This is a genomic window from Polaribacter batillariae (assembly GCF_017498485.1).
In the GTDB taxonomy this organism is placed as follows: Bacteria; Bacteroidota; Bacteroidia; order Flavobacteriales; family Flavobacteriaceae; genus Polaribacter; species Polaribacter batillariae.
In genome coordinates this window covers 633,989-691,659 of sequence record NZ_CP071795.1, presented here as the reverse complement: position 1 = coordinate 691,659, position 57,671 = coordinate 633,989, and the positions used below count along the sequence as shown (strand labels likewise).

Annotated in this window: 55 protein-coding genes (2 of these 55 running past the window's edge); 34 read left to right on the top strand and 21 right to left on the bottom strand. The window is 30.5% G+C overall.

Annotated features, from left to right (window positions below):
* Positions 1 to 243: the 3' end of a cysteine desulfurase family protein gene (locus JL193_RS03170; protein ID WP_207972449.1), read on the top strand. It extends 891 nt beyond the left edge of the window; only the last 243 of its 1,134 coding nucleotides appear in the window; its start codon lies off the left edge, out of view; the stop codon is at positions 241 to 243.
* Positions 244 to 445: 202 nt separating this feature from the next.
* Here the strand turns inward: JL193_RS03170 and JL193_RS03165 are convergent, their stop codons facing one another.
* The 3 genes from JL193_RS03165 to pyrG all read right to left on the bottom strand — a co-directional run bounded on the left by JL193_RS03165 (position 446) and on the right by pyrG (position 9,583).
* Entirely contained in the window at positions 446 to 5,731 is a 5,286-nt protein-coding gene (locus JL193_RS03165) for a DUF8693 domain-containing protein (RefSeq protein WP_207972448.1), read from the bottom strand.
* Positions 5,732 to 5,869: 138 nt separating this feature from the next.
* Entirely contained in the window at positions 5,870 to 7,765 is a 1,896-nt protein-coding gene (gene yidC / locus JL193_RS03160) for a membrane protein insertase YidC (RefSeq protein WP_207972447.1), read from the bottom strand.
* Positions 7,766 to 7,969: 204 nt separating this feature from the next.
* Positions 7,970 to 9,583, bottom strand: coding sequence for a CTP synthase (gene pyrG, locus JL193_RS03155; RefSeq protein ID WP_207972446.1), 1,614 nt, complete (start codon positions 9,581 to 9,583; stop codon positions 7,970 to 7,972).
* Between the two features lie 226 nt (positions 9,584 to 9,809).
* On the opposite strand from pyrG, the gene rpmH reads away from it, so the two are divergent.
* Entirely contained in the window at positions 9,810 to 9,971 is a 162-nt protein-coding gene (gene rpmH, locus JL193_RS03150) for a 50S ribosomal protein L34 (protein WP_088352940.1), read from the top strand.
* Positions 9,972 to 10,082: 111 nt separating this feature from the next.
* Entirely contained in the window at positions 10,083 to 12,938 is a 2,856-nt protein-coding gene (carB, locus tag JL193_RS03145) for a carbamoyl-phosphate synthase large subunit (protein WP_207972445.1), read from the top strand.
* 167 nt (positions 12,939 to 13,105) lie between these two features.
* Here the strand turns inward: carB and JL193_RS03140 are convergent, their stop codons facing one another.
* From JL193_RS03140 to JL193_RS03115, 6 genes are all read right to left on the bottom strand, one after another.
* On the bottom strand, positions 13,106 to 14,227 hold the full coding sequence (locus tag JL193_RS03140) for an HNH endonuclease (RefSeq protein ID WP_207972444.1): 1,122 nt from the start codon (positions 14,225 to 14,227) through the stop codon (positions 13,106 to 13,108).
* Positions 14,175 to 15,224, bottom strand: a complete 1,050-nt coding sequence (locus JL193_RS03135; RefSeq protein WP_207972443.1) for a DNA adenine methylase — start codon at positions 15,222 to 15,224, stop codon at positions 14,175 to 14,177. The genes JL193_RS03140 and JL193_RS03135 overlap by 53 nt, the downstream gene beginning before the upstream one ends.
* Positions 15,217 to 16,215 (bottom strand): DNA cytosine methyltransferase, encoded by a 999-nt coding sequence (locus JL193_RS03130; RefSeq protein WP_207972442.1) that lies wholly within the window; start codon positions 16,213 to 16,215, stop codon positions 15,217 to 15,219. The genes JL193_RS03135 and JL193_RS03130 overlap by 8 nt, the downstream gene beginning before the upstream one ends.
* Positions 16,212 to 16,562, bottom strand: a complete 351-nt coding sequence (locus tag JL193_RS03125; RefSeq protein WP_243456819.1) for a helix-turn-helix domain-containing protein — start codon at positions 16,560 to 16,562, stop codon at positions 16,212 to 16,214. Before JL193_RS03125 ends, JL193_RS03130 begins: the two co-directional genes overlap by 4 nt.
* Before the next feature lie 272 nt (positions 16,563 to 16,834).
* Complete coding sequence (locus JL193_RS03120; RefSeq protein WP_207972441.1) at positions 16,835 to 17,383, bottom strand: acyl-CoA thioesterase; 549 nt, start codon at positions 17,381 to 17,383, stop codon at positions 16,835 to 16,837.
* A 3-nt stretch (positions 17,384 to 17,386) separates the two neighbouring features.
* On the bottom strand, positions 17,387 to 17,755 hold the full coding sequence (locus JL193_RS03115; RefSeq protein ID WP_207972440.1) for a 6-phosphogluconate dehydrogenase: 369 nt from the start codon (positions 17,753 to 17,755) through the stop codon (positions 17,387 to 17,389).
* Between the two features lie 201 nt (positions 17,756 to 17,956).
* Between JL193_RS03115 and JL193_RS03110 the strand changes: the two genes are divergently transcribed.
* Positions 17,957 to 19,132, top strand: a complete 1,176-nt coding sequence (locus tag JL193_RS03110; RefSeq protein ID WP_207972439.1) for a GlmU family protein — start codon at positions 17,957 to 17,959, stop codon at positions 19,130 to 19,132.
* 101 nt (positions 19,133 to 19,233) lie between these two features.
* Here the strand turns inward: JL193_RS03110 and lon are convergent, their stop codons facing one another.
* On the bottom strand, positions 19,234 to 21,705 hold the full coding sequence (gene lon / locus JL193_RS03105) for an endopeptidase La (protein WP_207973370.1): 2,472 nt from the start codon (positions 21,703 to 21,705) through the stop codon (positions 19,234 to 19,236).
* A 260-nt stretch (positions 21,706 to 21,965) separates the two neighbouring features.
* Between lon and JL193_RS03100 the strand changes: the two genes are divergently transcribed.
* From JL193_RS03100 to JL193_RS03075, 6 genes are all read left to right on the top strand, one after another.
* Positions 21,966 to 22,841, top strand: a complete 876-nt coding sequence (locus tag JL193_RS03100; protein WP_207972438.1) for a hypothetical protein — start codon at positions 21,966 to 21,968, stop codon at positions 22,839 to 22,841.
* 113 nt (positions 22,842 to 22,954) lie between these two features.
* Complete coding sequence (locus JL193_RS03095) at positions 22,955 to 23,521, top strand: RNA polymerase sigma factor (RefSeq protein WP_207972437.1); 567 nt, start codon at positions 22,955 to 22,957, stop codon at positions 23,519 to 23,521.
* A complete protein-coding gene (locus JL193_RS03090) occupies positions 23,511 to 24,035 on the top strand; it encodes a hypothetical protein (protein WP_207972436.1) in 525 nt (174 codons plus the stop codon). Before JL193_RS03095 ends, JL193_RS03090 begins: the two co-directional genes overlap by 11 nt.
* Positions 24,019 to 24,669, top strand: a complete 651-nt coding sequence (locus JL193_RS03085) for a hypothetical protein (RefSeq protein ID WP_207972435.1) — start codon at positions 24,019 to 24,021, stop codon at positions 24,667 to 24,669. Before JL193_RS03090 ends, JL193_RS03085 begins: the two co-directional genes overlap by 17 nt.
* Positions 24,670 to 24,767: 98 nt before the next feature.
* Entirely contained in the window at positions 24,768 to 25,097 is a 330-nt protein-coding gene (locus tag JL193_RS03080) for a hypothetical protein (protein ID WP_207972434.1), read from the top strand.
* A gap of 31 nt (positions 25,098 to 25,128) precedes the next feature.
* A complete protein-coding gene (locus JL193_RS03075; RefSeq protein ID WP_207972433.1) occupies positions 25,129 to 25,863 on the top strand; it encodes a head GIN domain-containing protein in 735 nt (244 codons plus the stop codon).
* Between the two features lie 15 nt (positions 25,864 to 25,878).
* Here the strand turns inward: JL193_RS03075 and uvrB are convergent, their stop codons facing one another.
* The 5 genes from uvrB to JL193_RS03050 all read right to left on the bottom strand — a co-directional run bounded on the left by uvrB (position 25,879) and on the right by JL193_RS03050 (position 33,315).
* Positions 25,879 to 27,867 (bottom strand): excinuclease ABC subunit UvrB, encoded by a 1,989-nt coding sequence (gene uvrB / locus JL193_RS03070; RefSeq protein ID WP_207972432.1) that lies wholly within the window; start codon positions 27,865 to 27,867, stop codon positions 25,879 to 25,881.
* A 27-nt stretch (positions 27,868 to 27,894) separates the two neighbouring features.
* Entirely contained in the window at positions 27,895 to 30,786 is a 2,892-nt protein-coding gene (locus JL193_RS03065; protein WP_207972431.1) for a T9SS type B sorting domain-containing protein, read from the bottom strand.
* Positions 30,787 to 30,831: 45 nt separating this feature from the next.
* Positions 30,832 to 31,677, bottom strand: coding sequence for an ABC transporter permease (locus JL193_RS03060; protein ID WP_207972430.1), 846 nt, complete (start codon positions 31,675 to 31,677; stop codon positions 30,832 to 30,834).
* 56 nt (positions 31,678 to 31,733) lie between these two features.
* Entirely contained in the window at positions 31,734 to 32,633 is a 900-nt protein-coding gene (locus JL193_RS03055) for an ABC transporter ATP-binding protein (protein WP_207972429.1), read from the bottom strand.
* Positions 32,634 to 32,823: 190 nt separating this feature from the next.
* Positions 32,824 to 33,315, bottom strand: coding sequence for an IS1096 element passenger TnpR family protein (locus JL193_RS03050; RefSeq protein ID WP_207972428.1), 492 nt, complete (start codon positions 33,313 to 33,315; stop codon positions 32,824 to 32,826).
* 70 nt (positions 33,316 to 33,385) lie between these two features.
* Here JL193_RS03050 and JL193_RS03045 point away from each other — a divergent pair, with 70 nt between their 5' ends.
* The 4 genes from JL193_RS03045 (at position 33,386) to JL193_RS03030 (ending at position 36,392) form a co-directional block, all read left to right on the top strand.
* Entirely contained in the window at positions 33,386 to 33,805 is a 420-nt protein-coding gene (locus tag JL193_RS03045) for a PaaI family thioesterase (RefSeq protein ID WP_207972427.1), read from the top strand.
* Positions 33,806 to 33,831: 26 nt separating this feature from the next.
* Positions 33,832 to 34,893: an isochorismate synthase gene (locus JL193_RS03040; RefSeq protein WP_367890025.1), complete on the top strand. Its 1,062-nt coding sequence runs from the start codon at positions 33,832 to 33,834 to the stop codon at positions 34,891 to 34,893.
* A 204-nt stretch (positions 34,894 to 35,097) separates the two neighbouring features.
* Entirely contained in the window at positions 35,098 to 35,514 is a 417-nt protein-coding gene (locus JL193_RS03035; protein ID WP_207972426.1) for a hypothetical protein, read from the top strand.
* A 62-nt stretch (positions 35,515 to 35,576) separates the two neighbouring features.
* Positions 35,577 to 36,392 (top strand): hypothetical protein, encoded by an 816-nt coding sequence (locus tag JL193_RS03030; RefSeq protein ID WP_207972425.1) that lies wholly within the window; start codon positions 35,577 to 35,579, stop codon positions 36,390 to 36,392.
* A gap of 150 nt (positions 36,393 to 36,542) precedes the next feature.
* Here JL193_RS03030 and JL193_RS03025 read toward each other — a convergent pair whose 3' ends face one another.
* Together JL193_RS03025 and JL193_RS03020 are read right to left on the bottom strand one after the other, a co-directional pair.
* On the bottom strand, positions 36,543 to 36,905 hold the full coding sequence (locus JL193_RS03025) for a PUR family DNA/RNA-binding protein (protein ID WP_207972424.1): 363 nt from the start codon (positions 36,903 to 36,905) through the stop codon (positions 36,543 to 36,545).
* A gap of 78 nt (positions 36,906 to 36,983) precedes the next feature.
* Positions 36,984 to 38,765 (bottom strand): ABC transporter ATP-binding protein, encoded by a 1,782-nt coding sequence (locus tag JL193_RS03020; protein WP_207973368.1) that lies wholly within the window; start codon positions 38,763 to 38,765, stop codon positions 36,984 to 36,986.
* Positions 38,766 to 39,035: 270 nt separating this feature from the next.
* Between JL193_RS03020 and nusB the strand changes: the two genes are divergently transcribed.
* The 9 genes from nusB (at position 39,036) to JL193_RS02975 (ending at position 46,633) form a co-directional block, all read left to right on the top strand.
* Positions 39,036 to 39,974 (top strand): transcription antitermination factor NusB, encoded by a 939-nt coding sequence (nusB, locus tag JL193_RS03015; RefSeq protein ID WP_207972423.1) that lies wholly within the window; start codon positions 39,036 to 39,038, stop codon positions 39,972 to 39,974.
* A gap of 50 nt (positions 39,975 to 40,024) precedes the next feature.
* Entirely contained in the window at positions 40,025 to 40,486 is a 462-nt protein-coding gene (locus JL193_RS03010) for a DUF1573 domain-containing protein (RefSeq protein WP_207972422.1), read from the top strand.
* Between the two features lie 5 nt (positions 40,487 to 40,491).
* The gene (gene yajC / locus JL193_RS03005) at positions 40,492 to 40,809 is read left to right on the top strand and encodes a preprotein translocase subunit YajC (RefSeq protein ID WP_207972421.1); all 318 of its coding nucleotides are present in this window, start codon (positions 40,492 to 40,494) and stop codon (positions 40,807 to 40,809) included.
* A 102-nt stretch (positions 40,810 to 40,911) separates the two neighbouring features.
* Entirely contained in the window at positions 40,912 to 41,850 is a 939-nt protein-coding gene (locus JL193_RS03000; RefSeq protein WP_207972420.1) for a CdaR family protein, read from the top strand.
* A 2-nt stretch (positions 41,851 to 41,852) separates the two neighbouring features.
* Positions 41,853 to 42,449 (top strand): dephospho-CoA kinase, encoded by a 597-nt coding sequence (gene coaE, locus JL193_RS02995; protein ID WP_207972419.1) that lies wholly within the window; start codon positions 41,853 to 41,855, stop codon positions 42,447 to 42,449.
* Between the two features lie 102 nt (positions 42,450 to 42,551).
* The gene (locus tag JL193_RS02990) at positions 42,552 to 44,120 is read left to right on the top strand and encodes a sensor histidine kinase (RefSeq protein ID WP_207973367.1); all 1,569 of its coding nucleotides are present in this window, start codon (positions 42,552 to 42,554) and stop codon (positions 44,118 to 44,120) included.
* 11 nt (positions 44,121 to 44,131) lie between these two features.
* Positions 44,132 to 44,833 carry a response regulator transcription factor gene (locus tag JL193_RS02985; protein ID WP_207972418.1) on the top strand — a complete coding sequence of 234 codons (702 nt, stop codon included), beginning with the start codon at positions 44,132 to 44,134 and terminating at the stop codon, positions 44,831 to 44,833.
* A gap of 78 nt (positions 44,834 to 44,911) precedes the next feature.
* Positions 44,912 to 45,532, top strand: a complete 621-nt coding sequence (locus tag JL193_RS02980; protein ID WP_207972417.1) for an L-threonylcarbamoyladenylate synthase — start codon at positions 44,912 to 44,914, stop codon at positions 45,530 to 45,532.
* Between the two features lie 117 nt (positions 45,533 to 45,649).
* Positions 45,650 to 46,633 (top strand): IS30 family transposase, encoded by a 984-nt coding sequence (locus tag JL193_RS02975; RefSeq protein ID WP_207972416.1) that lies wholly within the window; start codon positions 45,650 to 45,652, stop codon positions 46,631 to 46,633.
* 31 nt (positions 46,634 to 46,664) lie between these two features.
* On the opposite strand, the gene JL193_RS02970 is transcribed toward JL193_RS02975, so the two are convergent.
* Together JL193_RS02970 and JL193_RS02965 are read right to left on the bottom strand one after the other, a co-directional pair.
* Entirely contained in the window at positions 46,665 to 47,663 is a 999-nt protein-coding gene (locus JL193_RS02970) for a glycosyltransferase family 2 protein (RefSeq protein WP_207972415.1), read from the bottom strand.
* 133 nt (positions 47,664 to 47,796) lie between these two features.
* Positions 47,797 to 48,240 (bottom strand): type I restriction enzyme HsdR N-terminal domain-containing protein, encoded by a 444-nt coding sequence (locus tag JL193_RS02965; RefSeq protein WP_207972414.1) that lies wholly within the window; start codon positions 48,238 to 48,240, stop codon positions 47,797 to 47,799.
* A gap of 26 nt (positions 48,241 to 48,266) precedes the next feature.
* On the opposite strand from JL193_RS02965, the gene JL193_RS02960 reads away from it, so the two are divergent.
* From JL193_RS02960 to JL193_RS02950, 3 genes are read left to right on the top strand one after another with little or no spacing between them, the layout of a single operon-like run.
* Entirely contained in the window at positions 48,267 to 48,755 is a 489-nt protein-coding gene (locus tag JL193_RS02960) for a P-loop nucleotide/nucleoside kinase family protein (RefSeq protein WP_207972413.1), read from the top strand.
* Positions 48,756 to 49,757, top strand: a complete 1,002-nt coding sequence (holA, locus tag JL193_RS02955) for a DNA polymerase III subunit delta (RefSeq protein WP_207972412.1) — start codon at positions 48,756 to 48,758, stop codon at positions 49,755 to 49,757.
* Position 49,758: 1 nt separating this feature from the next.
* The gene (locus JL193_RS02950; protein WP_207972411.1) at positions 49,759 to 50,211 is read left to right on the top strand and encodes a DUF1569 domain-containing protein; all 453 of its coding nucleotides are present in this window, start codon (positions 49,759 to 49,761) and stop codon (positions 50,209 to 50,211) included.
* Positions 50,212 to 50,377: 166 nt separating this feature from the next.
* On the opposite strand, the gene meaB is transcribed toward JL193_RS02950, so the two are convergent.
* The gene (gene meaB / locus JL193_RS02945) at positions 50,378 to 51,445 is read right to left on the bottom strand and encodes a methylmalonyl Co-A mutase-associated GTPase MeaB (RefSeq protein WP_207972410.1); all 1,068 of its coding nucleotides are present in this window, start codon (positions 51,443 to 51,445) and stop codon (positions 50,378 to 50,380) included.
* Between the two features lie 176 nt (positions 51,446 to 51,621).
* On the opposite strand from meaB, the gene JL193_RS02940 reads away from it, so the two are divergent.
* From JL193_RS02940 to JL193_RS02910, 7 genes are all read left to right on the top strand, one after another.
* Positions 51,622 to 52,182 carry an RNA polymerase sigma factor gene (locus tag JL193_RS02940; protein WP_207972409.1) on the top strand — a complete coding sequence of 187 codons (561 nt, stop codon included), beginning with the start codon at positions 51,622 to 51,624 and terminating at the stop codon, positions 52,180 to 52,182.
* Positions 52,166 to 52,726 (top strand): hypothetical protein, encoded by a 561-nt coding sequence (locus tag JL193_RS02935; protein WP_207972408.1) that lies wholly within the window; start codon positions 52,166 to 52,168, stop codon positions 52,724 to 52,726. Before JL193_RS02940 ends, JL193_RS02935 begins: the two co-directional genes overlap by 17 nt.
* Entirely contained in the window at positions 52,707 to 54,086 is a 1,380-nt protein-coding gene (locus tag JL193_RS02930; RefSeq protein ID WP_207972407.1) for a hypothetical protein, read from the top strand. Before JL193_RS02935 ends, JL193_RS02930 begins: the two co-directional genes overlap by 20 nt.
* Positions 54,087 to 54,184: 98 nt before the next feature.
* A complete protein-coding gene (gene cysS, locus JL193_RS02925; RefSeq protein ID WP_207972406.1) occupies positions 54,185 to 55,663 on the top strand; it encodes a cysteine--tRNA ligase in 1,479 nt (492 codons plus the stop codon).
* 1 nt (position 55,664) lies between these two features.
* Complete coding sequence (gene yidD / locus JL193_RS02920) at positions 55,665 to 55,907, top strand: membrane protein insertion efficiency factor YidD (RefSeq protein WP_207972405.1); 243 nt, start codon at positions 55,665 to 55,667, stop codon at positions 55,905 to 55,907.
* A 69-nt stretch (positions 55,908 to 55,976) separates the two neighbouring features.
* A complete protein-coding gene (gene lgt, locus JL193_RS02915; RefSeq protein WP_207972404.1) occupies positions 55,977 to 56,810 on the top strand; it encodes a prolipoprotein diacylglyceryl transferase in 834 nt (277 codons plus the stop codon).
* A 5-nt stretch (positions 56,811 to 56,815) separates the two neighbouring features.
* On the top strand, positions 56,816 to 57,127 hold the full coding sequence (locus JL193_RS02910; RefSeq protein WP_207972403.1) for a DUF6787 family protein: 312 nt from the start codon (positions 56,816 to 56,818) through the stop codon (positions 57,125 to 57,127).
* Positions 57,128 to 57,249: 122 nt separating this feature from the next.
* Here the strand turns inward: JL193_RS02910 and JL193_RS02905 are convergent, their stop codons facing one another.
* Positions 57,250 to 57,516, bottom strand: a complete 267-nt coding sequence (locus JL193_RS02905; protein WP_207972402.1) for a hypothetical protein — start codon at positions 57,514 to 57,516, stop codon at positions 57,250 to 57,252.
* Positions 57,517 to 57,597: 81 nt separating this feature from the next.
* Here JL193_RS02905 and JL193_RS02900 point away from each other — a divergent pair, with 81 nt between their 5' ends.
* On the top strand, positions 57,598 to 57,671 hold the 5' portion of the coding sequence (locus tag JL193_RS02900) for an NUDIX hydrolase (RefSeq protein ID WP_207972401.1). The gene runs 556 nt beyond the window's last position; the window shows 74 of its 630 coding nt (coding positions 1-74); its start codon is at positions 57,598 to 57,600; the stop codon falls past the right edge of the window.

Here is a 57,671-nt window from a genome sequence, read left to right as displayed (position 1 = left end):
ACCATTTTAAATGTTCGTTTTCCAGTTACAAACAACATGCTATTGTTTCGTTTAGATTTGGCTGGAATTGCAGTTTCTGGAGGCAGTGCTTGCCAAAGTGGAAGCAATAAAGGGTCTCATGTTTTATCAGAAATCCTTTTTCATGGAGAAGAAGATAAAACTTCCATCCGTTTTTCGTTCTCTAAATTTACAACCCGAGAAGATTTAGATAGTACGATTTCTAAAATAAAAGAACTATTATAAAATAGAAGTCGTCTTAAAAGTATTAAAACTTGTTATTTCAACTGTAATGGAGAAATCTTATTTATTGAATTTCAATGTTTTTATGTTTTTCGATAACTTCCGTTAGCTACTTTCAATCAAAATATATTTTGATTTTAGTAATGCTTAAAATGACAGCTAAATTTACTTTCGAGACAACTTCTTTAAGAAAGCATTATAAATATTAATTAATGAGTATTTTTTTGGAAACCTCTCCTTTGTCTGTTTTCAATTTTAAAATATAAACGGCTTTCGAAAGGTTGTTTACCTTAAGAATGGTTTTCTCTAAAGCTTCGTTTTTTAATTTCCAAGAGTTTATTTCTTGTCCTAAAATTGAATATAAAGATGCTTTTTGTACAGTTGTGCCATTGATTGTATTTACGTGAATTTCACGATTTGGTTTCGAATAAAAAACAGAAACATTTCTCTCTGCAAGATCATCATCATTACTTAAGGTTTGCGAATTCTTAAAAGTAATGTAAAAACGATTCGAATAGGTTCCTTTTTCTAATTCTAAATCTACTTTTCCTTTAGCTAAGTCGTAACTAATATTTGTTAATTTATCTAACAAAAATAGCGAGGTATTTTCGAGATTCCACTCGTCTATTTCGATGCTAACAGCGTCTTTTTTAGAGATTACAATTTCTAAAGGCACTTCTAAATCTTTCGAAATATTTTCTATGCCAGCAATTACGTAAGGTGGCTCTTCATTCGAAAATTTCCAATAAAAATCTGTAGCAGATAAATCAAAAAGATAACTATCATACCCTTTATCGAACTTAAAACTATTATTTCCTTTAAAAGAAATACCAATTTGACGATGTATTTTTGTGTTTAAATGGTCAGTATAGTTCATACCTAATTTAATAATTGGTAATTTTTTTCTTCTGTTTGTTGTTTCTTTTTTATGTTTTGCATTCGATTTAAAAAAGATAGATTTTGGACCTTCTACAATATTTTCTCTTTGGCTGTTGTTAAATTGTATTGGCCCACCATCTGTATCTCCACTAATAAAAAATCCTTGCCCCACAGCAATGTACTCTAAAGGAGTCGTGTATGTAAAACCAGAGCCTACATTTGGTGCGCAAGGTATTTTGCCATCATCGTCTTTAAGTATTATTTTGTTTAAATAAAACACATTAAGATCTAAAGATTCTATTTTTACAGAGTTGCTTCTTTCGATACAAATAGGAATCTCGTAATTTGTATATGAATTAGAAACTGGCACGTCGAAAACTCCAATAGAATTGCCATTTACAATAACTTTTATTTTTTTAGGTGTTAGAGATTTGTAGTTTAGTCTTAAACTTTCAACACCTCTTGGTATCAATCCAAAATCTACATATTCTGTAGTGGCATCTAAAACCACTGTTGTATTTTCTGTATCTGTTGAAGTAGTTGCATTATGTGATGCATTCTCTGCTTCCAAAGAAATATCGAAAGCACCAGCAAAAGAAGCCGAATTTGCAGCAATTCCCATAGCAATATTACGAGTTGCATACCCGCCAATATAACCTGTATAGTAGTGGCCAGCTTCGTTAGAGCTAGAAGTATCTCTTTCTCCTGCATGCTGCCAGAAATATAAAGTGCCATCTATAGAGTTTTCGTTGTCTTCGATAAAACGTTGTACACTTATTGCAGATGGGTATGGATTACCTACTAAATAAGACTCGTTTCCGCCTATAGCTGTATTTAAATCACCATCATTTGGTGTGCCAACAAAAGTATAGTTTTGTGCAGCACCAGTACCTTTTATGGTAAAACCATCTGTTACTGGAATGCTTCCTGTACTTTTCTTTTGATTCCAGTTCGATCTATTTCCGTTTGCACTTGCGTAAGTGTAAATCCAGTAATCTGCAATTTTTATTGGAGTACCTGTATCTCCATCAAAACCGCTTACAAAATCGATATCTATTGCAGAAGAAGTTGCAGAAGTTGGTGTTGTGCCATCTTTTAAAACATCGACCAAGGTGTAAGATGTTCCTCCAACAGGAGAGCTCATATAATTGTACCTGTATTTGCTTGCAATGGTAGAATTTTGGTCTATAAATAGTTTTCCACTACCAGTAATTTGACTGCTGTTTTCGTGTATTTGAATGAGCTGAGAATTTCCTGCAAGCCTTAATTCACTAGAAGTTGCACCAAACTCAATATCTTCTGTTACAACCAATAGATTATTTGTAATTGTTAATTTTCGGTCGGCATTTATGGTAAGTTTTCTTGCAGTTAAAGCTGTAGAGGTCGAATAATCTTCATTTATAACAACACGTCTAGTTTTATCTGGAAATCCATTAGACCAAGCGTTACCAACTCGAACTGTAGGGTTTACTTTATGAGTTCCTAAACTTAAATTAGATGTGGCAACTGCACTGGTTATTTCCGAAATAATTGGTGCGTGTGGATGTCTTTCTGGTCCGCCATTATCAATATCTCTGTATGGGTTTAAATCGTCTTCTACGAAGGGAATCCACTCGCTTTCTGTAAAGGTTTTATTATTAGATGTTGCTTCATCGCTTCTTACATATACTGTATTATCTGCAAAATTAGTGGTGGTTTCGTACCTGTTTTTCCAATCGTTTAACCCAGATGAAATTCCTTTTGGATGCGAAAACAATAAAATGTCGTTTGCTCCTATTAAATCTGTAATATCGTTGTTTACAGTTCCAGAAAATACGGAAGCCGAATTTGTAATTAAAATAGATGCTCCTGGGGCTATTTCAGTAGGAATTGTGTATGTAACATCTGGTGCAATACCAGTTTGGTCGCCAGTTTTGTTTCTAAAGAGATCTAGCTTTATTGTATTTGCTAAAATTGAATTTGTTGCATGAACATTGGTAATTTCGATAACTCTACTTGTACCATCGTTAAATATTTGGGTAATCATAGGAATTCCAGAACCATGTGCATCTCTATAATCTACATCTCCAATGGTTAAAACATCATTGTCTGCATCTGGTAAAAGAATTGGATTGTTAATGTTTGCATTTACATCATTAAAATCGTCTGCAACGTATAAACTGTTATCTAAACCATTTTTACCAACAGTTCCATTTGTTTTGCCATCGTTATTTGTATCTTTTGCAGCCAAACCGATCTCGTTTATATCAAAAATACCATCGTTATCTGAGTCTAAATCTACATAATCTGCATTTCCAGTGCCATCTGTATTTTGTGCTTTTAAACCCGTTCCGTAAGCTGTATCTAGGCCATTTGCAGTATAAATATAGTTTGGTGCGATATAATCGATAGTTGTTTGTGCTTCTATATTATCTGGAATGCCATCGTTATCTGAATCTAAATCTTTATCATTTGTTATTCCATCTCCATCGAAATCTATATTATCAGCAAAGCAAGAAAAATTTTCTGTGCTCCAGACAAAATTATCCAGTCCATGTAAATCTATTGTATTTCCTGTAAGAGTTCCTGTAACCTTATGGACTATTTCTATTTTAGATACTTTGGTCTCTGATAGAAATCCTATTGATGTTTCTATAGCGTCACCTACATTCATATTTCCTTTAGTAGCGCCATTATCATCGAAGACCTCTACGATACCTTCTGCATCATTTCCTAACATTTCGCTATTAAAAAAAAGAATTCTTTTATCATCTACTAAAACTTCGTAAGTAAGCAGAACACCTGGTGTTAGGTTAGAATCTAAAATGTCATTTAAATCGAAATTAAAGGCATGTACAGGGTTTGTTAAGTTTATTGTAATGGTATAGACTTCTCCTGTGCTTAAATTTATTGATGGTTTAATACGAATTGCATCTCCAGTTGTTCCAGATTTTTGTGAGTTAAAATTAGCTTCAGTAAATTGATTTCTTCTTTCTGTTGGGTTATTTGCTGTTGTTTTGTATGTTACAGTTCCGTTTGCCCAAAAGGCTGTAAAATTTTCAGCTGTTCCATTATTTTCATCTCCAGTGGAAGTTGGTAAACCAGTAAAATCGTTAGCTCCATTTAATCGATTTAGTGTGAGACCTTTGGAAAAAGATGCCTTTTCAAACCCAGATTCTTTAAAACCTAAACCACTATTTTTATTGTCTCCAATAGCATATATTTTAAAGCTTCCATCTTCATATGTTATGCTATCAGTTTCAGGGTTTGCTGCTCCTTGAGTGATACAGCTTTCGTCTTCATCTTTTATTCCATCATTATCATCATCAATATCTATATGATCTGCATAGCCATCTCCATCTGTATCTTTTGCTGTAATTGTAAATGTAGCAGAAACAAAAGTGATGTTGTATTTAGGGTTGTTTGCATTTGTTAATGTACCTTGGTTGATATTATAAGCACCAATATTTTCGCCTGCACCTCTTGATAAATTGCCTATTAAAGTATCTCCACTGTCTAAACTACCAGAGGTAATATTGTATGTTAAAGTTGGGTCTGCATCTCCTTCTTCTTTCGTTTTAGCTTCTGCTGTTATTGTAATTGGTATTCTAGGTGTAGTGTTTTCTACGATGGTTAAATCGTCTATACCAGCTTCAATAATATCTCCATCTGTAGTTCCGTCTGCAGCACTAACTCTTACAATAAAATTAGAACCAGCAGGAATTGTAGTTGTAGCTTCTGTCCAAACAGGATTGTTTTGAACATCTCCTATAAATACTAAATCTGTCCAATTAACTCCATTATCAAAGGAAACTTCTAATCTAAAAAAATCTCCAGGATCATCTCCAGTATCTCTTTGACCAAAGAAATACCAGATAGAAAAATTAGATTCGTTGGTAATGCTATAGGTTGGTGAAGTTGCAAAAACAGTACCACCATCTACATCGTCTGCTCCAATTCCATTAGATGGATTCGAAGCTGTGATTAGAGCATTTGTACCCGGGTTTGAATGATCATTTTCTAATTGATAATCAGTTTCTTCTGGATCTATATTTACGAACGTACCTGTTGTTGCAGTTGTTCCTGTTGTGGACCAAGTGTTACCAGTTTCAAAATCTTCAGAAAAATTAGAATTGCAGATATTAAGGGTAATGGAATTTATCGTTCCTCCATCTCCATCAGCTGTATCTGTAACTTCTAAAACCCAATCTCCATTCGCATTTTCTCCATTAAAATCTGATAAGAGTCCTTCTGGATTATAAGTGCCTGATATACCTGAGTTTCCAGTTGGTAATACATTGCCAGAAGCATCATCGAAAGTAACATTGGAATAATTGTCTCCATTTCCACCATTTCCAGTACTTAATTCTACTCTCGTATTTGCTGGTGAAATTAAATAAATATTTAAATCTGAATTCCAAGTATGACTAATGTCTAAAGAAACATTTACATCGGAAATAGAAAAGTTATCAGGAACATTTATGGTTGTGTTATAGATAACATTACCAATTGTAGAAATTGCGGTTCCTGGAGTTTCTGTGTAATTTGTACATGTTTGAGCGTAACTATTTAAACTAATAAATAGCGGTATAAATGGTACGAAATACCATTTACTTTTAGGTTTAGGGGACATAAAGTAATTGTTTTAGGGGTTACTACAAGATTTTTAAATCTAATAATCGATACTAATATATTATTTTTTTTTGATACAATAACATTTAAGCATAAAAAAGTCCAAATTTTTTAGATTTGGACTTTTTTTATTAAAAAATTACTTTCTTCTTTTTTGTTGTGCTTGTTGTTCTTGCGCTTGTTTCATGGCTTCGTCTATTCTCTGACGAAACTTGCTTTTTTTCTTTTCTGGGCGCTTTTTGTTTTCTTCGATTTGTGCGTGAATTTTATCTTCATCAATCACAAAATTCTTAATTACCAGCATAATTGCAATTGTTAATAGGTTTGATACAAAATAATACAAACTTAAAGAACTTGCGTAATTGTTAAAGAAAAACAACATCATAATAGGAGAGAAGTAAATCATATACTTCATCATTTTGCTCATGTCTGGCATTCCTTCTTGAGGTGGTGCTTGCATGTTTGCTTGCTGGCTTTGATTCATTTTCATATAAAAGAAAATAGCAACAGATGCCAAAATTGGAAATAAACTTACGTGATCTCCGTAAAAAGGAATTTTAAATGGCAATTTAAAAATAGTATCGTAAGAAGATAAATCGTTTGCCCATAAAAAACTTTTTTGCCTTAAGGCAATATTTGTTGGAAAAAACTTAAACAATGCAAAGAATACTGGCATTTGTAATAATGCAGGAATACAACCAGACATCATGCTAACACCTGCTTTTCGCTGAATGGCCATGGTTTCTTGCTGGCGCTTCATGGCATTTTCTTTCCCAGGATATTTTTCGTTTAATGCTGTTAATTCTGGGCGAATTACCTTCATTTTAGCACTCGATAAATAAGATTTATAAACTAATGGAGACATTAATATACGTACCACAATGGTCATTAAAATAATAATTAATCCGTAGTTCGATAAAAAACTTTCTAAGAAATTAAATACAGGATAAAAAACGGTTCTGTTTAAAAAACCGAAAATTCCCCAACCTAAATCTGCAGACTCTGCCAAATCTGTTCCTTCGAATGGTTTTGTTTTAAATAAATTATAATCATTAGGTCCGTAAAACCATTTCATATTATAATTTAATTCTCCATTAGATAATTCTAAAGGTGTTTTTAGTTCGAATCTTTTTGTAAAAACGGTATCGATTTCTTCATTTTTAACTAAATCTGTAGAAGTAATTGTTGCGTTGTTAAAAGGTTTATCTGAAAGTAAACTCGAAGCAAAAAAATGTTGTTTGTAAGCTACCCAGTTTAAGTCGTTTACAATTTCCGATTTTCCTGCGTTAATATAATCAACTTCGTCTTCTGCTTTGTAGTAGTAGTAAGAATACATGGTATTCTCTGTTTTTAAACTTTTTTCGTGGCGATAACCGTCTAAAGTCCAATCTAAATGAATAGGATTCGAAGCATTAATTACATTTGCTAAACCTTGAGAACGAATGGAAAAGTTTACCAAATAATCTTTCGGTTTCATTTCGTACCTGTATTCTAAAAACTGAGTTTCAGAAACTTTTAATTTTAAAGAAACCACTTGGTTTGCTCCGTTTTTAGTAACAGTTGGCTCAAAAAATAAATCTTTCGTGTTTAAAATTCTATTGTCTATGGTTCCAAAATTAATATTAAAAGACGCATTATTGTCTTTAATCATATACAAAGGAAGAGAATCGTAGGTTTTAAAATTTTTAACTAAGGCTTCTTTTATTTGTCCTCCTTTATTATCTATTGTTAATTTAACGACTTCATTTTCTAAAACAGTAACCCCTTCAGAGGCGCTAATGGCACTTTGGGCAAAAGCCCCCAATTTATTTTTTAGTGCTAAATTTTTAATAGAATCATTTTCGAAAGCTGTTTCGTTAACAACTGTATTTGTAGTTGTGTTATTTGTTGTTTTTGTAGAGTCTGCAACCTTTGTGGTATTTGCCTTTGTAATTGTTTCTGGTTCAGGTTTATTGGCATTCATCCACCAAAGAATAATGCCTCCTAATAAAATCATTCCAATAAAAGAATTGAAGTCGAATTTTTTTTGTTCCATGTGTTATTTTAAAATGTCAAATTGTCATTTTTAAACTTCTTATTGAAGTAAAAGGCGACAAATGTAGCAAAACAGTATTATTTTTAATTGATTTTGCTGTGATTATTGTTGATGCATTTAATAGTTCAAATAGTATTCCGTTTTAGAATGTCTTTTCGAGCGCAGTCGAGAAGTTTAGGTTTCGACTGCGCCCAACCCGACAAACTATAGTTTCGAGTGTTTTAAAGAAGCTTTAATAAAATCTACAAACAAAGGGTGTGGTTTTAGCACCGTACTTTTATATTCTGGATGATATTGTACCCCAACAAACCAAGGGTGTGTTGGTATTTCTACAACTTCTACCAAACCAGTTTTTGGGTTTGTACCAGCGGCTTTCATTCCAGCGACTTCAATTTGTTCTAAATATTCATTATTAAACTCGTACCTGTGTCTGTGGCGTTCACTAATTTTTTTAGCGTTGTAGGCTTTGTAAACTTTAGAATCTGTTTTTAGTTCACAATCCCAAGCTCCCAAACGCATGGTGCCTCCTTTTTCTGTTACATTTTCTTGACTTTCCATTAGGTTAATTACAGGATGTTTGGCACTTTTATTCATTTCCGAAGAAGAAGCTCCTTCTAAATTTAAAACATTTCTAGCAAATTCGATTACTGCCATTTGCATTCCTAAACAAATTCCAAAGAAAGGAATGTTGTTTTCTCGTGCATATTTTACAGCTCTAATTTTACCTTCAATACCTCTGTCTCCAAAACCTGGAGCCACCAATATTCCATTAACACCAAGCAATTTCTTTTCGGCATTTTTAGGCGTTAAACTTTCGGAATGTACCCAACGTACTTTTACTTTTGTTTCGTTAGAAGAACCAGCATGAATAAAGGCTTCTGTAATCGATTTGTAAGAATCGTGCAACTCTACATACTTACCAATTAAAGCAATTTCTACTTCGTGTTTTGGGTTTTTGTGTTTTCTTAAAAAGTTGTTCCAAACTTTTAATTCTGGCTCGCCTTTAGAAGATAGTTTTAATTTATTTAAAACCACCGTATCTAAATTTTGTTCTAGCATTAAATTAGGCACATCGTAAATGGTTTCTGCATCTATAGATTGTATTACGTCTTCTTTTTTTACATTACAAAACAATGCCAATTTGCGCTTAATGTCGTCAGAAATTTCGTATTCTGTTCTACAGACTAAAATATCTGGACTTACACCACTTTGCATTAACATTTTTACAGAATGTTGTGTAGGTTTGGTTTTTAATTCACCAGCAGCTGCTAAAAAAGGGACTAATGTTAAATGAATTACAATCGCATTTTCTTCTCCTTTTTCCCACAACATTTGCCTTACAGACTCTACATAAGGTAAAGATTCGATGTCGCCAACAGTTCCACCAATTTCTGTAATTACAATATCATATTCGCCAGTTTCACCTAAAAGTTGAATTCTACGCTTTATCTCATCCGTAATATGAGGAATTACTTGTACTGTTTTTCCTAAAAATTCTCCTTTACGCTCTTTATTAATTACAGATTGATAAATTCTACCTGTAGTAACGTTGTTCGCTTGCGAAGTAGGTATGTTTAAATAACGTTCGTAATGCCCCAGGTCTAAATCGGTTTCTGCACCATCGTCAGTTACATAACATTCGCCATGTTCGTACGGATTTAATGTTCCTGGGTCTATATTAATATATGGGTCTAATTTTTGAATGGTTACAGAAAAGCCTCTTTCTTGCAATAATTTGGCTAAAGATGCAGCAATAATTCCTTTTCCAAGTGATGAAGTTACGCCTCCTGTTACAAAAACGTATTTAGTATTACTCATGGTAGTCTTAGGTTTGCGCAAAAGTACTAACTCTAAAAATTCTGTCAAATAAAAAAGATGAAAACATTTTTAAAAATTGTAGTTTTTTGTCACAAAAAAATATTTCAATTTTTTTTCAAATAGTGTTTGTCAAAAATAAAAACAGTTGTATATTTGCCCACGCTTTAAATGAGGTAAAATTCATCGAGTAAAAAAATATTAAAGAAGTCATTTAAAAATACATATAATGCCGAAAAGAACTTATCAGCCATCGAAAAGAAAGAGAAGAAACAAACACGGTTTCAGAGAAAGAATGGCTTCTGCCAATGGAAGAAAAGTATTAGCTCGTAGAAGAGCAAAAGGAAGAAAGAAAATTTCTGTGTCTTCAGAAACAAGACATAAAAGATAATATAATGATTAACAATTGTTAATAATTAAGGTGTTACTATTTTTAGTAACACCTTTTTTTATACCTAACAGCTAACTATTTTTACAAACTCATTAAACACAGTAACTTAACATGCCAAAAAGAAAAGACCTCAAATCAATTTTAATTATTGGATCTGGACCAATTGTCATTGGGCAAGCATGTGAATTCGATTATTCTGGTTCGCAATCTCTAAGATCTTTAAGAGAAGATGGAGTAGAAACAATTTTAATAAACTCGAATCCTGCAACAATTATGACAGACCCTTCTATGGCAGATCATGTGTATTTGTTGCCTTTAACCACAAAATCTATCATTCAAATTTTAAAAGAACATCCACAAATCGATGCTGTTTTACCAACAATGGGTGGGCAAACCGCATTAAACCTTTGTATCGAAGCAGATGATAAAGGAATTTGGAAAGATTTTGATGTAAAATTAATTGGAGTAGATATAGACGCCATAAACATTACAGAAGATAGAGAGCAGTTTAGAGAACTAATGTTAAAAATTGGAGTGCCAATGGCACCACAAGCAACAGCAACTTCATTCTTAAAAGGTAAAGAAATTGCACAAGAGTTTGGTTTTCCATTAGTAATTCGTTCTTCTTATACTTTAGGGGGCGCTGGAGCTTCTATTGTTTATAAACCAGAAGATTTCGACGAATTGTTAAGTCGTGGGTTAGAAGCTTCTCCAATTCACGAAGTAATGATTGACAAAGCCATGATGGGCTGGAAAGAATACGAACTGGAATTGTTACGAGATAAAAACGACAATGTAGTAATTATTTGTTCTATCGAAAATATGGATCCAATGGGTATTCATACAGGCGATTCCATTACAGTTGCCCCAGCAATGACACTGTCTGACAAAACGTATCAAAAAATGCGTGATATGGCAATTCATATGATGCGATCTATTGGCGATTTTGAAGGAGGCTGTAACGTGCAATTTGCAGTTTCACCAGACGAAAAAGAAGATATTATTGCCATTGAAATCAATCCTCGGGTTTCTCGTTCATCTGCATTGGCTTCTAAAGCAACAGGCTATCCTATTGCAAAAGTTGCCACAAAATTAGCCATTGGTTATACATTAGATGAATTAGAAAATGGAATTACAAAATCGACATCTGCTTTATTTGAACCAACACTAGACTATGTAATTGTAAAAATACCACGTTGGAATTTTGATAAATTCGAAGGTTCTGACAGAACATTGGGTTTACAAATGAAAGCGGTTGGAGAAGTAATGGGAATTGGGCGTTCGTTCCAAGAAGCATTGCACAAAGCAACACAGTCTTTAGAAATTAAGAGAAATGGTTTGGGTGCAGATGGAAAAGGCTACAAAGATTACAACCAAATTATAGAAAAATTAACCAACGCAAGTTGGGACCGTGTTTTTGCAATTTACGATGCAATCGCGATGGGAATTCCACTAAGCAAAATTTACGATATCACAAAAATAGATATGTGGTATTTAAAACAATATGAAGAATTATTTCAATTAGAAAAAGAAATTTCTACCTATACAATAGACACGATTCAAAGAGATTTATTGCTAGAAGCAAAGCAAAAAGGGTATGGAGACAGGCAAATCGCACACATGTTAGATTGTTTAGAAAGTGAAGTATATACAAAAAGAGAAGAATTAAAAGTACAGCGTGTATTTAAATTGGTAGATACCTGTGCCGCAGAATTTAAAGCAAAAACACCTTATTATTATTCAACTTTCGAAAATGAAATTGAAACTGCAGATGGCGAAATTACCATTGCAAACGAAAGTATTGTTACAGATAGAAAGAAAATTATTGTTTTAGGCTCTGGTCCCAACAGAATAGGGCAAGGAATTGAGTTCGATTATTGTTGTGTACATGGAGTTTTAGCAGCTGCAGAATGTGGTTACGAAACCATAATGATTAACTGTAACCCAGAAACGGTTTCTACAGATTTCGATACTGCCGATAAATTATATTTCGAACCTGTTTTCTGGGAACATATTTACGACATTATTCGTCACGAAAAACCAGAAGGTGTTATTGTGCAATTGGGTGGGCAAACTGCTTTAAAATTGGCAGAAAAATTAACCAAATACGGCATTAAAATTATTGGAACTTCTTTTGAAGCTTTAGATATTGCTGAAGATAGAGGAAGATTCTCTACATTGTTAAAAGAAAACAACATTCCTTATCCAGAATTTGGTGTCGCAGAAACTGCAGATGAAGCTTTGGCTTTAGCAGATGAATTAGATTTCCCGATTTTGGTAAGACCTTCTTACGTTTTAGGAGGCCAAGGAATGAAAATCGTAATTAATAAAGAAGAATTGGTTGAGCATGTAGTTGATTTATTGCGTAAAATACCAAATAATAAATTGTTGCTAGATCATTATTTAGATGGTGCTATTGAAGCAGAAGCAGATGCCATTTGCGATGCAGATGGAAATGTATATATTATTGGTATTATGGAACATATAGAACCTTGTGGAATACACTCAGGAGATTCTAATGCAACCTTACCTGCTTTTAATTTAGGAGATTTGGTATTGCAACAAATTAAAGATCATACACATACCATTGCAAGAGAATTAAAAACGGTTGGTTTAATAAACGTTCAGTTTGCTATTAAAGACGATATCGTTTATATTATTGAAGCAAACCCAAGAGCTTCTAGAACGGTTCCTTTTATTGCAAAAGCATACAAAGAACCGTATGTAAATTATGCAACCAAAGTAATGTTGGGGCATCATAAAGTTACAGACTTTAAATTCAATCCAAAATTAGATGGTTATGCAATTAAACAACCTGTTTTTTCTTTTAACAAGTTCCCGAATGTAAATAAGAAACTAGGACCAGAAATGAAATCGACAGGAGAAAGTATCTTATTTATCGACAGTTTAAAAGACGATGAGTTTTACGATTTGTATTCGAGACGAAAAATGTACTTGAATAAATAAGTAAGATTTAATTTATATTGAAAAGCATCTAGTTTTAAATTTAGAATTAGATGCTTTTTGGTTTAGTACCGTTTTTTATAGTCAAAATTGTCATTCAATGATGGCTAGACATACTCTTTTGCTTTGGCTTGTGTGTTGGATGTAGCGAATTGTAAATGTGTATGGTTTTAAGCTCGGGCATCAATTTTTGTCATTAGGTTTCTATGATAAGCCAAATATTCTTTTCTCTTTTCGGTTAATATATTTTCTTCAAGTTTATAATTTTTCCAGAATTCTTTTACATCATTTGATATTCTATTTGAAAAAATCATTGTTCCATCATCTGTAAACGATATGTATTTTAAGTCAAATAAAGAATCTATGGTTCTGCTTAATAACAATCCGTTGTTGGGGTCGTAAGCTTCATTTTCATCAGAGTAAATAAAAGGTTTAATATGACTAGCAATTAAAACAGGATAAGAAAGATGTTCTAAAACACACATAGGATTTCCATAGATTTCTTCACATTCCTCTTGTAATTGATTTTTATATAATCTATGTAAATATGGGTCTCTTCTTTTTGTAATTGCTTTTAAATCTTCTCCAAATATTCTTTGTGCATCTTCAACGAAATATAGTGTTGAATTAATTATAACTAAATCATCTAATTTCCCGAGTAAATTCCAGAAGTGGTCTATTTGATTGTGTTTTCTTTCAACGAAAGAAGTCCCAGAATCATCAACTTTAATAGCCTTATTTTGGAAGTATTTAACATCTTCTTCAGTAATGTAATCACTGTTATAATTTTTAACATCCACAAGCATTAACCCAATAACTTGTTCTTTAGATAAGTTTCCAAATTCGATTAAAGTTTGAATTAAAAAACTTAAATGATTTATTTGATTTTCACTATTTACAGCTCGATTAGCACTAAAGTTCTTATACACAACTTTAGATAAAATTGTTTTCGCTTTTTTCTCAGTTCTACAGTTTAAATAATCTTTAGCCAAATCATCATAATCAACAAGGTAAGGTTTAATGAAACCCATTTTTACCATTTGGTTTATTGACTTACGTATTGAAAGATAATTTTTAGGTAAAACTTTATAAATTTCGTCTTGAAGTCGTTTATATTTTTTATTGCTATATACCTCATTTGAATTTTCATCAATGAAATCAACACATATTTTTAAAGTTTTAAAAAACTTACCATTTAGATTATATTTTGTAAAAGCATTGGTTAATTTCCAATATTCTTCATAGTTCTGCTGTGGCATAATTTTCTTTAATAGTTTCTTTATAATTTTCATTTTTTACAATGAATAAAAATTCTTTATTCTTTTCCTTTTTGTTTTTTCCAGTAATTTGATAGTTGTGTTTTCGTTCAATTACTTCCACATTATTAGAATATTTACCCAACAAATAAAGCAGTTCATCCTTGCTCGGAAAAGAAGAATTGTTGTAACTCAAATACCAATATTTAAAATTATTAAGTTTAGAAAATAATTTGTCAAATAGTTCCACAGCAGTATTTTTGTTTACAAAATTGTTTTCAAATGGTTTTGTTACTTCTGATGTTATAAAATCATCAACTAAACCATAAAAACCAAAATAATTATTCATTGTTCCTGTATAAGGTGGGTCTAAATAAATAATGTCTGCTTTTACGGTTTCTAACAAATTAAATATATCATCGTTGTAAGCAATATTATTTTTGTTGTTATTAAATACAGCTTGGTTGTACTCATTTAAATTTTGAAGAAAATGGTGTTTGAATGATTGGTTGTGATATGCTCTTCTTCGTTTGTATTTTTTGTAGCTATATTCCTCGTCTCTTAATTGGACTATTTTATCCCAATTTAATGTAAACCTAGAATAAGGCATTTTACGAATCATTGCTCTCCGTATTAAAGCAAATGCCAAAGATTTTTTTTCTTCTGAATCTAATAATTCGATGTTTTGCCTATACAAATCAAGTTCTTTGCATTCTTGTGGAAAAAAAAAGACTTCTGAATAGTTTTTAAACATAAAACCTTCAAATGGCTTTCCTTTAAAAATTATTTCTATATCGTTTTGGTCAAGTAGAATATCATTATTTTTAACCAATGCGTTGGCAATATGATAATTAATTTTTAAAATATCATTTGTATAAATTTCTAAACCTCTGCATTTTGCTTCATAGCTTAATGAACAACCGCCAGAAAAAGCGTCAAAAAGTGTTTTTGCATCCTTTGGAAATTGGTCGCATATCCACTTTGCAATCTTTTCTTTATTGCCTATGTAATTAACTTTAGGATATTTAAACATTTTTACTCATTTTAATAATTACACTTGCGATAGCTTCTGCCATTTTTGGTGGAACAGAATTTCCTACTTGTTGTTGTTGAGAAATTTTTGTGCCTTTAAATTCAAAATCATCTGGAAAAGATTGCAGTTTTGCCAATTCACGCACAGTTAATGCTCTGTTTTGTTCATAATGAAATATTTTTCTCATATCTCCTGTAACGGTTACAGAAGGTTTGTCGCTTGAATATTTTATATATTTTCTAACATCACCTGATTTTGGTCTAATTGGTTCAGGGATTTCATTTCTATCTCCACCATCTGAAACAAAGCTCATTTTATGCAACATTTGTTCTGAATGAGACATTGCGATATGATTTGGAATTTTTGATTCTTGACCAGATTTTAATTTTGGATAGGAAGATAAAGCCTCTTTTACAGTTACATATTTATCAACTTGCTTTTTAGGAAAAAGGATTTCTTGATTGTTTTTGGTTCCAATGAAAATCACACGTTTTCTCACTTGAGGAACTCCGTAGTCTGCGGAATTTAGAATTTTACATTCAACTTTATAACCTAGATTTTCAAAATCATTTATAATTTCTCCTCTAGTATTTCCTTTATTATGGTTGTATAATCGAGCAACATTTTCCATAACAAAGTATGTAGGCTCCACCACTTTAACCACTCTAACAAATTCTTTGAACAATCTGTTTCTTGGGTCTTCAATAAATTGTCGCCCAATATTTCCAGCGATACTAAATCCTTGGCAAGGTGGCCCACCTATAACAACATCAATTTCATCATATTCTTTTAAGTATTTCAATTCGGCATCTGTAACGTCACAAATATCCTTTTGAATTAAATTATGACTAGGAAAATTATGGTTATATGTCTCACAAAAACTAGGTTCAATATCTACCGAAAAGACATTTTGAAAACCTTTATTATCAAATCCAAGTGAAAAACCGCCAGCACCAGAGAACAGGTCAATATATTTTAAAGTTCTGTTCATAGCTCTAGTTTTCCCTGTTTCACATTTGTGTTGCGATAATAATTTACAGTGTCTTCTGCAACAGAAAATACCGATTCCGAACATTTGTATTTAAATGCTTCTCTAGCAAATTTATCTGCAAAAAACAAATCAGTTACTTGCTGTAATTGAATTTCAAATAATTCTGAAAGTTCTTTTAGTTTAGATTTACTAAATTTTTGACTTCCGTTTTCTATTCGACTGATTGCACTTGTATTGATTCCTATTTTTGCACCGAATTCAGTTTGAGTCCATTCTCGTTTTTCTCTTTCTGTCTTTATAAAATTTCCGAAACTTGCCATTTTATTGATTTGATCTATTTTTAGCAAATGTAAAAATAATTTGCGAATTTTATATCAAGTTGTTAAAAGTTTTTTAGGTTGGGCTGGGGAAGTGAAAGCCCTTTTTATTTTGTAAGGTAACAACAAAATGAAACATGCTTTAACGTGTGGTTGGCTTTTCAGAGAAGGATTAACAGTTGTTATTTCATCGAGCCTTAAAAAAAACTCTTCAAGTTTAAAAACATGAAGAGTCTGAAATTTTACTTTTAAAAAAAATGGTTACGATTTCTTTTTACAATGAAATAGAAAGGAAAAACCTTTTATTTTATTTCAATTTTAGAATTGCTTTCTTCTAATAAATGCATATAATCGTCTGTTTTAAAAACTTTACTACTAAAACGTGAGGTTCTGTGTCTGCCTTCATTTTGTCTTGTAATCGATCTAGCAAAACGTCTTATTTCGTCTTTAGTAGTTAAAATAATTCCTGGAATTGGAGTACTTTTTCCAGCTTCGTTTTTGGCAACCATGGTAAAATAAGAAGAATTACAATGTTTTTTTTCTCCCGTTCTAATGTTTTCCGATTCTACACGCAAACCTACAACCATAGAGGTTCTTCCTGTATAATTTATAGAAGCTTTTAGGGTTACTAATTCGCCTACTTCAATCGGATTTAAAAAATCTACTTTGTTTACAGAAGCCGTTACACAATAATTTTCGGAATGTTTAGAAGCGCATGCAAACGCAATTTGATCCATAAGGTTTAAAATGTGTCCGCCATGAATTTTTCCACTAAAGTTAGAATGCGATGGCAACATTAACTCTGTAATGGTTAATTGAGATTCTTTAATGTGTTTAAATTTTTTTTTCATTGTTTAATTTTTTCTAAAATGTGGAGATTGATCTTCTTCTACTTTTGTAATAAAATACTTGGTATCGCCTAACCAGAAAAATGTAGCATATCTTTCTATATAGCTAAGTTTTACATAACGACCTTGGTATTTTTGCAAATCTTCAATTACTTTTTGGTGTTTATCTTCAACAGAAAAAGCAAAAATTTGTGCGCCAGAAATCCCTTGACTTATTTCTCCTTCCCAAGTTTTTACCAAAACGCCCTTTTTGCTAATTTTAATCAATTCGCCAGAACGAACACCTTCACTAAATGTAATGTTGTAAATAAAAGCGTAGTATAATAAGGTAAGTAGAACAACAACGGTTACTAAAATTCCTATAATTTTTTTCATACTCAAAAATACAATTATAATTTTAAGTAAAACTTTAAACTTTTTCTATTTATAGATTTTTTAGTGTGCATTTTGTGTTAGAAAAATTGTTGTTTGTAAGGTAATTGTTGTTTTTAGTCGAAATTACTTCGTAAATATTGGTAATAATATTTTTCACTTATTACAAGCATTGCTATATATTTGTAAAAAATAAAATTTAGAATGAATTATATTTTATTTGATAGCGATGTTAGAAATTCGTTGTTGCCATTTACGTTTACAAGACCAGTTGCAGATATTAGAATAGGTATTTTAACCATTCGAGAAAAATGGGAAAAGCATTTGGGGTTAACTACTACAACAATTACCGAAGAATATTTAGAGGAGAAGTTTCCGATGGTAGAAATGGAAGAGAATATTTTAATAAATTCTTCTTTTTGCCCAACAAATTCTTTGGTCGATAAAGTAAAGAATTTAGGTAAAAACGAAGCCATTTTTAAAGGAGAAGATGTAATCGCATTTTACACATCCGATGCTCAAGAAGAAGTGAATTTCGATGCATATACCCAAATCGAATTCGAAGAAGAATTGCTTCAAATTAAAGAGACTTGGGATATTTTTTCTTTCAATGGAAAGGCTATTAAAGAAGATTTCGAATTAATAACCAAAGGCAAAACGTCTCAACCAATTCCAGAAGGAGTTCAAGTTATAAATAAAGAAAATATCTTTATTGAAGAAGGTGCCCAAATTATATTCTCTTCTTTAAATGCTTCCAATGGCCCTATTTACATTGGTAAAGATGCTTTAATTATGGAAAATTCTGCAATCAGAGGGCCGTTTTCGATGGGTGAGAACGCGGTTGTAAAAATGGGTACAAAAATTTATGGAGATACCACTCTTGGACCTTATTGCAAAGTAGGTGGAGAAATAAACAATTCTGTTTTATTTGGCTACACAAGTAAAGGACATGATGGCTATTTAGGAAATTCTGTTTTAGGAGAATGGTGTAATTTAGGTGCAGATACAAATAACTCGAACCTAAAAAATAATTATGCTGAAGTACGATTATGGAAATATGAAATGGGTAGTTTTGCTAAAACAGGTTTGCAATTTTGTGGTTTAATGATGGGAGATCATTCTAAATGCGGTATAAATACCATGTTTAATACAGGAACTGTTGTTGGTGTAAGTACAAATCTTTTTGGAAGCGGGTTTCCAAGAAACTTTATACCGTCTTTTAGTTGGGGTGGAGCAGCAGGTTTTACCACATTTCAAATGAAAAAAGTAACTGAGGTTGCAGCTGCTGTTATGAAACGAAAAAATTTAGATTTTGATGAAAAAGATCAACGAATTTTAGATCATGTTTTTGAAATTACGAAAGAATATAGAAATTACTAAAAATCATTATTTACTTTTATAGTAAATTCAAATTAATAAATGTTGTATAAAGAAGCCTCCTTTTTTAAAAAAAAGAGGCTTTTAAATCAATATAAAAACACCTATACTAATTTTTTGGCATTTTTTACTTTTTGCTTAGTAAGTGCGATTTCAATTACTTGTTTCATGTCAGAAACATAATGGAAAGTGAGTCCTTTCAAATAATTTTCGTTAATTTCTAGAATGTCTTTTCTATTGTCTTCACAAAGAATAATTTCTTTAATGTTTGCTCTTTTTGCTGCTAATATTTTTTCTTTAATACCACCAACTGGTAATACTTTTCCACGTAAAGTAATTTCACCAGTCATTGCTAACTTATTTTTTACTTTACGTTGGGTAAAAGAAGATACTAAAGAAGTTAACATGGTAATACCTGCACTTGGCCCGTCTTTTGGTGTGGCACCTTCAGGAACGTGAATATGTACATTGTATTTTTCTATAATTTCTGGTTTTATGCCAAATTCTTCTGCATTTGATTTAATATATTGCAAAGCAATGGTTGCAGATTCTTTCATTACATTTCCTAAATTACCAGTAATAGAAAGGTTTCCTTTTCCTTTCGATAAAATAGATTCTATAAACAAAATATCTCCACCAACACTGGTCCATGCCAATCCTGTAACCACGCCTGCAACTCCGTTGTTTTCGTATTTGTCTCTATTTCTTGGAGTTCCTAAGATGTTTTCGACATCTTCGCTTGTAATAGAAACGTTGTATTCTTCTTCTAAAGCAATCGATTTTGCAGCAAAACGTACCACTTTTGCCACTTTCTTTTCTAAACCACGAACACCAGATTCTCTGGTATAACCTTCAACAATTTGCTCTAATTGTTTTTTTCCTATTTTTAAATGTTCTGTTGTTAAACCGTGTTCTTTTAATTGTTTTGGTAATAGATGTCTTTTGGCAATTTCTATTTTTTCTTCAATAGTATAACCTGTTACATTTATAATTTCCATTCTATCGCGCAAAGCCCAAGGAATTTGCCCTAAATTGTTTGCTGTAGCAATAAAAAGGATTTTAGATAAATCGTAACCAACCTCTAAATAATTGTCGTAAAAAGATTCGTTTTGCTCTGGGTCGAGTACTTCTAACATTGCCGAAGATGGGTCTCCTTGATGACTTTGCCCTAATTTATCAATTTCATCTAACACAAAAACAGGGTTAGAACTTTCGGCTTTTTTTAAATTTTGAATTAAACGCCCAGGCATTGCACCAATGTACGTTTTTCTATGACCTCTAATTTCTGCTTCGTCACGCAAACCTCCTAAAGACATACGAACGTATTTTCTTCCTAAAGCTTCTGCAATCGATTTTCCTAACGAAGTTTTACCAACTCCTGGAGGACCGTATAAACATAAAATTGGAGATTTCATGTCGTTTCTTAACTTTAAAACCGCCAAATGCTCTATAATTCTATCTTTTACTTTCTCTAAACCAAAATGGTCTCTATCTAGAATTTTTGTCGCTCTTTTTAAATCGAATTTATCTTTTGTGTATTCGCCCCAGGGCAGCTCTAACAACAGTTCTAAATAACTTCTTTGAACGCCATATTCTGCCATTTGAGGATTCATTCTCTTTAAGCGACCTAATTCTTTTTCGAAAGTTTTTTCAACATCTTTTGTCCATTTTTTAGTTTTTCCTTTTTTGCGCATTTCTTCCAACTCTTGGTCGTTAGAAACGCCACCCAACTCTTCTTGAATGGTTTTTAATTGTTGATGTAAATAATATTCTTTTTGTTGCTGGTCTAAATCTTCTCTTGTTTTAGACTGAATATCGTTACGCAATTTTAATTTTTGAAGTTCTCTATTTAGGTTTTTTAATGTTAACAATGCACGTTCTTTTAGATTGTCTTTTTCTAAAATTACTTGCTTTTGCATCACACTTAAATCCATATTAGATGAAATAAAACTCACTAAAAAAGAACTCGATTGAATGTTTTTTATCGCAAAAGAGGCTTCCGAAGGTAAAATAGGGTTTTCTTTAATTACTTCTAAAGCTCGCTCTTTTATAGAATCGATAATTGCTTCGAACTCTTTTTTATCGTCGATAACTTTATCTTCAAAAACTTCTTTTACAGTGGCTTTTAAGTAAGGTTTGTCTTGAATAATTGTATCTATTTCGAAACGTTTTTTACCCTGTATAATAACAGTTGTATTGCCATCTGGCATTTTTAAAACACGTAAAATTTGTGCAACAACTCCTGTGGTATAAATATCTTTTAAGCCAGGTTCTTCTATTTCTTCGTTTTTTTGGGCAACAACACCAATAACTTTATCGCCTTTATTTGCATCTTTTATTAATTGTATAGATTGATCTCTACCAGCAGTAATAGGAATTACAACTCCTGGAAATAAAACCGTATTTCTTAGTGGTAAAATCGGTAGAGATTCTGGTACACTTTCGTTGTTAATAATTTCTTCATCTTCTGGCGTCATTAAAGGAATTAATTCAGAATCTTCATTTAGCATGCTATGAAGCGACATATTGTCTAATCTCATTATTTTTGGTTTGCTCATCTTCTTTATATCTGTCATACTGACATTGATTGATTTTCTATAAATCATCAACATCAAATTTAATTTTTATTAAAAAACTGGTAATCAATAATTTAATTTAAAAAATTCTTCTTACCTATGCTTAGTAAGACAATTGTTATGCCAATGTTTATCTGTCTTAAGAATACTTTTATCTTAAAAAAAACAACCTTATCGACTTTAAAATGAATGTTTTAAAATATAACTCGCTAAATTCTTATATAATCTTATATTTGTTATCATTTTAAAATTAATATCCAATGCTTATCGTTTACATTTTTCTTGTTTTAGCAGGTGTAATTTTATTGTTTATTTCCATAAAAAGGAAAAATAAACGTTTTTCTAATCTTGTAAATTTCTTGTTAACCACGATTGCCACACTTATTGGGGTAATAATGGCAATAAATGTAAGTGTGAATAACGAAATGAAAAAAGAAAAAGAAGACCTTGTAAAGATTTTAGAATCTGGAGTTTATGTGGTTGAAAAAATAACCAAATATGTTGAAAGTTCTACAAAAGAAAAGTTAAGCATTTATAAAAAAATGCAAAATAATTTAGAATTATTAAAAGCGAATGCAAAAGATTCTCTAACTAGTTTTAAACCTCATCAACAAAAAGCCTCATTCTCGAAAGAAAACAAAAAATACTTAGACTCACTAAAATTTAAATTAGATAGTTTAAAAACAATCTTTAAAAATACAGTTTTAAGAAATAGCGATTCGATAAGCGAATCTTCTTCTACTAGAACAATTTCCATTTTAAATTTTCGTGTAAAGTTGCCTTTTCCAGATTATATTGGGTCTTTATTAAAAAATCCCGATTTTTTAAAGGGTTTGAGTAAAAGAAGTTTATTAATTCTTAATGAAGATTATATTAACTTGCAACGCACCTACCTGTTTAATAATATAGAAGAATTAGAAAATGACCCTACAAAAACGATGTTTTACATTCTTGCCTTACACAAAATTAAAAGAACATTACAAGTAGAAACCGCTTTTCAAGAAAATAAAATTACCCAAAAACAATTGGACCACATGCATTTTATAATGGATCGTATAAGCAACCAAGAATTAACGTATAACATTGCTAAAATAAACATGCAAGTTACAAACAAGTTTACGCTAAAAGAAAATTAGTTTTTCGCTGTAAATTACTCTAAACTTTCCTAAAAAATAAAAAAGGTTACTTTTATTTCCAGAAAAGTGTCACAAGTTAAAGATGGGGTTGTCTTTAACATAGAAACGTTTTATTGGAAGCCAATCAACCACATATAACCAAGCTTTTAGAACGCTGCAAATCGCAAGATAAAAATGCGCAGTTAGCATTGTACAAACGCTATTACAACGCAATGTACAATACTTCTTACCGTATTTTAAAAGACGCTTTTGAGGCAGAAGATGTTATGCAAGAGGCTTTTTTAACGGCTTTTACAAAAATACAGATGTATAAAGGAGAAGTTACATTTGGTGCGTGGTTAAAGAGAATTGTAATTAATAAAAGCTTAACACAATTAAAAAAGAATTCGAGGTATTTAGAAGTAAAAATGGAAGTAATACCAAATGATAACGAACAAGAGGAAACGATAGAATATACAGAACTAAAAGCAGAAACCGTTTTAAATTGCTTGCAAAATTTAAAAGAGAATTACAGGTTGGTATTAAATTTGCACTTAGTTGAAGGATATGATTATGAAGAAATTGCACAAATATTAAACTATACAAACGAAAATGTAAGAACAACAGTTTCGAGAGCAAAGAAAAAATTGAAGCAAATTTTACTTGCAAAAAACACACAAACACAAGCATATGAAAGATAAATTAAATCTATTTTTTTCTGAAAATAATTTCGATTTAAAAGAACCCCATTCTGGGCATTTAGAACGTTTCGAACGTAAATTAAATCGCTCCAACAAAAAGCTAAAAACTTCTTGGAAATGGTTAAGTGTTGCTGCATCTGTAGTTTTAATTTTAGGTTTTTGGTTGGGTAGCAACCATCAAAAAAGACAATTAGATTTGGCAGATATTTCTCCAAAAATGGAAGAAGTTCAAAATTATTTTGTGGCTACAATTAACCAAGAAATAAAAACACTAGAACTCAATAGAAGCTTAGATACAGAAAAAATTATAGAAAATGCCTTAGACGAATTAGACGAATTAGAAGACAGTTATAAAGTTTTTGTACAAGATCTTACCAAAAACGGAAATCAAAGACGCATTATTGCGGCTATGATTAAAAACTACCAAAGACGTTTAGATATCTTAGAACGCACCTTAAAACAAATCGATAAAATTAAAAACACTAATAATCCAAACAATGAAATCTATCTATAAAATTGCATTTTTATTACTTTTATTTCCATTCATTTCTTCAGCAAACAACAAAGAAAAAAAACACGAAAAATCGAAAACAATTACCAAAGAATACAACGTAAATTCAAATGCTTTAGTGGCTTTAGATAACAGTTATGGCGATTTAAATATTACTACTTGGGATAAAAATCGAGTAGAAATTGAAGTAAAAATTACTGTAAATGGAAACGATTTAGAAGATGTTGAAGAAAAATTGAATTCTATAAATGTAGCATTTAGTGCCAGTAGTTCTAAAGTAAGTGCAAAAACCGTTTTTGGTAAAAAGAAAAATAGTTGGTCTTGGTGGAAAAGAAGTAAAAATGTAAATTATAAAATTAATTATTTTGTAAAAATGCCAAAAACCAATAACATCAACTTAAAGAATGATTATGGAAGTATTTACTTAGGAAATATTTCTGGGGAAGCAACAATTAATTGCGATTATGGTAAAATTGTTGTGGGCGAATTGTCTTCGAATAACAATAATATTAGTTTAGACTATTGTTCTACTTCCACAATTGCTTATATAAAAAGTGGAGATATAAATGTCGATTATTCTAAATTATCGATAGAAAATTCTGAAAAATTAAAGCCAATGCAGATTATTCTACGTTAAAGTTTGATAAAGCTGGCACTGTAAATTTTAATTCAGATTATGGTTCTGTAACTATAAACGATGCAGAAAATATCTACGGAAATTCCGATTATGTAAGTTTGCGTTTTGGAACCATAAGAAAAAACCTAGCCATAGATACTGAATATGGTTCGCTTACCATAAAAAATCTAGTAAAAGATTTCGAAAAAGTAGATATTTCTGGCCAATATACAGGCATTAAAATTTATGTTGCACCTGCTATTGCTTTTCATTTTGAAATAGATTTACAATACGCAAGTTTTAAAAGAAATAACGATAAAATAGAGTTTTTTAAAACCAATTCTAAACCCACAAAAAAATATTACGAAGGTAAATATGGAAATGGAAAAACAAGTGGAGAGTTAAAAGTAAACTCTCAATACGGAAGCGTAAGAATCGAAGAAAACTAAATAAAAAAACAACTACCTAAACAAATATACAATGAACAAAAAAATAATTTTAAGCGGTCTAATTTTTGCAATCGCATTTTCTATGAACGCCCAAAGTTGGTGGGGAAATAGTAAAAAAATAAAAGGAAATGGAAATGTAGTTACCGTAAATAGAACAACCTCTAATTTCGATGGTGTTGCTGCTGGTGGCTCTTTTGATGTAATTCTTGTAAAAGGAAAAGAAGGAAACATTAAAATCGAAGGAGAAGAAAACATAATTCCGTACATAGAAACAGATGTTAAAGGAAATACATTAAAAATAAATTACAAGAAAAACACGAATATTAAAACCACAAAAAGACTAACAGTAACTGTATTTTATAATGATATTGAAAGTGTTGCTTTGGGTGGTTCTGGAATTATTTCTAGCAAAGAAAAAATTTCTGCAAGAAAATTTAACACGAGTTTAGGCGGTTCTGGAAAAATAGATTTGCATATAGAAGCCAAAGAAATTAGCGCATCTATTGGCGGTTCTGGAGACATCGATTTAAAAGGAAATACTACAGAATTTACTTGTTCGATAGCTGGTTCTGGAAGCATAAGAGCTTTCGAGTTAAAAACCGACGAAGTAAAAGCGACCATTGCAGGTTCTGGAAGTATTAAAACAACTGTAAAATCGAAAATCGATGCGAAAATTGTAGGTTCTGGAAGTTTGTATTACAAAGGAAATCCAAGCCATATAGACAAAAAATCCGTAGGGTCTGGAAATGTTATCGAAAGAAATTAAATTTTAAAAAATCTATTAAATCTGTTCTTTTAAAACAGCAATCTCGTCACGCAATTGTGCAGCCACAATAAAATCTAAGCTTTTTGCTGCAGCTTCCATTTGTTTGCGTTTTGTGCGAATGCGTTTTTCGATTTCTTCTTTTGGCAAGTATTGTAAATCTTGTTCTGCAGCCACTTGTTTCGCATTGTCATAATGATAACTAGAAACAGCAGATTTGGTTAAGGTATTGTCAATTTTTTTGTTAATTTGCGTAGGAGTGATGTTATTTTTGGTATTGTAGGCAATTTGTTTTTCTCTTCTGCGCTCAGTTTCGTCAATGGTTTTTTGCATGCTTGCAGTTACTTTATCTGCATATAAAATAGCCAAACCATTTACATTTCTTGCAGCTCTACCAATGGTTTGTGTTAAAGATCTTGTGTTTCTTAAAAAACCTTCTTTGTCTGCATCTAAAATGGCAACTAAAGAAACTTCTGGTAAGTCTAAACCTTCGCGTAATAAATTTACTCCAATTAAAACATCAAACAAACCTTTGCGTAAATCTTGCATAATTTCTACACGTTCTAAAGTATCTACATCCGAATGTATGTATCTACAACGAATAGCCACTCTTGTTAAGTATTTCGTTAACTCTTCTGCCATTCTTTTGGTTAAAGTAGTTACTAAAGTACGTTCGTCTTTTTCGACTCTGGTTTGAATTTCTTCAATCAAATCATCAATCTGATTCAAACTTGGTCTTACTTCAACAATAGGGTCTAACAAGCCTGTTGGACGAATAATTTGTTCTATAAAAACACCTTCTGTTTTTTGCAACTCGTAGTCTGCCGGAGTTGCAGAAACAAAAATAGTTTGATTTTGTATGGCTTCAAATTCTTCAAATTTTAAAGGTCTGTTGTCCATTGCAGCTGGCAAACGAAAACCATATTCTACCAAATTTTCTTTTCTACTTCTGTCTCCACCATACATGGCATGGGTTTGTGGTACAGTTACATGACTTTCATCAATAATCATTAAATAATCATTTGGAAAATAATCTAGCAAGCAAAAGGGTCTTGTGCCTGGTAGTCTGCCATCTAAATAACGAGAGTAGTTTTCAATTCCAGAGCAATACCCCAACTCACGAATCATTTCTAAATCGAATTCTGTTCTTTCTTTTATGCGTTTTGCTTCTAAATGTTTTCCTATTTCGTTAAAAAAATCGACTTGTTTCATCATATCTTCTTGGATTTGATGAATTGCATTTTGTAGCACATCAGGTGAGGTAACAAATAAATTTGCAGGATAAATATTTAATTCTTCAAAAGTATTTATAATGGTGCTGCTTTCTAAGTCGAACAATTCTATTTCTTCGATTTCGTCGCCAAAAAAATGAACCCTGTAACCATTATCTCCATAAGAAGGATAAATCGTAACAACATCGCCTTTTACTTTAAAGGTTCCGCTTTTTATTTCTACTTCGGTTCTAGAATATAAGCTAGTAACTAATTGGTGCAAAAATTTGGTTCTAGAAATTTGTTGCCCTACTTGAATAGGAATAACGTTTTTCTTAAATTCAGTTGGGTTTCCAATACCATACAAGCAAGAAACAGAAGCGACTACTAAAACATCTCTTCGTCCAGAAAGTAGCGAAGAAGTGGTGCTTAAACGCAGTCTTTCTATATCTTCGTTTATAGATAAGTCTTTTTCTATATAGGTGCCAGTTACTGGAATGTACGCTTCTGGTTGATAATAATCGTAGTAAGAAACGAAATATTCTACAGCATTTTCCGGAAAAAATTGTTTAAATTCGGAATAAAGTTGTGCCGCCAAAGTTTTGTTATGGGCTAAAACCAACGTTGGTTTTTTTACTTTTTGAACCACATTAGCGATTGTAAATGTTTTTCCAGAGCCAGTAACACCTAGTAAGGTTTGGTACTTTTCTCCAGATAAAATTCCTTGCGAAAGTTCTTTAATTGCTTGTGGCTGATCTCCTGTTGGAGAAAATTCTGATACCAGTTTAAAGTCCATCCTGTAAAAATACGGATACTTTTTTATTTATTGTTTTCTAATTAAGCTAAAATGGCCTGTTTTTTTTCTAGTTTTACCATTTTTATCAATTAAAACAGCATTATACCAATAGTCGTTAGAGGGCATCATTTTCCCGTTTAAAATTCCATTCCAGCCATTTTCTGTTTTTTGGTTGATTACTTTTAATAGTTTGCCATACCTATCGAAAATTTGTAAATTAACTTCGGTGTAAAAAGAATTGTCTATTCCTTGAACCTTCCATGTATCAAAATTTCCATCTTCATTTGGAGTAAAATGTCTTTGAAAATACACAAATGAAATTTCTTGAGAAGATACAACACCACAACCATTTATGTCTCTAATGTAAACAGTATTTAAACCTGGAGGAACATTGGTAAATGTATAAGACAAATTATCTGTTCCTTTTACAAAATTTGTTGAAGAATTATCGTTTAACGCGTATTCATAATCTCCAATTCCAGAGACTTTAATTGTTATTGTATTGTCTGCAGTTTTGTCTTGGTCGTCTAAAAAAGAAACAGATTCGATAACAGCTTTATTAGATTCTTTTACTGTAAATGTATTGTAACCAATACAAACAGTGTCGTCTGTAGTATCTGCAACATCATTTTCGTAATTTCTAATGGCTTCGACTTTATAGGTTCCTTCTTTTGTTGCCGCTAAAATGGCATTATTTTCGCCAAAAATTTCTACTCCGTTTAAATACCATTTATAAGTGTCTGTTGCTGTACCTGTATCTGCATTTAAATTTATACTTTCTAATTGCGGATTTTCAATTGGGTTTTTAATACATAAAATTTCTGTATTTGTATTTCCTTGTGGTATTGGAAGTGCTCTAATTCTAATTTTAAATTGTCCTATACTCTCACAATCTCTAGAACCTTTTAGGGTTACCCTTACAAAAATATCATCATTATCTGTAAATAAAGTAGTTTCAAAAGGCTGCTCTATTTCATTGTTTAAAAGAATGGCGTCGTTTCTAGTTCTATAGTACTTAAAATCGTGGGTACTTGTAGATAAACTGCCCATAGAATTTGCAATTATTTGATTTGTTTTAACATCAAAATTATAAAAAGCATTGCCAGAACCATTGCTACTTATGCTGTTGGGTATGTTGGCATTTACATCTAATTCGCAGGTGTAAATGTCTTTGTAATTCTCTGTACCAGAAGGGTTTACTTTCAATTCTACTTCTGTGGTGCTGTAGCATTGGGAATTTGTGTTGGTAACTTTTGCGATTATTTTATGATTGCCATTTACAGCATCTGTGGGTACTATATTTATATAATTATTTTTATTAATTGGTGTTGAAAAAGAAGTGTCGGAAACTTCAAAAAATTCGATAGTAACTTGCTCTGTGCCTGAATATATTTCTGGCTCTAAAATTGTTAAGTTAAAATTGGTTGTAAAATCGTTTCTGTTATCGTCAAAATCGCATTGCTCGAAAACGTCTATTGTATTTACTGTTGGCAAGTCGTTAAAATTTATTTCTATAGAACTGTTGAATGTCTTTTGTCTGCCACAAGCGTCTTCATTTACCATTTCTAAATAATAAATACCAGAGCCTAAATTATTGTCTATAGAGAATACCCTATTTGTACTATTTACAGAAGGATCTCCTTCTTTAGTCCATAGGTAAGTAGTGGTAGCGTTTCCAGGCAATTCTGGTTCGAGGCTTAAAGTTTCGTCTGTACATAATTCTTGTGTCGTATCACTTAAAGCGACTATTTGACCTACGCTATTACTATCAATAATATTTACAGGAGAGAAAAAAGATTGAATAAAAGGCGGTAACCCTTGTGAAGCAACTCTACCACCCAAAGAAACGGAGGCTTGCCTGTAAGTTATATTTACGGCTCTTTCGTTTGGATTTTCAATAACATCTAAGCTTGTATTTCCTGGTATAGAAACGTATATTTTACCATTTGAGGCCAGTTGTAAAGCTCCTCTACGACCATTTTGAGAAAAAATTTGTGTTTTTGTGCTTGCAATATCACTTTCTGTCAAATCGAATTGATAGATGCTGTTATTTCTACCATCGAAAGTAGAAGTGTATAATTTAGAAGAATTTTGTGAAAATTCTACTCCATAAGGCGCACCATCTTGAAAAGGGTTTGTTAATATTTGGGCAGAGGAAGAAATTTCTCCAGTTTGATTGTTAAAATCGTAAAGAACCAAACTTCCTGAGCCAGAAGTGCCTGTGTAATTAAAATCTGCCAATGCCATTTTGCTACCATCTGGCGATACTTTTAAATACCCTCTTTTGTCTCTTAATTGATAATTTGTACTGCTAATAACAGGTGTTATATTTATACCATTTCCAGTGATTTCATATGAGTAAAATTGGCTTCCAACTGCAGAAACGATCCATATAGAATCGCAATCGTTTCCTTCGACTGCAGTTACTTTTTCTGACCAGAACCTACTTAAATTACCAGCAAGGTTTATGGGACCTGCAATAATTTCGCCACTACTTTTGTCTAATGTATAATAGTTAAAACCAGGGTTTGGATCGTACAAATCACCAACAAAGTCAGTTCCAACAGTAAAAAGGTAATAAATATTTTCATCGGTTGGATTTGGCACAAACAAAGCAGATTGCGTGCTTGATGGGTTTCCTGTAAGGTTGTTTGCTAAGGTTCCATTAGAGAATCTTACTATTTGATGGTCTTTGTTGTACAATACAATACCATCTGTATAAAATAATAAATTTCCGTCTTTGTCGGATATTGTAGAGCAACCTTCATCTGTATTTAATAAGCCATCTGTTAGTGCTATGGGTTCATCAGAAGAGAAATCTAACCCCGCATTTCTACCAAAATACCAAAAATTAGCTTCTTTCTGAGAAAATGTGTTTAACGCAATAAATATTAGAAAAAGAGGTAAAAAATTCTTCATTTGACTATTATTTCTATTATAAACGTCAAATATATTTAAAAAGTACTACAAATCTCTCTTTTTTAACAGTACAAAAGACAAATAAATAAAGATTAATGACCAAACAGCAACGATTGTAATTGTAGAAAAATCTACAGCATAACTTTTTGTGAAGGTTTCACCAATTTGATTTGCAACAGATCTTACAGCTCCTAATCTCGAAAAAGGTTCTTTAATTAAGTTAGACATTGCTTCAAAAGGAAGAAACTGCATTACAGCATCTACTTTTTCGGTTGTATTTTCGGCACTTTTAAAAGTCCAAAATAAATATCCTTTAAATATACTTTCGGCAATAAACCAAACCACCATGGCTCCAACTGCAAATGCCGATCTTTTTACCAAAATTCCAAAGAATAGTCCCATAGAAAAGAAACCCACCAATTTTATAAAAAAAGCGAATAAATATTCTAAGCCAGAAGTTATAATGGCAAACTCGGTATAATCTGAATAAATAAAGCCTAGTATTAAAGAAACTACAAATACAAAAAGTGTAGATATAAGTGCAAAAACAATTACTGTATAAAATTTAGAAAGTATAAATTCTTTTTTACTTAAACCATCAATTAAATTTTGTTTTAAAGTTTTGTAACTGTACTCGTTCGCCATCATAGAAACAATTACTAAAAGTAAAAAGAATTTAAGCCCAGCAGCAACATAGGTATTAAAGTGCCAAATATAAGGAAAGTTAAAAATGCCCATTTCTGCCAAATGAAATTTTATGGGGCCAATGTCGAATTTAATAGCCGCAATTAATGCAATCGCAGCCAATAAGCCAAAGTAAATAAGCGATAAAACCTTACTTGCTCTATTGTATTTTAATTTGTGAAATTCTATTGTTAATAGTCTTAACATGGTATTTATATTTTAAATGACAAAGTTCTCGACTGCGCTCGAACCGACATTTTAGGTTAGTTATTGTTCGTTAAATCTAAGAACTGTTGCTCTAAACTTGGTTTGCGTTTTACCAAATGAGATAGAGTAATATTGTTTTCGAATAAAAATGAATTTATTTCAGAGGAAGAAATATTGCTATTTAAAGTCGCTATGATTGTTTCATTTTCTTTTGTAATTTTTCCAATTGCTGGGTGCTTTTCGAGAACTTCTAACAATTTTTGCTCATTAGCATCTACTTTTAATTCAAACAAACCATTAGAAGCAGTCATCTCGTCAACTCTACCACTGTATAATTTTATTCCTTCTCTAATAACAACTACATGAGAACATACTTTTTCGACTTCGTCTAATAGGTGAGAGGCTAATAAAATGGTAGTTCCTGTGTTGGCAATTTTTTGAATTATTTGACGTATTTCATGGATTCCTTGAGGGTCTAAACCGTTTGTAGGCTCATCTAAAATTAGAATTTCTGGGTCGTTTAACAATGCAGATGCTATTGCCAAACGTTGTTTCATTCCTAAAGAAAATGTTTTAAACTTACTATTTCTTCGTTCGTAAAGATTTACGGTTTTTAATTTCTCGTCGATTTTTTCTGGAGAAACCCCTTTTATAGTACAAATTAAGTTTAAGTTTTGAGTTGCAGTCATGTACGGATAAAAATTAGGGCGTTCTATAATTGCACCTACTTTTTTTAAAGCTTCGTGGGTAGAAAGTTTGCCATCGAACCAAGAAAATTCTCCAGAAGTTCTGTTTACAACGTTTAAAATAATGCCTAAAGTAGTTGATTTTCCACTTCCATTTGGGCCTAAAATACCATAAACATTTCCTTTTTGAATGTCAAAAGAAAGATTGTTTACTGCATGAACAGCACCGTATTTTTTGTCGAGATTTTTTAAAGATAGTATTGTTTCCAAAGAAAATTGTGTTTAGTTGGTTATAGTTGCAATAAGACGACTAAAGTTTAAAATTGTTACAAATTTAAGTACTAAGTATTAAGTATTAAGTATTAAGTATTAAGTATTCAGTATTCAGTATTCAGTATTCAGTTGGCAGTCTTAGTCTTTGGCAGAAACATCAATTTAAAATGAGTACTATAGCTAAAAATTAATACTCATTAAAATCGAAATCGTCGAAAGGATCGAATTCGTCATCTTCATCATCGAAATCGCTGTCTAACTTGTCTGCAATAAATTCTTTTTCGGGAGCTTTATCAGGAATTTCTCCAACAGAAAGTACAATTTCAGGCAAATCTTTTTTAATTTCTGAAGTAATTTCTACAACATCTACATAAAAAGTCCACATTTTTAAGAAATCGTACACATAAATTAATTTTTGGTTTTCTTCAGGCAAAGTTTCTACCAAAGTACAGGTTTTCATAGAAATGCCTTCACCAGCTTCTGCCATATTAAATAACGGAATTTCTTCACCTTGGTTCCACTCATCATCCGTTCTATAAAAAGAAGCCATTTCTTGTCCGTTAAAACCAAAAGATTGGGCAATCGTAAAATGTAAATCTTCTAAATTAAAGGTGTTATTTACAAGAATGGTTCTTAGAATATCTTCTTTTGTATCTAAAATTACGCGTATTTTGTACATAAAATGTGTAAGCTTTTCGATTGCAAAAATACAATTTTTTATACGTACTTTTACACTATAATTAGAGGTTATGGATAATTCTAAAATTTTAAAAGCATTTAACGAGCGTTCTAAAAACACGCTTATGGAAACACTTAATATCGAATATGTTGATGTTGGCGAAGATTTTTTAACAGCAAAAATGTCTGTAAATTCGAGAGTGCATCAGCCTTATGGGCAATTACATGGAGGCGCAACTGCAGCGCTTGCAGAAAGTGTAGGAAGTGCAGCTTCTAACTTTTTTATTGATAGCAAATCTCAATTTATAAACGGAATTCAGCTTTCGATAAACCATATTAAAAGCAAGCGAGAAGGTGTTGTTTTTGCTACTGCAAAAAATGTTCACAAAGGAAAAACCACTCATTTATGGGAAGTTACAATTGTAGATGAAGATCGTAACTTAATTTCTGTTGCTAAAATGACAAATATTGTTTTAGAAAAAAGAAAATAAATTCAATAATTTAAAAAACAAGAATATTGAATCTTATTTTTGATAAAATACACGCTTCTTACTCTACAAAAAAGCCTTTTGTAGCCTACAGAAAGCCTAATAGTACAGAAATTTCTGCTTTTTTTATGAAAGATGATGCATTGCATTATTCTAAAAATTATAACGAAAGCGGTTTTGTGTTTGCACCTTTTAATAATGAAGAAAACACCATACTATTTCCAAAAGAAAATGCAGAATTCTTACAAGAAAAGCTCGAATTAAAAATAGATACTTCTGTAAAAGAGCCTTTTATTTCTAGCCATTCTTCCAAAGAAAATCATATAAAAATTATTAAAAAAGCCATTGATTCCATAAAAATGGGAACCATGCAAAAAGTAGTAATTTCGAGAGAAGAATTGGTTTTTTTAGAAAAATTTGTTTTGATAAACGTTTTTAAAAAACTCTTATCGACTTACAACAATGCATTTGTGTATGTTTGGTATCATCCAAAAATAGGTTTGTGGTTGGGTGCAACTCCAGAAACATTGTTAGAAGTAGAACAAGCAGTTTTTAATACCATGTCTTTAGCAGGTACACAAGTTGCAAACTCGAACGAACATATTGTTTGGAAATCAAAAGAATTAGAAGAGCAGCAATTGGTAACCGATTTTATTAAGCAACAGTTAAAAAACATTGCAAATTCACTAAAAATTAATAAAACAGAAACTATAAAAGCAGGCAGTTTACTGCATTTAAGAACAAAGGTTTCTGGAAATTTAAATAAAAAATCTACATTAAAAGAACTTATTGCTGCTTTGCACCCAACACCTGCTGTTTGTGGTTTGCCAAGAAATGTGGCAAAAGATTTTATTCTAGAAAATGAAAACTATCAACGAAGTTTTTATACTGGTTTTTTAGGAGAAATCAATTTTAATTCTTCTAAAAAAGGAAAAAAAGAAACCCATTTATTTGTGAATTTACGCTGTATGAAAATAAACAATCACAAAGCTTCTATATACGTTGGTGGTGGCATAACCAAAGACAGTATTGCAAATAAAGAGTGGGAGGAAACCGTTTCTAAGTCTAAAACGATGAACCGTGTTTTGTAAATACCTAATTATAGGTATCTATACATTTTAATTTTTTAAATAGGTTTACAAAAATCTACCAAAACTTTAAAATTATGAAAAATTCACTCTTTTTACTGTTCACTTTAATTTCTTTTGCTTTTTATTCTCAAGATAATTTTATAAAACCTACTATAATTTCAATAGATTTAAGCAAGCCGCATGAAAATAGTTTAAAAATTTCTAATGGAAAAAACAACTTACATCAAATTACAAAAACCCATTATATTTGAACTCGTGAATGGAAATCCATTAAAATATTCTTACAAATTAAAAAAGAATAATATAAATCTTTTTGTTGACTCTTCTACTACAGATTTATTTCCTAAAGAAACAAATTCCCCTCAAGTTATAAAAACAATCGAAGAAGAAAGTTTAGATAGTATTAATGCTCTTATAAAAAATAAATTTGAAACAAATCCTGATGTTTTTTTAAATAAATCTAAAAAAGATACTAGATTAAAACACGGTAAATTATCGAAAGTTGATAGTGTGCGTGTAGATGAATTTTTGTTTGAAGATTTTAAGATTAAAAACAATCAATTATTAATAAATAAAGAAACCGCTATTAAATTTATTAAAGAAGATAGGCAAAAAAAATAAAAGTAAAACTACTAAATCTAAAAGACAATATTAATCAGTTACTAGATGAAGTAAACTTTTTTATGATTAATAATTCGAATTTACAATCTTTAAACGAGGCCTTTTTTAAAGATGAAGTAAATGAATTTATTAAGTCTTATTATGATTTTAAAAAAGAGCTTTCGGTATTAGAGACCGAGAATAATGTTGAAAATTACCAAGACGCTTCCTTAGGTAAAACCATTACTATTTTAGAGAATACATTTTCTACTATAAAAGAAAATTTAAATAAATTAAAAAATATTAGTTTTAGTAATTACACATTACCTATTGATGTAAATGGAAAAAATATCGATTTAGTTGAAGTTATTCTTGAAATTTATGATAAAAAAACCAATGATTTAATAGATACTTATTCTTACAGAGTGTGGATTACAGGTGGCTTTAAAATCGATTTTAGTGGAGGTTTATTTTTTAGCAGCCTTTTGGACGATAAATTTTACACAAAAGACGATTTAACTGAAGGAAATGAAGGAAAGAAGTTTATTAGACAAAAAGATTTAGGAAATTTAGATTATGGTTTTGGTACTTTAATGAATTTAAAATATAGGTCTGAAAAAAATTATTCGTACCTATTTAGCTTTGGTGCCTTGTTAAAAGAAGCACAAGAATTTCAATTTTTAGCAGGATTAGGTATTTCTTTTGGAAAAGATGAAAGAATAATACTATCTACAGGAGTAACTTTGGGTAGGGTTGAAAGACTTGTAGGAGATTATGATGCTAATACATCATATTTATTACCAGAAAACAATTTGGTAACCACCGAAGAAAGGTTTGGTGTTGGTTATTTCTTTGGTGTATCTTATAATTTAAACAAACCTAAAAAAGACGCAGATTAGCCTCATACATAAAAAAACCGCAAACATACATTTGCGGTTTTCTTAGTAAGTAAATTGAATTTGAATTGAAATCGGTTAAATAAACTTATCTGTAAATAAAAAACACTTACAAACAAATTAATACAAAACAGTTTGGGTAACAGTTAAGTGTTATATATCTTCGAAAGAAACGTCTGTAAAACTTTCAGGAGCCTTTATTTCGTCTTCTTTAAGTTCTTCTTTTTTGAAATCTTTTTGATGACGTTCGCTAATTACTTCGTCTCCTTTTTCGGCAACAATATAATCTGTCGCTTTTTTTAACATTTCATGGAAGTCAGAAAAATCTTCTTTATATAAATAAATTTTGTGCTTTTGGTAATGGAAAGTTCCATCATCGTGCGTAAATTTTTTACTTTCGGTAACTGTTAAGTAATAATCGTCTGCTTTTGTGGCTCTAACATCAAAAAAATAGGTTCTTCTTCCTGCTCTTAATACTTGTGAAAAAATTTCTTCCTGTTCAACTCTCTCTGCCATAATCTTAAAAAATTGTAGTTATAATTTTTATTTTACTCAACAAATCTAACAAAATATTTAATGTAGCAATGTTAAAGATTAATTTTCTTTTTCTAAAAGTTGCTGTTCGTATAACTCTTTATAATAACCTTCTTGTGTTATTAATTGATTGTGAGTTCCTTGTTGTGTAATTTTACCATTGTCTAACACCAAAATTTTATCTGCATTTTTTGCAGATGAAACCCTGTGACTAATAATAAAAGTGGTTTTATTTTTAGAAACTTTTTTTAAGCTTTCTAAAATTCTTTCTTCGGTTTCGGTATCTACAGCAGATAAACAGTCATCAAAAATTAAAATTTTAGGGTTTTTTATAATCGCTCTAGCAATAGAAACACGTTGTTTTTGACCTCCAGACAAGGTAACACCTCTTTCGCCCAAAATGGTTTTGTAACCACGTGGAAAATCAACAATATTTTCGTGCACAACAGCATCTTTCGAAGCCTGTATTATTTCTGCTTCAGTGGCATCTTCTTTTCCGAATTTAATGTTGTTTTCGATGGTTTCAGAAAATAAGAAAGGGTCTTGTGGTACAAAACCAATTTGATTTCTAACATCGTTTAAATTTGCGTTTTGAATATTTTGTCCGTCTAAAAGAATTTCTCCTTCTTTGGTATCATATAAACGTGCAATTAATTCTATAATGGTAGATTTTCCAGAACCTGTTTTTCCTAAAATAGCCACAGTTTCTCCCTTTTTTACAGTAAAATTTATATTTTTTAAAGCAGTAATGTTGGTATCGTCGTAAGTAAAAGTTACGTTTTTAAAAGTAACTTCTCCTTGTAAATTGGTTGGCGAATTATTGGTATTCTGTATTTCTGGAACTTCTTCTAAAAACTCATTTATTCTTGCTTGCGAAGCTTCAGCTTGCTGTATCATAGAGGTTACCCAACCAATTACTGCTACTGGCCATGTAAGAATATTTACATAGAGTAAAAATTCGATAATGGTTCCAATCTGAATTTCGTTATTTATATATAGTTTTCCACCAATGTAAATTACAATTAAATTGCTTAATCCAATTAATAGAATCATCAACGGAAAAAAAAGTGCGTTTGCTTTGTGTAAATGAATGTTTTTTTCTTTGCTTTCGTTTGCAATTGTATCGAAATCGTCGATAATTTTCTGTTCGATTCCATACGATTTTACCACGCCAATTCCAGAGAAAAATTCTTGATTAAAAGTGGTTAATTTCGATAAGTATTGTTGTACAATGGTGCTTCTTTTATGAATTACTTTGCTTAAAATAAATATAGAAATCGATAAAAGAGGAAAAGGAATTAAGGTGTACATTGTTAATTTTACATCAATGCGAATCATTTGTGTAAAACCAACTGCGATTAACACAATCATATTCATACTATACATTACAGCAGGGCCCACATACATTCTTACTTTCGAAACGTCTTCAGAAATTCGGTTCATTAAATCTCCAGTTCTATTTTTTTTGTAAAAATTAAGCGATAGTTTTTGATATTGTTGATAGATTTCATTCTTTAAATCGAACTCTACCAAACGAGAAGTTACAATAATGGTTTGTCGCATTAAAAAAGTAAAAAAACCTGCCAAAATGGCAACTCCAACAATTACTAAAATATTTATTAATAATTGATGTTCTACTTCTTTTAATAAAACTGCTAACTCTGCTTCTGGTAAATTATTTTTTTTTGCGATTTGATAATCTTCTACAATATTTAAAGAATCTCCCACAATTTGTGGCACTTTTAAAGCCAATATTTTAGAAAGAATGGTAATTAATATACCTATTAATAATCGCCATTTATATTTAATAAAATACTTATTAATGTATTGTAAAGCCTTCAATTTAGATGTTTTGTTTTTTAAAATATAAGCAGTAATAACGTTTTTAAACAATTTATTTTTTTATGATGAAATAAAAACCAAAAGCACGTTATTTTAAAGCACGAAGATAGTATTTTATCCATAAAAAATTAGGTTAATTTATTGCTGAATTTTAAGATTAATTTTACACAAAAGATTTTAAAATGTGTGTCGATTAAAAGTAAAATAGTACTATTTTTGCAATATGTTAGAAAAAAATCTATCAATTTATATATTAAGTTCTTTAAGCAAATGATTAACAGAAGACATATTCGAGTAAAAGTAATGCAGTCTGTATATGCGATGCTTCAATCTAAAAACGACGATGTTTTAAAAGAAGAAAAATTTTTAAAATATAGCATTTTAAAAATGTTCGATTTGTACGTTTTAAACCTACTTTTATTGGTAGAAGTACAAAAATTAGCCGCAAAAAAAATCGCACTTTCCAAAAAGAAAATCTTAGCAACTTCTGCAGATTTAAAACCAAACACCAAGTTTTTAGAGAATCGTTTAATTAATAAATTAGCAGAAAGCATTAGTATCGAAGGCTATATAGAGCTAAATAAATTAAATAATTGGCAGGTTGATAACGAGTACGTAAAAATTATTTTTGAAGCATTACAAAAAAGCGATTTATATAAAAAATACTTAAATACTACCGAAAATTCTTACAAAGTAGATACTACTTTTGTAATCGATTTTTTTAAAGAAATTATTGCGCCTAACGAAAAATTAGCAGACTATTTCGAAGATAAAATGATTTCTTGGGTAGATGATATACCGTTTGTAAATACTTGGGTGGTAAAATCTCTAAGCAAGCAAAAAGAAAGTGCGCCATTTGTATTAGGGGCTTTATATAAAGACAAAGAAGACGAAGATTTTGTGTTTAACTTATTCCGTAAAACGGTTTTAAAACAACAAGAATACGAGCAAATTATCGAAGAAAAAACACCCAATTGGGAAACTGATAGAATTGCAGAAATAGATATGATTTTAATAAAAATGGCAATTACAGAATTTATTAATTTTCCATCGATACCAACCAGAGTTACCATTAACGAATATATCGAAATTTCTAAAGATTACTCCACATCAAAAAGTAGTTACTTTATAAATGGTGTTTTAGATAAAATTTCTAAAGAATTTTTAGCAACAAAAAAAATTGTTAAAATAGGAAGAGGATTGCTTTAAACCTTGTTAACAATAATAAATTTGTTATTTTTACAAAAAATATAATTAAGATGAAAAATATAAAATTTTTATTCGCATTTATGGTTGCTTCTACAATTTTAGTTTCTTGTGGAAACGAAAATGCAACTTCAAAAATTAACAAGAAAAACGTAGAGAAAGCAAAGTATAGAGATGCAGAAATTAAAAAAGGAACTGCCTCGATTACTTTTGAAGAAAAAGAATACGATTTTGGTACTGTAAACGAAGGAGATATCGTAGAAAAGGTTTTTAAAATTACAAACTCTGGTAAAACAGATTTGGTAATTACAAATGCACAATCTACTTGCGGTTGTACGGTTCCTGTTTGGCCAAAAGCACCTATTAAACCAGGAGAAACTGGTGAAATTCAAGTAAAATTTAATACTACAGGCAAACCTAATAGACAACAAAAAGACATTACTTTAACTACCAATACAGAGTCTGGTAGAGAAGTTCTTAGAATAAAAGGTTCTGTAATTCCAAAAGGAAAATAATTACAATGTTTCAAACAATAATTTTACAAGCAGAGTCTGGTGGTTTAATGAGTATGTTGCCTTTTGCAGCGATGATTTTAGTCTTATATTTTTTTATGATAAGACCACAAATGAACCGTAAAAAAAAAGAAAAAGCTTTTCAGGCAGAGATAAAAACAGGTTCTAAAATAGTTACTTCTAGTGGAATTCATGGAAAAATTACAGAAGTAAACAATACAGATAATACAGTTACAATAGAAACTGGAGCAGGAAGAATAAAATTCGAACGCTCTGCAATTTCTATGGAATTGAGCAAGAAATACGCAACACCAGCAAAGAAATAATTAAAAAATAGAGGTATTAAAAGTGAGTAGGGTCTTTTTTAGACAATGCTCACTTTTTTGTTTGCCTGCTTTTATGTAGATTGCATTTAAAACAATAAAATTTTGAAATCGAAAAGTAAAATTCCTAAAACATTTGTTGGCTTTCTACTAGCCTCTGTACTTATTTGGTTTCTAATTACACTTTCGAAAGAATATGTAACGACATTAAAATTTCCTATAGAATATAAAGAAATTGCTCAAAATAAATTATTACAATCGGCTCCTGTAAAAGAAATAGATATTACCATAAAAGCGAGTGGCTTTAAAATTTTAAAATCTGGTTTTAGTGGAAAACCAATCGAAATTAAAGCCAATAATTTACTCAAAAAGAAAAACAATATTTATTATATTTTAACAAAAAATCAACTAAACAATATCCAAAAGCAAATGCCTTATGGAATTGTGGTTCAAGAAATTCTTCAAGATTCTTTATTGTTAGACTTAGGAACTTTAACGAGTAAAAAAATTCCTCTAAAACCCAACTTAAAACTTAAATATCATGTTGGGTACGATTTGGCAGACGATATTATAATTTCTCCAGATAGCATTGTTGTTTCTGGACCTAAAAAAGAAATCGATCGCTTAACTGAATTAGAATTGTCTCCTATTGAGTTAGAAGATGTAAAAAATGATTTTAAAAAAGAGGTAACTGTTTTAAAACCAGCAAATAATAAGAACTTAAAGTTTAGTAAAACAAAAGCATTTGTACAAGGCAGAGTAGAACAATTTACAGAAGGTACTATCGAAGTTCCTTACAGAATTACAAACCTTCCATCAAACATAAAAATAACCACTTTACCCAAAAAAGTAGAAGTTACATTTGTTGCCTCTCTAACAAATTTTAATAAAATTACTGAAGGTTCTTTTCAAATTGAATGCGATTATAATGTTGTAAAAAAGAATCGTTTAAACTATTTACTTCCGAAAGTAATAAGCACTTCTAAATTTGTAAAAAGTTTTAGAATCGCTCCTAAAAAAATAGATTTCTTAATTCAAAAATAAGTATGGTTGTTGGTTTAACAGGCGGAATTGGAAGTGGTAAAACTACCGTAGCAAAAATGTTTGCTAAAAAACAAGAAGTTGCTATTTATATTGCAGATGAAGAAGCCAAGAAATTAATGAACTCTTCTAGTAAAATAAAATCTAAAATAATAGATGCGTTTGGCAAACAATCTTTCGAAAACAACCAATTAAATAGAGCTTTTATTGCTAGTATTGTTTTTAAAGATAAAAAAAAATTAGCAATCTTAAACGGTATTGTTCATCCAGAGGTTCGAAATCATTTTAAAAATTTTATAAAAACGCATAAAGATAAAACCTATATTATTTACGAAAACGCAATTTTATTTGAAAGCAAAGCAGACAAACAATGCGAATTTATAATCTCTGTATTTGTTCCGTTAGATGTTAGAATAGCACGTGTTATGCAAAGAGGTGCTGCTACAAAAGCCCAAATTTTAGAACGCATAAATAATCAATGGAAAGAAGACAAAAAATTACTACAATCAAACTACGTTATAGAGAATTTATCACTCGAAATTACTGAAAATCAAGTAAATAATATTCATAATATTTTAACAGAAAAAAGTAACCTAATTTAATATTTGTTAGCAATATTGTTAAAAAACACTTAAAATTTAATAAAACCCGTTAATTAAAGTTAAAAACTTAATTTTCAATTTTTGAAAGTGTTAAATTTGATGATGCGAAAAAAAATGTTTATCATTATTGTAGTACTCATGAGTATTTCCTTAATAGGAATTATTGCTGTACAACTCTATTGGATAAACAATGCATTAGAGAGTAGAAAAGCACAATTTAAAAACGATGTTCAGCGTTCTTTAGGGAGTGCCTCAGAAAGAATTAACGATCGCGAAACAAGCCTTTTTAGAACAAAAATAAAAGCTCTTGTCAAAGAAAAAGGTACTGCAGACAATGCCAAATTACAAAGCCTTTTAATTCAAGAAATAGATACTACCACAAAACAGAAATTTACATACGGAAGTACAATTTTAGAAGAAAACTTTAAACTAACAACAGATTTTTTAAACAACGATTCTATTATCTTTAAAAGATTTAAAGGAAAAAAAGATTTTTTTGAAGCCAAAATAATATCTGGAGTGGACGATTTATTTTCAATCAAAGACGAGGTTAGCTTTTCTTACATTAAAAAATTTCCAGAGTTAGAAGATTTACAAATCGATAAGTTGTACAAAGATTATAACGCAAAAAAACCAATACATTTAAGAATAAGTAACAAAGAATTAAACAATGCGATTAAAGAAGAATTAGAAAAAAGAAATATAAATTTAGACTTTAAATATGGGGTTTATACAAAAGATGGTTTAGCTACCAAATTAAAATCTGGTTATTACACAATTAATAGAAAAGATAGTTATAAATACCCTTTATTTAATGATATAAATGGCGATGTAGAATACGAATTATTTGTAACTTTCCCGAACAAAAACAAACATATTCTATCGGGAATTTCAGGAATTTTGTTGCTCTCTTTATTCTTTATATTTATTATTATCATTGCTTTTTCGAGCTCTTTGTACCAGCTCATTCGTCAGAAAAAAATATCCGAAATTAAAACCGATTTTATTAATAATATGACGCACGAATTTAAAACGCCAATCGCAACCATAAATTTGGCATTAGATTCTATAAAAAACCCTAAAATTTTAGGTAATAACGATAAAGTTTTGCGTTATGTACAAATGATTAGAGACGAAAATAAAAGAATGCATTCGCAAGTAGAAAATGTATTGCGTATTTCTCGATTAGAAAAAAATCAGATAGATTTAAGTAAGGAAACCATAGATTTTCACGACGTAATCGAAGACGCGATTACCCATGTTAGTTTGTTGGTAGATGATAGAAAAGGGCGTGTTAAAACCTACTTTAAAGCAGTAGTCTCAGAATTACCAGGAAACCAATTTCATTTAACAAATGTGGTGGTAAATATGTTAGAAAACGCTATAAAATATTCAGAAGGCGCTCCTATAATAGATGTTTATACAGAAAGTACTAACAAGTTTTTTATCTTTAAAATACAAGATAAAGGCATAGGAATGAGCAAAGCAGTTCAAAAACAAGTTTTCGATAAATTTTACAGAGAACAAAAAGGAAATGTTCACGATGTAAAAGGGCATGGTTTAGGGTTGGCCTACGTAAAAGAAATTGTAGAAAAACACCATGGAACAGTTTTTGTTGAAAGTGAAAAAGGAAAAGGAAGTATATTCACGGTAAAATTACCTTTAATTTAATAAATAAAACAATGGGAAGTAAAAAGATTTTATTAGTAGAAGATGATCCAAATTTTGGAACAGTTCTAAAAGATTATTTAGCATTAAACGATTACAATGTAACACATGCAAAAGATGGAATAGAAGGTTTAATTATGTTTAAAAACAGCGATTACGATTTGTGTATTTTAGATGTAATGATGCCAAGAAAAGATGGTTTTTCTTTAGCACAAGACATTAGAAGTACAAATAAAGAAGTACCTATTATTTTTTTAACAGCAAAAACATTAAAAGAAGATGTGTTAAAAGGGTATTCTGTGGGTGCAGACGACTATTTAAACAAGCCTTTCGATTCGGAAGTATTATTGCATAAAATTAAAGCAATTTTACAACGTAAAGAATCTGACACAACTTCAGAAAGCGAGCAGTTCGAGTTTCATATAGGAGGCTTTTTCTTCAATTCTAAATTAAGACATTTATCTGTTGGAAAAGATGGCGAACCTACAAAACTATCTCCAAAAGAAGCCAAATTATTACGCATGTTGGCCATTCATAAAAACGACTTAATGCCTAGAGAGTTGGCATTAACAAAAATATGGAGAGACGATAATTACTTTACATCTAGAAGTATGGATGTGTACATCGCAAAATTAAGAAAATATTTAAAAGACGACGAAAATGTCGAAATTTTAAATATTCACGGAGAAGGTTTTAGGTTGGTAGATAAAAGCTAAACTTAAAAAAACTTCCCTATAAAAATAAAAATAAACTCGGTTTGTAAAATAAGCTGAGTTTTTTTGTATTTTTATAACATGGCAGAGTTTATTAAAATTTATAAAGAAAACCCAAACCCCAAAGAAATTGCAAAAGTTGTAAAAATTTTGCGTTCTGGCGGGTTAGTTATATACCCAACAGATACTGTATATGGGTTGGGTTGCGATATTACCAACACTAAAGCCTTAGAAAAAATTGCACAGATAAAAGGTGTAAAATTAGATAAAGCAAATTTCTCTTTTATTTGCAACGATTTAAGTCACCTTTCCGATTATATAAAACAAATAGATTCGCCTACTTTTAAAATCTTAAAAAGAGCATTGCCAGGTCCTTACACCTTTATTTTACCAGGCAGTAATAACTTACCCAAAGTATTTAAAAAGAAAAAAACAGTAGGTATTCGTATTCCAGACAACAATATTGTTAAGTGTTTAGTAGAAGCATTAGAAAACCCAATTGTATCTACTTCTATTAGAGACGATGATGATGTTTTAGAATACACCACAGATCCAGAACTCATTTTCGAAAAATGGAATAAATTAGTAGATGTTGTTATCGATGGTGGTTATGGAGACAATCATGCCTCTACAGTAATCGATTTAACGTCGAGCGAACCAGAGGTAATTAGAGAAGGAAAAGGAAGTTTAGACGTAATTTAAAGTTCAATATTTAAACTTTAAACCCTAGATTCAAATGCTAGTGCAAGTTTTTGATAGGATTTTCCTACGGGTTTTACCCCGTTAGGAAAAGTCCAAAAAAAGTCAAAGATTTGTGATATGAACTACAAACAATTAACTTTCGAACAAAGGTACTCAATAGAATTAATGCTTAAGGCAAAAATTAGTAAAAAAGAGATTATTAAATCACTTTGTATTAATGAAAGTACTTTTTATAGAGAATTGAAAAGGAACTCAAAACCTAGGACTTATAGTGCTAAACACGCACAAAAATTAGCTGATGAGCGTAAAAAAGAAGGCCATTATAAGACTATTTTTTCAACGGAAATGAAAAAAATAATCAAAGAAAAAATAATTAAATTTCAATGGTCTCCAGAACAGATAGTTGGTTGGTGTAAACTTAAAGCAATACAGATGGTCTCTCACGAGCGAATTTACCAATATGTTTGGCAAGATAAAAGACAAGGAGGATTGCTTTATAAAGAACTACGAACAGGTCAAAAAAAATATAAAAAAAGGTATGGAAGTAAATCCAATAGAGGACAAATACCCGATAAAGTGTCTATAGAAAAACGTCCAAAAATTGTAGAACTCAAAGAAAGAGTAGGTGATTTAGAATCTGATTTAATTATAGGAAAAGACCATAAAGGAGCTTTATTAACCATTGTAGATCGCTATTCTAGTTTTTTATGGATTGAAAATGTGACAGGAAAAAAAGCAGATATGATTACAAAAATGACTATAAACACTTTAGCACCACATAAAAAATGGGTTCGAACAATTACCAATGATAATGGAAAAGAGTTTGCAGGACATAAAAAAATAGCAGAAAAATTAAATTGTGATGTCTATTTTGCTCACCCTTATAGCTCTTGGGAACGTGGACTTAACGAGTATACGAACAAACTTATCAGACAATATTTCCCAAAAAATGAACACTTGGATAATGTCAAACAAAAGGATATTTTTGAAACGGTAAACAAACTCAATAATAGACCAAGAAAAAAGTTAGGATACAGAACCCCTAAAGAGGTTTTTTATCAATTTATTAACCAAAATCAAAAACTTGCACTTGGTACTTGAATCTACGAACTTTGAATTGAGAATTTTGAACCTATTCAAGTTCGTCAAATTTCTTTCTTCCCAAAACAAAATACTGCCAAACAATACTGGTGTGTAAATTGTAATCTTGTTTTTTTTGTAGTTTTCTTCGCTTTCCTAAAAATTTAAAAAAGTTTTTATAAAAGCTTAAATGTGCCTTTAAAATAGCCCAAGTATGTATGGGTCTTAATTCAAAAATAAATTTTAAACCAGCAATGCCGTCTAAAATTAAACGAGAAAAAACAACGAATAAAAACCATTTTTTAGGAACGTTTTTAATAACATTAAGTAAACTGTTTCTAAAATTTAAATAGGTTTTATGCGGATTTGTTTCCTGTAAAGTGGCTCCGCCAACATGATAAACAGTAGAATTTCCAACATACTTTACTTTATAGCCAATGTTTTGAACTCTCCAGCACAAATCAATTTCTTCTTGATGTGCAAAATAATCTTCGTCTAAACCATCGATTTTATGATACACTTTAGAGCGGATAAATAAACAGGCACCAGAGGCCCAAAAAATATCTGTAGTATCGTTAAACTGCCCTTTGTCAATTTCTAAATTATTAAAAACTCGTCCTCTGCAATATGGGTATCCATATAAATCTATAAAACCACCACCAGCACCAGCATATTCGAACTTTTTTTTGTCTTTAAAGTCTAATAATTTAGGCTGCACAATGGCTGTGTTTTTATCATTCTTAAAAATGTTTAAAACAGGAGGTAACCAATTTTCGGTCACTTCAATATCAGAATTCAGCAAACAATAAATATCGGCGTTTACAGATTGTAAAGCATCGTTGTAACCTTTGGCATAACCACCATTTACAGCATTTTCTATAATTTTTACAGAAGGAAAAAATTCTTTTACATACGAAATCGAAGCATCTGTAGAAGCATTGTCTGCCACATAAATATCAGCAAGTTCCGAACTAAAACTCACTACAGAAGGTAAAAACTGCTCTAAAAGTTTTTTTCCGTTCCAATTTAATATGACAATGGCTGTTTTCAAGGTTGCGAATTTACATTTTAAAAATTGGTTTCGTTGTGAAATTAATGTGAAAAAATGAAACTTAGAGATGCAAATTTTTTTTGCAAAGAATGCAAAGAAAAAATCATCTATCGTAAAACTTTGCGGTTAAATATTATTTGTAATCAGGAATTTCCTTTAAAAAAATATACGTTTCATTTTTAAAATCCATTTTACAATAAAAGTGTTCTAAACCATTGGTAACAACTAAATAATTGGCTTTTAATTTTAAGTTATAACGTGCAATTTGGTCGAAAGTAGCTTGCGTAATTTTTATAGAAGGCGCTTTGCATTCTACAATAATATCGTAATTTCCTTTTTTGTTAAAAACTAAAATATCGGTTCTTTTTCTTCGATTGTTAATAATCAACTGTTTTTCTAAGGCAATTAACGAAACTGGATATTTTTTTTCGTCAATTAAAAATTGCACAAAATGCTGACGAACCCATTCTTCTGGAGTTAAAACCATATATTTTTTTCTCAAATTATCAAAAATAAGCGTCTTATTTTCGTTACTTTTGAGTCTGAATTTATAGTTTGGTAAATTCAATTTTTGCATTCGATAAAAGTAATTAAAAATCAGTTATGATACATTTATTAGTTGGGAATACTGGCGCAGGAAAATCTACATATGCTAATAAATTAAAATTAGAAGTAAATGGATTTGTTTTTACTTTAGATAAATGGAATAAGATACTTTTTTTTCCTGATAAAACTGAAAAAGATGGTTTAGATTGGTTTTTAGAAAGAATTGAAAGAGCAGAATTGTTAATGCAAGACACTATTTTACAATTAGAAAAATTAGGAGTAGATAGTATTTTAGATGTTGGACTTTCTAAGTTTTCACATAGAGAAAAGTTTAGAAAATTTGCAACAGAAAATAATATAGAAATAAAAACTTATTTTTTAGATTTTTCAAAAGAGATTAGAAAAAAGAGAATTTTAAATAGAAATACAGAAAAAGGTGAAACTTTTGAATTTGAAGTAACCGAAGATAATTTTGAATTTATGGAGAGTTGGTTCGAAACTCCTACAAAAGAAGAGTTACAAAACGCTGTAATTATAAAAGGATAAATGAACGAAATAAACGCAATTGTTTCAGACATAAAAAAAGGAAATTTAAAACCCATTTATTTTTTAATGGGTGAAGAGCCTTATTATATAGATAAAATTTCCGATTTTATTGAAGATACCGTATTAGATGAAGCAGAAAAAGGTTTCAACCAGCAAGTAATGTATGGTAGAGATGCAACTATAGAAGATGTTGTTTCTGCTGCAAAACGTTACCCAATGATGGCAGAAAAGCAGGTTATAATTGTTAAAGAAGCCCAAGATTTAAGCAGAACCATCGAAAAATTAGTGCCTTATGCAGAAAATCCGCAACCAACAACGGTTTTAGTTATTAATTATAAATATAAAAAACTCGATAAACGTAAAAAGCTACACAAAGTAATTGCAAAATCTGGTTTGGTTTTCGAGAGTAAAAAAATGTACGAAAACCAAGTTTCAGATTGGATTCGCAGAGTTTTAAGCGGCCAGCAATACCAAATAGAACCCAAGGCTTCTTTAATGCTGGTAGAGTTTTTAGGAACAGATTTAAGTAAAATTTCGAACGAGTTAAATAAATTAATGCTTATTCTTCCTAAAGAAACAATAATTAACGACAAACATATAGAAGAAAATATCGGAATTTCTAAAGACTTTAATAATTTCGAGTTAAGAAAAGCAGTAGGAGAGAAGAACATTGTAAAAGCCAATAGAATTATTAATTATTTTGCAGAAAATCCTAAAAATAATCCTTTGGTAATGACAATTTCTTTGCTAAACAGTTTTTTTACACAATTATTAATGTTTCACGGATTAAAAGATAAATCGAAAAGCGCTGTTGCAAAGGCTTTGGGGGTAAATCCGTATTTTGTAGATGAATATTTTTTAGCAAGCAGAAACTACCCAATGCGAAAAGTAGCACAAGTAATTGCTTTTTTAAGAGATGCAGATGTTAAAAGCAAAGGAGTTGGTGCCAAACAAACGAATGATGATATTTTAAAAGAATTATTATTTAAAATTTTACATTAAAATGAAAAACATTTTTACCAAAGAAGTTACAGACGAAGTAATTTCTAGAATCGAAAAATTAACACCCAACACCCAACCCAATTGGGGTAAAATGTCCGTTTCGCAAATGCTGGCACATTGTTGTGTAACTTACGAAATGGTTTATACAGATAAGCATCCAAAACCAAATGCATTTGCAAAATTTATGCTCAAAACAATTGTAAAAAAGTTCGTAGTTTCAGAAAAACCATATGCTAAAAATGGTAGAACTGCTGCTCAATTTTTAATTACAGACGAAAAGATTTTTGAAACAGAAAAAAAACGTTTAATCGATTTTATTAAAAAAACACAGCAATTAGGAGAAGAAGAATTCGATGGTAAAATATCTCATTCTTTTGGAAAATTAACAAAAAACGAATGGAATAATATGTTTTATAAACATTTAGACCATCATTTAACACAGTTTGGTGTGTGAAATATTATCTACAAATTTAATTTACCGTAATAAAACGCCTTTTACACTTACTACTTTTAAAATAAAAACGTTTTGTAGCGAATGCGATTTCTTGTATTTCTTTTTTGTAGTTCTTAAAAAATTATTGTTTTCTCTTATAGTAAGTGGTATTAGAAACAAACCAAAATTACAATTGCAACAGTTTTTTAGCAGCTAAAAAAGGTGTTGTTTTTCCATTTTCTAGTTTTTTTATTTCTTTCTCTAATGCCTTTTTTATTACTTTATTACTGTAAAAATTGTCTTTTAATTGCTGGTTTATAGTAGATAATAACCAATATTTATTTTGTTCGTTTCGCTTTATGTAAAAATAATTGTTCTTTTTAGTTAGCAAAATATAGCTGGTAATCATTTGGTCGATTTGCGCAATACCTAAATTATAAAGCGCACTTGCAGTGAGTACTTTAGGTTGCCATTTACTTTCTTTTAACGGATATAAATGTAAAGCTCTGTTAAACTCAACTTTAGCGATTTTTGCATTTTTTTCGTTTTCTCCATCAGCCTTATTAATTACAATGGCGTCTGCCATTTCTATAATTCCTCTTTTAATTCCTTGTAATTCGTCTCCAGCACCAGCCAATTTTAGTAATAAAAAGAAATCTACCATAGAGTGAACAACGGTTTCAGACTGTCCAACCCCAACCGTTTCAATAATAATCGTATCGAAACCAGCAGCCTCGCAAAGAATAATACTTTCTCGTGTTTTTTGTGCAACGCCCCCTAAAGAAGTTCCAGAAGGCGAAGGTCTTATAAAAGCATTTTTATCAGTAACTAATTGTTCCATTCGAGTTTTATCGCCTAAAATAGAACCTTTGTTTACAGAGCTACTTGGATCTACAGCCAAAACAGCTACTTTTTTTCCATTGGTAGTTAAATGTTTTCCAAAAGCTTCAATAAACGTACTTTTTCCTACACCAGGAACACCAGTAATTCCTATTCTTATAGATTTGTTCGCATAAGGCAAACACTTTTCTAAAATTTTATTGGCTTTTTGTTGGTGTTTTATATTGGTACTTTCAACCAAAGTAATGGCTCTACTTAAAAAAGTAATATTTCCTTCGAGTAATTTAGAAACATATTCTTCAACAGAATTTTGTTTAGTCCTGCTTAATTTTATTTTTTCTGCACTCGATTTACTGGTTGTTTCTGGACGAGAAACCCCATCTTTTTCATTTAATGCAGATGTTTTTTTATCCATTCATAAAAGTTAATGCGTAAATTTAAAGAATAACCACTAAGAAGCAAAGTTTTTTCGAAGAGTTCACAAAGAAATTTATTCTGTTAGGTTAAAACATAATTTCGTAAAATGCTTATTTTTTTGCAATTTTTGCAACGCGACTAAAAATATATCGTCTTTATGGTAAGAAAATTATAATGAATTCAATAAATCAACTACACCAACCAATTATTGAAGAATGTAAAAATAACTGTGCCAAAGCACAAATGCAACTGTATAATTTATATTCAAAGGCAATGTTTGTAATCGCATTTAGATACACAAAAAATCGTTTTGTGGCAGAAGATATTATGCAAGAAGCATTTATTAAAGCTTTTAAAAAAATAGAGAGTTATAAAGAAGAAGTCGCTTTTGGTGCATGGTTAAAGAGAATTGTTATCAACCAAAGTATCGATTATTTAAAGAAAAATAAATTAGAGTTGGTCTCTATAAATGAAGAAGTTTATAAAAAACAAGATGAAGATGATAGCTGGAAGGTAGATTCAGAAATTTCTGTAGCGACAATTGTAAAACAAATAAACAGCTTAAAAGAAAAATACAGATTGGTTTTAACACTTTATTTACTGGAAGGATACGATCACCAAGAAATATCTGAAATTTTAAATATCACAGAAAATACCTCTAGAACCCACTTGTTAAGAGGAAAAAAATTATTAAAAGAACAATTAAAAAACACGAGTTATGCAGAAAGATATTAGAGAAAAACTAAAAGATTTTAAAGAACCGAATGTGGAATTGTCTGCGAACCATGTAAATAAATTCGAAAAATTATTGATGTCAGAAATGCATCAACAAAAACAAAAAAAGAAAAATTTTACATGGTTACCTATAGCAGCATCTATAGTGTTACTAATTAGTTTAGGAATTAAATTTTATCCTTCAGAAAATATAGAACAACCAAAAGAGAATGTTACTAAAGAAATAAGTTTAGGAAGCATTTCACCAGAATTCGAAACCATCGAAAAGTACTATAAAAACAGTATCAATCTAGAAATTAGTCAGCTAGAATTAACAGAAGACAATAAAGAAATGATAGATGGTTATTTATTAAAAATTGCAGAATTAACAAAAGAGTACAAATCGTTAACCAAAGAGCTCAGTACAAAAGGAGTTAACGACGTTACCATAGAAGCACTAATTAGTAATTTACAATTGCGCCTACAGCTGTTACAACGTTTAAAAAAACAATTAAAAGAACTTAAAAATTTAAACAAAACACAAAATGAAACACAAATTATATAAACCAATTTTAACACTTTTAGCCATTTGCTTTCTTGGAACAGCTTTTGCACAAAAGTTTGATAAAAACTTTACCGAAAACTTTACCGTAAATAAAGAGGTAGAAATAGCAATTAACGCCACAAATACAGCCATTAATGTAACTACTTGGAATAAAAATGAAGTTCGAGTAAATGCGTATATAGAAATTGAAGGAATCTCTAAAGAAGAAGCCCAAAAGTATTTTAAAGATTGGTATTTTGAAGCTTTGGGTAACAAAAGAAAGGTACAAATTACTTCGAAAGGAAATAATTCTTTGGGTCTTAAAAATGATATTGTTTTCTTTAATAATATGAATTTTGATTTTGAAATACCAGAGATAAAGATGCCAGATATGGATGCAATTGTAATTCCAGATATAGATTTTAATTTTGATTTCGATATTAATTTTGATTCTATGGAAGATTTAGAAGATAATATGGAAAAAGAAGGAGATTATAGGTTCGAATATCATAATGATGATGAACATATTGTCATAAAATCTAGAGAAGAGTGGCAAAAATTTAAAAAAAGTAAAAAATATGAAGAGTTAAAAAAGAATTTAGGAAATGCTAAAGGAAAAATAAAACTTACTTTAGAAAAATCAAAACAAAAAATTAAAGAAATTGATAAGAAAAAACTGAAAGAATCTTTAGAGAAAGCCAAACTTCAAATGAAAAATATTAATAAAGAAGAAATTAAAATAGGATTAGAAAAAGCAAGAGAAGCTTTAAAAAACATGAATTTTAACTTTAATTCAAATAAAACCGATTTTACCATCAATGGAAAAAAAGTAAAAATTAAAAAAAGGCTAGAAATTAAAGTACCCAAAGAAGCAACTTTCAATTTAAATACAAGGCACTGTAAAGTAACATTGCCCAATACAGTCGCTTCAGGAAACGTAAAATACGGAACTTTTGATGCCAATAATTTAAACGGAGGAAAATTAACCATCAATTATTCTCCAGTAAATATAAACAGCTTAAATGCCTGTACACTTTTTTTAAATAATGTAACCGATGCAAAAATTGCATCAGTTACCAATACAACAATAAGTAATAATTCTTCGGATGTTAAAATTATAAAAATAAATAATGATGTAAACTTTTCAGATAAATTCGGTAAAATTACTGTGAGTAGTTTTAATCCTAATTTTGGAGAATTTACTTTAAACTTAAGTAATTCTGAAGCGATTCTTAATTTTGGAGAGGTGCATTCGAAATTCAAATACCAAGTAAATAAAGTAAAATTAAATAACGAACGTGTTAAAAATCTTAAGAATAATACTAAAACAATTAATTTACTAAAAGTTAATGGCGAATATAGTAGTATTGTAATCAAATAAAATACTTCTTTATTTTTTATAAAACTTCACTTAAATTCCATTTCTCTATTCTTAATAAAGTGCCTATCTTTATCGGCTGTAAATAGTCACTTTTTTTAATGGAACGCTACAAAGAAAATCAATTAAAAATATACAATTCTCTTACCAAACAAAAAGAGAATTTTAAACCAATAACAGACGGATATGTAGGCATGTACGTTTGTGGTCCAACTGTATATAGCAACGCGCATTTAGGCAACGTAAGAACCTTTATGTTTTTTGATGTTGTGTATAGGTATTTGTTACACTTAGGTTATAAAGTACGTTATGTACGTAACATTACAGATGCTGGGCATTTAGAGAACGATGCAGATGAAGGTGAAGACAGAATTGCAAAAAAAGCACGTTTAGAAGAAATAGAACCTATGGAAGTTGTACAACGTTACACAGTTGACTTTCATAATGTCTTAAAAAACTACAACTTTTTACCACCAAGTATAGAGCCCACAGCAACTGGGCATATTGTCGAACAAATAGAAATGATTAAAAAAATCATAGAAAAAGGTTTGGCATATGAAGTAAATGGTTCTGTGTATTTTGATGTTTTAGCATATAACAAATCGAACCATTATGGAATTCTTTCTGGAAGAAAAGTAGAAGATTTAATTCACAATACCAGAGCTTTAGATGGACAATCAGATAAGAAAAATCCGCAAGATTTTGCACTTTGGAAAAAAGCCGAAGAACGTCACATTATGCGTTGGCCTTCACCTTGGAGCGATGGTTTTCCTGGTTGGCATTTAGAATGTTCTGTGATGAGTACCAAGTATTTAGGCGAAAGTTTCGATATTCATGGAGGTGGAATGGATTTAAAATTCCCCCATCACGAATGCGAAATTGCACAATCGCAAACCTGTTCTGGCGTAAAACCTGTAAATTATTGGATGCATACCAATATGTTGTTGCTAAATAGCCAAAAAATGGCAAAATCTACAGGTAATTTTATTTTACCAAACGAAATTTTATCAGGAGAAAACGATATTTTACCTAAAGCATTTTCGGCATCAGTAGTTCGTTTTTTTAACATGCAAGCCAATTATAGAAGCATTTTAGATTTTTCTGGAGAAGCTTTAGAAGCCTCAGAAAAAGGGCATGCCAAATTAATGGAAGCTGTAAACTTTTTAGAGAAGATAGAAGCCAGCAAAACATCAACATTCGACGTTAAAAACTGGAAAAAAGACTGTTATGCAGCCATGAACGACGATTTTAATACGCCCATTTTAATATCACATTTGTTTGAGGCTGTAAAGTTAATCAACCAAATAAAAGAAAAAAAGGCAAGTTTAACTTCAGAAGATTTATTAGAATTTAAAAATATCTTAAACAATTTTGTTTTTGATGTTTTAGGCTTAATGAATGAAAATTCACAAGATAATTCAGAAAAAATAAATGGCGTTGTAGAATTGCTAATTAAATTAAGAAAAGAAGCAAGAGAAAACAAAGATTGGGCATTATCAGACCAAATTAGAGACGAATTAATTGAGTTAGGAATTCAATTAAAAGATGGTAAAGAAGGAACTACTTTTTCAATAAATTAATTTGAAAAAAATACTATCATATCCATTTATCTTATTAGTTCGTTTTTATCAAACAGCAATATCGCCATTTACACCAGCAACTTGTAGATATAGCCCAACCTGTTCGCATTATACCATAGAAGCTTTGCAAAAACACGGGTTGTTTTCTGGAGGTTGGTTGGCTTTAAAAAGAATATTTAGTTGCCATCCTTGGGGAGGCAGTGGTTACGATCCAGTTCCAGAGAAATTAGTCAAGAAAAAGTAGAGAAAAAAAAGAAGTTAGAGCCAGAGTTTTAACTTTGAATTATAAATTTTAAACCTTGAATACAAGAGTATGAGTTTTTTAGCAATAGAATGGAACCCTTCCATTGGAATAGATTTAGGTTTTTTTACCATTCGTTGGTACAGTTTAATGTTTATAGGAGCTTTTTTAATCGGTTTAAAACTGATGAAAAAAATCTATATCGAAGATAAAATTCCCGTAGAAAAGTTAGACACATTATTTATGTACGTATTTATTTCTATGTTGGTAGGAATGCGTTTAGGAGATGTCTTTTTTTATAGTTGGGATTATTACCAAGATCATCTATTAGAAATTATTTTACCATTAAAAAACACAGCAGAAGGTTGGAAATTCACAGGTTATCAAGGCTTTGCAAGTCATGGAGCAGCCATTGCCATTCCAATTGCTTTGTATTTCTATGCAAAAAAACACTTACACAAACCTTGGTTGTTTATTTTAGATCGATTAGCCATTATGGTTGCTTTGGCAGGCTTTTTTATTCGTTTGGGTAATTTTTTCAATTCAGAAATTTACGGAAAAGAAACAGGATCTAATTTTGGTGTAATTTTTAAAGCAGCTGGCGAAACCGTACCAAGACATCCCACACAATTGTATGAAGCATTTAGTTACTTAACATTGTTTTTTGTAATGTGGTATTTATATTGGAAAACAAACAAAAAACAGTACATTGGGTTTTTATTCGGTTTGTTTATGACAGTCTTATGGTCTTTACGTTTTGTAATCGAATTTTTAAAAGAACCACAAGTGCAAAAAAGAGGAGAAGAATGGCTGTTTAGCCCATTAAATACAGGGCAAGTTTTAAGCATTCCTTTAGTTTTAATAGGTATTTGGTTAATGTTTAGAAAATCTAAAAAAGAAGCATAAAATATATGGATAAATTAAAAGAAAGATGGGGCATTGAAAGCAATTGGGCACTTTTAGCCATATTTATTGTTTTCGCCATTAACGGTTCTTTTGCAGCCTGGGTAGCAAAACCAGTTACCGATTTTATGGGTTTAAATCCAGATAAAATTTCGCCCTTTATTTATTGGCCATTAAGAATTTTATTAATTTTCCCAATTTACCAATTAACCTTACCAATAGTTGGTTGGTTATTTGGGCAATTCAAGTTTTTTTGGGCTTTCGAAAAAAAGTTTTTAAGCAGAGTTGGTTTGGGTTTTTTATTTAAAACAGAAGATTAATTTTTTTTGGGCGTTCGAGCGGGCTTTTCGTTTCAATCTTTTGCCTTACAAAAGGCAAAAGGATTTCCACTGCAATCCCTAACGCACTTATTTAATTACAGATAGCTCTTAAAAGAAACCCATTAATTCTCAATCAACGCTTCGTTTTTTCTTTTGTGAATCACATAACTATAAACCCACATAATAGTAAAAGTGGGTATAAAATCAAAAGGAAGAATTTCTTCCACAAAACTTATAAAACCAGCAATTTTACCCTCTTTTCCTTTGTACATTTTTGTCATAATATAACCAGATACTGGTGCCCAAAAAAGGTCGAAAGGCAAAAATGGTATCCAACCAATAGCATCTAAAACAACACTAGCAGCTAATTTTTTGTATTTATTATTCATACTTTACAATATTCAAATTTCTTGCCAAAAAACAAGAGTTTTCTGTTGAAAGTAATAATTTAGCTAAAATAATTCAATAAAGTGAAATTTCATCAATTTAAAAATAAAATAGAAGCGTTAAAAACCTTAGAGTTAGGAGGTTTAGAAGCACAATT

Bases quoted from the DNA above. Each gene is read 5' to 3' on its own strand.
- JL193_RS03165 (WP_207972448.1), bottom strand. From the start codon at position 5,731: ATGTCCCCTAAACCTAAAAGTAAATGGTATTTCGTACCATTTATACCG.
- yidC (WP_207972447.1), bottom strand. From the start codon at position 7,765: ATGGAACAAAAAAAATTCGACTTCAATTCTTTTATTGGAATGATTTTA.
- pyrG (WP_207972446.1), bottom strand. From the start codon at position 9,583: ATGAGTAATACTAAATACGTTTTTGTAACAGGAGGCGTAACTTCATCA.
- rpmH (WP_088352940.1), top strand. From the start codon at position 9,810: ATGCCGAAAAGAACTTATCAGCCATCGAAAAGAAAGAGAAGAAACAAA.
- carB (WP_207972445.1), top strand. From the start codon at position 10,083: ATGCCAAAAAGAAAAGACCTCAAATCAATTTTAATTATTGGATCTGGA.
- JL193_RS03140 (WP_207972444.1), bottom strand. From the start codon at position 14,227: ATGAAAATTATAAAGAAACTATTAAAGAAAATTATGCCACAGCAGAAC.
- JL193_RS03135 (WP_207972443.1), bottom strand. From the start codon at position 15,224: ATGTTTAAATATCCTAAAGTTAATTACATAGGCAATAAAGAAAAGATT.
- JL193_RS03130 (WP_207972442.1), bottom strand. From the start codon at position 16,215: ATGAACAGAACTTTAAAATATATTGACCTGTTCTCTGGTGCTGGCGGT.
- JL193_RS03120 (WP_207972441.1), bottom strand. From the start codon at position 17,383: ATGAAAAAAAAATTTAAACACATTAAAGAATCTCAATTAACCATTACA.
- JL193_RS03115 (WP_207972440.1), bottom strand. From the start codon at position 17,755: ATGAAAAAAATTATAGGAATTTTAGTAACCGTTGTTGTTCTACTTACC.
- JL193_RS03110 (WP_207972439.1), top strand. From the start codon at position 17,957: ATGAATTATATTTTATTTGATAGCGATGTTAGAAATTCGTTGTTGCCA.
- lon (WP_207973370.1), bottom strand. From the start codon at position 21,705: ATGACAGATATAAAGAAGATGAGCAAACCAAAAATAATGAGATTAGAC.
- JL193_RS03100 (WP_207972438.1), top strand. From the start codon at position 21,966: ATGCTTATCGTTTACATTTTTCTTGTTTTAGCAGGTGTAATTTTATTG.
- JL193_RS03090 (WP_207972436.1), top strand. From the start codon at position 23,511: ATGAAAGATAAATTAAATCTATTTTTTTCTGAAAATAATTTCGATTTA.
- JL193_RS03085 (WP_207972435.1), top strand. From the start codon at position 24,019: ATGAAATCTATCTATAAAATTGCATTTTTATTACTTTTATTTCCATTC.
- JL193_RS03075 (WP_207972433.1), top strand. From the start codon at position 25,129: ATGAACAAAAAAATAATTTTAAGCGGTCTAATTTTTGCAATCGCATTT.
- uvrB (WP_207972432.1), bottom strand. From the start codon at position 27,867: ATGGACTTTAAACTGGTATCAGAATTTTCTCCAACAGGAGATCAGCCA.
- JL193_RS03065 (WP_207972431.1), bottom strand. From the start codon at position 30,786: ATGAAGAATTTTTTACCTCTTTTTCTAATATTTATTGCGTTAAACACA.
- JL193_RS03060 (WP_207972430.1), bottom strand. From the start codon at position 31,677: ATGTTAAGACTATTAACAATAGAATTTCACAAATTAAAATACAATAGA.
- JL193_RS03050 (WP_207972428.1), bottom strand. From the start codon at position 33,315: ATGTACAAAATACGCGTAATTTTAGATACAAAAGAAGATATTCTAAGA.
- JL193_RS03045 (WP_207972427.1), top strand. From the start codon at position 33,386: ATGGATAATTCTAAAATTTTAAAAGCATTTAACGAGCGTTCTAAAAAC.
- JL193_RS03035 (WP_207972426.1), top strand. From the start codon at position 35,098: ATGGAAAAAACAACTTACATCAAATTACAAAAACCCATTATATTTGAA.
- JL193_RS03030 (WP_207972425.1), top strand. From the start codon at position 35,577: ATGATTAATAATTCGAATTTACAATCTTTAAACGAGGCCTTTTTTAAA.
- JL193_RS03025 (WP_207972424.1), bottom strand. From the start codon at position 36,905: ATGGCAGAGAGAGTTGAACAGGAAGAAATTTTTTCACAAGTATTAAGA.
- nusB (WP_207972423.1), top strand. From the start codon at position 39,036: ATGATTAACAGAAGACATATTCGAGTAAAAGTAATGCAGTCTGTATAT.
- JL193_RS03010 (WP_207972422.1), top strand. From the start codon at position 40,025: ATGAAAAATATAAAATTTTTATTCGCATTTATGGTTGCTTCTACAATT.
- yajC (WP_207972421.1), top strand. From the start codon at position 40,492: ATGTTTCAAACAATAATTTTACAAGCAGAGTCTGGTGGTTTAATGAGT.
- coaE (WP_207972419.1), top strand. From the start codon at position 41,853: ATGGTTGTTGGTTTAACAGGCGGAATTGGAAGTGGTAAAACTACCGTA.
- JL193_RS02990 (WP_207973367.1), top strand. From the start codon at position 42,552: ATGCGAAAAAAAATGTTTATCATTATTGTAGTACTCATGAGTATTTCC.
- JL193_RS02985 (WP_207972418.1), top strand. From the start codon at position 44,132: ATGGGAAGTAAAAAGATTTTATTAGTAGAAGATGATCCAAATTTTGGA.
- JL193_RS02980 (WP_207972417.1), top strand. From the start codon at position 44,912: ATGGCAGAGTTTATTAAAATTTATAAAGAAAACCCAAACCCCAAAGAA.
- JL193_RS02975 (WP_207972416.1), top strand. From the start codon at position 45,650: ATGAACTACAAACAATTAACTTTCGAACAAAGGTACTCAATAGAATTA.
- JL193_RS02965 (WP_207972414.1), bottom strand. From the start codon at position 48,240: ATGCAAAAATTGAATTTACCAAACTATAAATTCAGACTCAAAAGTAAC.
- JL193_RS02960 (WP_207972413.1), top strand. From the start codon at position 48,267: ATGATACATTTATTAGTTGGGAATACTGGCGCAGGAAAATCTACATAT.
- holA (WP_207972412.1), top strand. From the start codon at position 48,756: ATGAACGAAATAAACGCAATTGTTTCAGACATAAAAAAAGGAAATTTA.
- JL193_RS02950 (WP_207972411.1), top strand. From the start codon at position 49,759: ATGAAAAACATTTTTACCAAAGAAGTTACAGACGAAGTAATTTCTAGA.
- meaB (WP_207972410.1), bottom strand. From the start codon at position 51,445: ATGGATAAAAAAACATCTGCATTAAATGAAAAAGATGGGGTTTCTCGT.
- JL193_RS02940 (WP_207972409.1), top strand. From the start codon at position 51,622: ATGAATTCAATAAATCAACTACACCAACCAATTATTGAAGAATGTAAA.
- JL193_RS02935 (WP_207972408.1), top strand. From the start codon at position 52,166: ATGCAGAAAGATATTAGAGAAAAACTAAAAGATTTTAAAGAACCGAAT.
- JL193_RS02930 (WP_207972407.1), top strand. From the start codon at position 52,707: ATGAAACACAAATTATATAAACCAATTTTAACACTTTTAGCCATTTGC.
- cysS (WP_207972406.1), top strand. From the start codon at position 54,185: ATGGAACGCTACAAAGAAAATCAATTAAAAATATACAATTCTCTTACC.
- lgt (WP_207972404.1), top strand. From the start codon at position 55,977: ATGAGTTTTTTAGCAATAGAATGGAACCCTTCCATTGGAATAGATTTA.
- JL193_RS02910 (WP_207972403.1), top strand. From the start codon at position 56,816: ATGGATAAATTAAAAGAAAGATGGGGCATTGAAAGCAATTGGGCACTT.
- JL193_RS02905 (WP_207972402.1), bottom strand. From the start codon at position 57,516: ATGAATAATAAATACAAAAAATTAGCTGCTAGTGTTGTTTTAGATGCT.